Below are 57,671 nucleotides of genomic sequence, written 5' to 3'. Positions count from 1 at the left end.
TCTGCCATCGCATCGTACAGTATTTTGCTGCTGACCATGCCAGAGCACAGTATGCATCACATGGATATGAGTAACCACTTCATTGGTATGTGGGCAAATTTCTTACTGTCTGTGCTGGTGGTGACTTTTGTGGTCGGTGCGATGGCGCGTATTATTACCCACAGAGAAAGAGCTATCGCGCTGCAGCGAGAAGAGCAGCTAAAAAGCGAACAACTATTAGCACTTGGGGTGGCTTCGGCACAAGTGACCCACCAAGTGGCAACGCCACTGGCAAATATTCAATTATTATATGAAGAACTTGCGGAAGACTATCCCGATCATGAAGCAATAAAGGCCATGGCACAGCCCTTAGCGGCATGTCGTGAGCAGCTCGGATATTTTCGCTCGTTAGCGACCTCGATTCGAGAAAACAAAAAAAGTCAGCTTTCGGTCAGTGAATTAATTGAACAATTACAAGATCAAATTCACTTTCATTTTCCTGAGCAAAAGCTTGAGATCATGCAGCCACAGCCGATCAAGGCCAAGTTAGCCGCAGATGCTATGTTATTACCCGCCTTACTAAATTTAGTGCAAAACGCCATTCGTGCCAATCAAGAAAATCAGCAAAGCCATTTAAGTTTGACCGTACAACAGCAACCGAATGCTGTGTTATTACAGTTGCGCGACTATGGCGCAGGAATTAACGCCAATAGCCAGCCAAGACCAGGTGCAGTATTAGGTGAAAACTTAGTGCAAAGTGAATCAGGTTTAGGCATGGCGGTACTTTTGTCTAACGCGACATTTCAACGCTTAGGCGGTAAATTAACCTTAGCTAATCATAGCGAGCAAGGTTGTATTGCTTCGGTGACACTGCCGTTATTGGCAGATAATAAGGTAATAACAGCATGAAAAAACTCCTGATCATTGAAGACGACGTTGCCTTTGCCACTACCTTAGCAAGGCGCATGACTAAGCATGGTTTTCATTGCCAGCAAGTACACCAAGCCGATCAGGCTTTACATGCCTGCTTACAGCAAAAGCCGGATTGTATTTTACTGGATATGAAACTTGCTAAGGATAATGGTTTATTACTGATTAAGCCGATCAGGGCTAGTTTGCCTAAGGTAAAAATTGTTTTACTGACCGGCTTTGCCAGTGTGGCTACGGCGGTGCAAGCAATGCGCTTAGGCGCTGATGACTATTTAGCAAAGCCGGTGAATACCCAAATGCTGCTTACGGCCTTAGGTAGCGCCCCAGTAGCGCAAAAAGTGCCAAGTCTTGATAGCGAAATTATGTCTGCTGAGCGGGTTGAGTGGGAGCATATTAATCAGGTACTAAACAGCAATGCTGGTAATGTATCTGAGACTGCGCGTCAACTGGGCATGCACCGACGAACACTGCAAAGAAAATTACAAAAAAAACCAGTATCAAAATGATACTGGTTTTATAGTCATACCACTTAAACGCTAATGCGATTGTAAGTTATATGATTATCTAACAACAAAATAGTTAAGCTGGCCGAGTGATACCAGCGAACATCGTTGTTAAAACTGGTAATCTATGGCCAAATAAATATTTCTGCCCATGGCTGTGATTTTTTCGCCAATGGCAAGTTCACTGCCTTTGACCCGATTAACGCCACCTAAGTGATCACTATAGTGTCTATCTAATAAATTGTTGGCGCCCAATCGTAACACTAAGCCACTGCTAACAAAGTAATCAACTTGCCAATCTATCACCGCATAACCTGCGGTTGCTTGTTCATTATTAAGGGTCGAGACATGACGCTGTGCGGCATAAGCATGAATGGCTAAGTTGCTTTGCCAGTTTTGCTGGTGATAATGTAAATTGATCCGGCTATTGAGTGGTGAAATACGGTATAAATCATCATTAGTGTCGTCGCGCTTACCTTTAACATAGCTAACAATGCCGGAAAGGCTAAAACCATTATCTAGGCGATAATGCCAATTCATATCCATGCCGTATAACGTGGCGTCGATATTGGTAAAGGTCAGTGGGCTGTTATCTGCCATCATGCTAGCAACCATTTTGACGCGCATATCAGTCGCCGGCGTGCCTTGAATATAATCATGAATTTGCTGATAAAAAACTTGTGGTGCCACGGTAAAGCCAGCTTGCTCGTAGGCAAGCCCAACATTGACTTGATAGGCGCTTTCATGGCGCAAATGAATATTCCCGACATAGGTTTTGCCATCAGCTAAGCCGCCAGTTGCTTGCATAGGCAACCATAAATAACGCTCTTGATAGCTGGGCGCACGTTGTTTAATCGCCAGTGCATAGTTTAACGCTAAGTTGTTATGCCATTGATATTCGCTGTTTAATGCCAAATCAAAGGTGGTGTCTGAGACATTTCGTTTCGCGCCATTAAACTCATCTCGCAACGCCTTAATATTGGGGTTCATCATCGCCATGCTATGTGCAACTTGCGCGGCATCGGCGCGATTATCTTTGATGCGTAGCCCTAAGGTATGTGAAAACTGACCATGACTTGGTGTCCATTCAACAAATACCGAGTTGCGCTGGTTTTTTACCTGATTAAAGTTATTAATTGTAAACATCATATTTTCAGGGTTAGTGATGACAGCATTATGGGTGGCGTTATAGCTTTCAAGGCCAAATAACCAGTCAGCTTGGCTGAGCAAAAATTTATAGTCACGACTTTTTGCATCTGTGGTGTTATAACGATATTGGCCACTATGGTTATTGTTGCGTTGGCTAAAATTGTCCATGCCATGAACCGCGTCTTGATAGCCAAGCTGCCAACGTAATTGCCAACCACTGAGCTGAAATGCACCGTCGAGTCGGTAACGATCTGAATCGATAAAATCGATATCCATCGGCAATGCTGGTGTGCCAGCGTCTTCTGTTTTGGCATGATGCCAGCTAAAGCCTATTTGCCAGTTGCTTTGCTGATGGCGTAAGTCGCCACCGTATTGTTGTTTATTATATTGCGTGGCGGCAATGGTTCGCCCTGCGCCATCTTGGTAGTTGTTACCATTTTGCTCGGTTAAATAGAGTAACGCAGCGTTGTGTTTGTTATTGATATTAATATCACCGGCAAAGGTGCTTGCATCGTTTAGCTCGTTAAAGCTTAACGCCAAGTCGCCCGCTAGGCGTGCACCAGTGTCAACTTCAGCATTTTTTAAATTGACTTTTATTGCCCCACCTAAGGTGTCAATACCCGCGCTAACTGGGGCAATGCCACGATACACCTCCACTGACTGCACCATAATCGGGTTAATGTAGGTCAGTGGTGCATCCATGGCGTTCGGGCCGGCACTGACAATGTGCTGACCGGCAATATTTTTTGCCACGCGATCGGCAAACATACCACGGTATTGTGCGATGCCGGTAATCGGGCCATTTTTATTGATATTGGCGCCCGGTACGGTTTTTAACCAATCGGCCACATCGGGCATGATCAAGTTGCCTTCGGCGAAGGCACTATCTGATTGGGCAATATTCGGCGCGGCAATGGTGATCACTTCTATGCTGTTGGTCGCAAGATCATCAGCGAAAGCTTGTGTCGTGGTAACGGAAAAAATAATGGCAAGGGTACGGGAAATTTTAGAGCACTGCATGTTGCATCCTGTTGAGTAAGCGTAATGGGCTAACAGGGCAATTTTTACTGATATATTTTGTAAAAACAAAATGCTATCAACAGAGTGCGACATTATGTCGCAGTGGCATTTGACCTAGATCAACAGGCGCTAAAATGCACTAGCTCAGCTAACCAATAGCTGAGCTTTTTAGGCAGGAAAAATTAATTCAAATAGGTGTAACTTAGCAGGCAATTATCGTAAAAGTCGATCAGATTAACCCCTTCGCGCGGTTTTAAGTTACCCGCGGCGATTTGCTTATCAATTTCCTTTTTCACCATTTGCGCCATAATGGCTGGCGTGTATTGCATAGTGGATAAGACATTTTCTATTGATGAGCCTTTAACCACTTCTTCAATATAAAAATCTTTCGGGTCATCGTCGTCACTAAAAATATGTACTTCGTTAACACGACCAAAAAGGTTATGCATATCCCCCATTACATCTTGATAGGCGCCGGTTAAAAAGATACTGATAAAGTAATCTTGGTTCTCGTTTAAGCTGTGTAAGGGCAAGTGCGCAGCCACCTCGTCATCGCCAATAAACTTATCAATTTTGCCGTCGCTATCACAGGTAATATCCACTAAGCTGCATAACTTTGTCGGCTTTTCGTTTAAGCGCGAGATCGGCATAACAGGTAAAACTTGATCGATAGCCCAAGAATCAGCAGCAGATTGAAACACGGAAAAGTTCGCTAAATACTGTGACGATAAAAGCGCGGAAATCGCATTCAGCTCTTCTGGTATATAGTCACTTTGCTGTAATTGCGTTTCAATATGGTTAAGGATGCGCCAATACAGGGTTTCTACTTTTGCCAGTTCATCTAACGATAAAATGCCTAAATTAAAGGCTTGCATAGCTTGTGATTTTAACTGTTCAACATCATTAAATATCTCTTGCAGATTAGTGCCCTTATTCGGCGCGGCAAGTTCGTCTGCTAAGGCACGAATGTTAGTAACTATAATATGCTCGCCTTGGGCAGGCTCAGTGGCATAATCAGTATTACCTGGGCGAATTTCGCCAATCACCTTAGTGATAACACAAGAATGATGGGCAGTGATCGCTCGGCCACTTTCACTGACTAAGTGAGGCTGTGGCACGCCTGCCAGCTGACAGTTTTGTCCAAAACCATAAACAATATCAGCCACATATTCGGCCAAGTTATAATTACAGGACGAGTCATTAGTAGATTGTGAGCCATCATAGTCAACCGCCAAGCCGCCGCCAACATCAACATACTCAAGCGGCACCGCTTGTTTGATCAATTGGCAGTAGATCAATGATGCTTCTTGAACCGCTTCCTTGATGGCACGAATATCAGTTAATTGGCTACCAATATGAAAATGCAGCAGTTTCACGCAATCAATCAAGTCTTCTGCTTTTAACAAGCTAATGGCATTGAGAATTTCTGTCATGCTTAGGCCAAATTTAGCCCGCTCACCACTGGAGTGTTCCCATTTGCCTCGACCTTTTACCATCATTTTCACGCGGATGCCGATAACAGGCTTAATGCCGAGCTCTTTTGATAAGGCGATTAAGGTGGTCAGTTCACTGAACTTTTCAATAACAATGATGATGTTACGTTCAATTTTTAAACCAAGCAGCGCCAGACGTAAGTACTCTTCGTCTTTGTAACCATTTAAAATGGTCAGGGAATCTTTATTGGTGTTATAGGCTAAGGCGGCGATCAATTCAGGCTTTGAACCTGCCTCTAAGCCATAGTTAAAGCTGCTACCGGCGTCAACGATCTCTTCAATCACTTCACGCATTTGATTCACTTTAACTGGAAATACGCCGAAATACTGGCCTTGATAATTTGCTTCGGCAATGGTTTGTCGAAACGTGGTATTCAGTAATTCTACTTGCGAACGTAAAATATCATGAAAGCGCACCACGGCCGGAAACTGTATACCGGCGCTTGCGATGTCTTCCACCACTTCGGCTAAGTTAATTTTTAAATTTGGTTGATCATGACGTGGTATCACATGAATATCACCACTGTCGCCAATATCAAAATAGCCGTTGCCCCACCGACTAATACCATATATGTTTTTGGCCTCGTTAATTGACCAAGTGTCAGCTGTTTTTTTCACGTTCAAATCCTACTTCATCGACAATATTAATTCACGCACAACTTTGGCGGCAAAAACGTCACTGTTACCTGTGCTATCAATATTTGGCGCAAGCTCCACCACATCACAACCGACAAAATTCTTGGTTTGTAATATTTTGCATAAGCTGACAAAAGAGTGAAAATCTTCACCACCTGGCTCAGGCGTACCAGTACCGGGAAAAAAGCTTGGGTCAAAATAGTCAAGATCTAAGGTTAGATAGATTGCTCGTTGATCGTCGATAGCCGCCACAGCTTGCAAAAATTCAGCCCGAGAGCTTTTTAAGGTCTTGTGTGCTTGCATCCATTGATATTCTGCTTTGGTGCCCGAGCGAATACCGTATTGGATCAGTTGCTGGTCTGGACCAAAATGCTCATGCACACGACGGATAATGGCGGCATGAGAATGATGAAAACCTAAATAACCATCGCGCAAATCGGCGTGTGCGTCTAAATGAATAACCACCAAGTCGTGATATTGCGCTAAATAGCTGGTAATGGGAGCGTAAGAAATAGAATGCTCACCCCCTAAGGTGATCACTTTAATTTGCTCAGTTACTAAATCTAAGCCATCAAATAGTTGCTTAAAATCATCACTGGCATTTTGCCACTGTTGGTTAATGTCTTGCTGCTCATTACCAGTTGCGACTATAGCGGTAGATAAATTACCGAGATCATAAAAGTCAATATCTTCAAGATCAGCGTTTAAATAAGGCGAGTATGACTCTATGCCATCAGAAACTTTGCGTAAGGCATTGGGGCCATCTTTTGTGCCCTTGCGAAAGCACGCGGTACCATCAAACTCAAAGCCGATTAAATGAACACTGTGACTATAAATTGCGCTACTGGCCTGTGAGCATTCAAAGGCTGGCTCGGCATGGTTTAAGCGAATATGAATATCTGAAATTTTACGTTGCATTAGCAAAGCACCCAGCGCTAGATTCACTTTACATTGTCTTAGTGAACGGCACCCGACAGGAAAAAAAGCGCAATTATGCGGAAAATTTGCTGAAAGTATAGTGTTTTTTTACTAAAACTTTAGATTATTTTTTCAGCAACAAAACAGTTAATTTTTTTATTGTAATTAAATTTTTTTTTTGTAGAATACGCGCACTTTTTTGCCCATTAATTAGGCAACGTAATTACACTAGCAGTTTTTGCTGCTATGTCGTTGAGGATATGTTTTTGTTTTTTGAAGGCTCAGAAAAAAAAGCGGAAGTTATTATCAAAGCGCCATTACTTTCACTACTTGATGATATTGATGATGATTTTTGGAAGGCATTGGTACAATGCTGCAATGCGCAAATTTTATCGTCAATTCGTAATCATGACTGTAAAGCATTTTTACTGTCAGAATCGAGTTTATTTGTTTGGCATGACCGTTTTTTAATTTTAACCTGTGGTAACACCCGTTTAGTGCACTCGGTGGAATATTTTATTCAGCAAATAGGCATGGATAAAATACAGCAGGTAATTTATCAACGTAAAAATGAATATTTTGCTCATGCTCAGCCGAGTAGTTTTGGTGATGATATTAAATTGCTTGCACAATATGTCTCAGGTAAAGCCTATCGCTTTGGTGAGCTAGACAGTCACCACAATTATATTTTTCATCAAGACAATAGCAGTTTTAAAGCTGAAAGTGACGATAAAACTTATGAATTTCTGGCTTATCAAATTAGCCAGCAAGCGTCTGAAAAGCTAACCACGGTTGGCTTGAAGGCCGAAGAAATTCGCCAATTTTTACAACTCGATCAGTTGATTGGCGACTTTATGCTCGATGATTTTGTTTTTGACCCATTTGGTTACTCTGTTAATGCCATAAAAGGCAAACAGTACTTAACTATTCATGTTACCCCGCAAGCGGACAGTAGCTATGTTAGCGTTGAGTCTAATATCAACTTAAGGGCACTTGCGGCTAAGTTTTTAACTATATTAACGCCAAAATCATTTGATTTATTGAGCTTTAATGACTTTGACTTTATTAACTTAACCGAGGAATTTATTCCGGCTAGTTATGTCAGCAAGTCACGAGTTACTGAGCAATTATCCAATAATTATACGGTTGGCTTTGCTAACTATATTTTACCGCAACAAGCCTTTGCACCCGCTGCCGTGCTTGATATCGCAGGAGAAAACCATGCACTCTGATTTATGGCTAGAAGAAAAATTTGAAGACTTTTTAGGGTTAAAATTTAAAGTAGAAAAAGTGCTTTTTTCTGGTAAAAGTGACTTTCAAACGGTAGATGTTGTTGAAACAAAGGGCCATGGCAAAATGTTGCTTAATGATGGCTTAGTTATGGTCACCGAGCGTGATGAATTTGCCTACCATGACATGATCACGCATGTGCCACTATTTGTTCATCCGGCGCCGAAAAATGTGTTAATTATTGGTGGTGGCGACGGTGGTACCGCCCGTGAAGTGCTGCGCCATCAGAGTGTGGAAAAATGCACTATGGTGGAAATTGATGCCATGGTGGTTGAGGCCTGTCGTCAACATATTCCGCAAACCGCCAAAGACTTAGATCATGAAAAACTGCAACTCATTATTGGTGATGGTGTTGAGTTTGTTAAACAAACAACAGAAAAGTTTGATGTCATCATTGTTGATAGCACTGATCCAATTGGTCCTGCGCAACCTTTGTTTGGCGAAGCCTTCTACCAAGATGTGTTTAATTGCTTATCTGCTGACGGCATTGTGGTCTCACAAGGCGAATCATCATGGTATGCCATGGAAATTCAGCAATCACTATTAAAAGTTTTGAATGCGGTATTCCCGCAAAGTTATTTATACTCGTTTAGTAATTTAACGTACCCAGGCGGCTTGTGGAGCTTTACGTTTGCGAGCAAGCAATATCACCCAGTGGCTGACTTTGACGCAACACGCGTTGCTGCCAGCGGCCTTGATTTTCAGTATTATAATCAGGCGTTACACAGTGCCGCCTTTGCGTTACCAAACTTTGTCAAAAAGGGCTTAGCAGGTTTAATTGATAATAGTTAACGCCTTGCTGCCAACTAGTTGATAAAAAGCCATAATTGTTATCAACAATTATGGCTTTTTATATAGCAAGACAGCAGATCTAGGTAGTGATTTAGTTATACGCATATCGACAAGGTCAAATAGTGCATTTAGGCTGTTGGCTATTTTGATAAAGGCGGTAAATCACTTGCCCGGCTATTTTTTCTTTTAACAATTGCCAATGGCTCGGCATGGCTTGTTGATTGTGATCTGCTTCCATTTCTACATAGATCAAGGCATCGTCAGTTAAACCTTTTGCTGCTAATAGCTCTGCGCTTTGTTGTGCTAATCCTTGTCGAAATGGCGGGTCGAGAAACACCAACGAGAACCGTTCTTGGTTTTGTTGCAAAAACGCTAAAGCATTTTGCTGAATAACTTGCATTTGCTGTGCTTGCAATAAACTTTTATTGCTTTTTAATTGCTGCGCCGCTGCTTTATTTAGTTCTACTAAGGTAACTGCACTGGCGCCGCGTGATAGGGCTTCAAAGCCTAAACTGCCCGAGCCAGCGAAACAATCTAAACAGTTACTGTCTTGAATATATGGCATTAGCCAATTAAAAACGGTTTCTTTAACACGATCTGTGGTTGGTCGTAAGCCATCTGCCAAAAGTACCGGTAATTTACGGCCACGGTGTTGACCAGAAATGATACGAATTTGGCCTTTGCGGGCGTTTTTGTCTTGTTGTTTTTTGACTTTGCTCATATCTTAAACAGCTTTTGTTTTTTGTCGGCAGGTTAGGTGTTACTATAGCGACAATTTTATCCTTGTTTACTGCTGAATACCAATTGTTCTAATGTCTGCTGGTCATGATAACCAAGCTTAGACAAATGATTTTAAAAGTAAACTTACCCATTAAATTAATATTGTAAATACACTTATGTCGAAGAAAAAAGGTATGTTTTCCTGGTTAGGTCTAGGTAAAAAACAACAAGATGCTGGCGAGCCGGCAGATGTTAACGAAAATGCCCATACTGAGGCAGAGCAAACAACAGCAGATGCCAAGCAAGTCAACACTGAGGCGGCGGAAACTGCGCGCACTTTAGTTGCAGAAGATGTTGCCAAAGAGGTGCTAAGCGATGAACCATTGCCTGCAGAGCCAGAGCCAGAGCCAGAGCCAGAGCCAGAGCCAGAGCCAGAGCCAGAGCCAGAGCCAGAGCCAGAGCCAGCAAGCAAGGTGGGCTTTTTTGCGCGCTTAAAGCAAGGTTTAACAAAAACGCGGCAAAACCTAGGCGGTGGTTTATTCAGTTTATTTAGCGGCAAAAAAATTGATGATGAGTTGTTCGAAGAGCTTGAAACCCATCTCTTGCTTGCCGACGTTGGCGTTGAAACCACCAGTAAAATTATTGACTCGTTAACTGAGTCGGCATCGCGCGGGCAACTCAAAGATGCCGAAGCCTTGTATGAATTATTAAAGCTAGAGCTGCAAAAAATCATCGCGCCGGTTAGTCAACCGCTTGAACTGGCCTCAGATGACGGTCCGTTTGTTATTTTAATGGTAGGTGTCAACGGTGTTGGTAAAACCACGACTATTGGTAAGCTTGCGAAGCAGTTTCAAGCCCAAGGTAAGTCGGTAATGTTGGCAGCCGGTGACACCTTTCGTGCTGCAGCCGTTGAACAACTGCAAGTGTGGGGCGAACGTAATGATATTCCTGTGGTGGCACAACATACCGGTGCCGATAGCGCTTCCGTTATTTTTGATGCCATCAGCGCCGCTAAAGCTCGTGGGGTTGATGTTATTATTGCCGATACTGCCGGACGACTACAAAATAAAGCCCATTTGATGGAAGAATTGAAAAAAGTAGTGCGAGTGATGAAAAAACTTGATGTCAATGCGCCCCATGAAGTGATGCTGACGCTAGATGCAGGTACCGGCCAAAATGCCTTAAGCCAAACCAAACTTTTCCATGAGGCGGTTGGTTTAACAGGCCTAACACTCACCAAACTTGATGGTACGGCCAAAGGTGGTGTTGTATTTGCCGTCGCAGATAAGTACGCTATTCCTATTCGTTATTTAGGTGTTGGCGAAGGTATTGATGATTTGCGCCCCTTTAATGGCAGCGATTTTATTGACGCCTTGTTTAGCCAAGATAGCCAAACAAAATAAGAGATTTTATGATCCAGTTTAACAACGTCAGTAAAACTTACCCAGGTGGCTTTCTAGCGCTTAAAAACGTGAGCTTTAGCATTGCACCAGGTGAAATGGCGTTTTTAACGGGTCACTCAGGTGCTGGTAAAAGTACCTTGTTAAAGTTAATGTCGATGATGGAAAAGCCCAGTGCCGGTAGTATTGAAATTAATGGTACTGAACTAGCCACCATTCAATACCAGCAAATACCTTATGTGCGCCGTGGTATTGGCATGATTTTTCAAAATCATAACTTATTACTGGATAGAACCGTATTTGATAATGTCGCCTTACCGCTCATTATTGAAGGTTATAGCCATAAAGAAACCCGTAAACGGGTAGAAGCGGCGCTTGACAAGGTACATTTAAGCAGTAAGTTAAAGTGTTTTCCCTATATGCTTTCAGGTGGCGAGCAACAAAGAGTAGGCATTGCCCGCGCGATTGTTAATAAGCCGCCGATTTTATTAGCGGATGAGCCAACCGGTAATTTAGATCCGAAATTGTCACTCGACATTATACGTTTATTTGAAGAGTTTAATGATATGGGGGTTAGTGTTTTAATTGCCACCCATGATCTGGGTCTTATTGCCCGCATGAAGTATCGTACCCTAACACTAAAGCAAGGTCATATGATCACCGATGGTGTTGTTGATGGTTTAAAAGCAGGGGCAACAGATGCAAACTAACTATAGTCGGCAAAGTCATCATCAACTCGGTTGGACAGGTCGTATTACCGCTAGGGTAATTCGTCATCTACAACAAGCTATCGGCAGTTTAGGCGACTTATGGCGTACGCCCTTTACCTCAGTGATGACCGTATTGGTGTTGGGCATCAGTTTAACTTTACCCGCTACCCTACATTTATTTGTTAAAAATACCGAGGCAGTAACCCAGCAATGGCAGTCAGCCTCTGAAATTACCTTATTTTTAAAATTATCAACCTCTGAGCAAGCGGCGCAAAATTTAGTGCAGCGTATCGCGCTATATCCAGAGGTAGAGAATGTGGTCTATATTTCAGCGCAGCAGGCCTTAGCGGAATTTAAGGTGAACTCTGGCTTTGGTCAGGCGCTTGAATATTTAACACAAAATCCGTTACCGGCAACTATTTTAGTTACACCAAATCAAAGGTTTAGCCAAACACAAGCAGCGCATGAGTTGCTGCTTAAACTAGAACAAGAGCGTAATGTTGAACAAGGCAAGCTTGATCTTGAATGGTTAACACGACTCGAGGCCATGGCAGCGCTGATAGAAGATGTGGTGATCGCTATTGCCGTCCTGTTATGCTTGTCGGTGGTATTGATTATTGGCAACACTATTCGCTTGGCGATATTAAACCAAAAAGATGCCATCGCGGTAATGAAACTGGTTGGCGCGACCGATAGCTTTATTCAACGGCCATTTTTATATGCAGGTGTTTGGTATGGCGTGCTTGGCGGTTTTGTTGCAAGTTTATGCGTGGCTATTTTAGCGAACTACTTGTCTGGGGCGTTACGGCAATTAACTGACCTATATCAAAGCCAATTTACCTTGGCAGGCTTATCGTTGGCAGAGATGCTGCTGCTGCAATTAACGGCAATAGCATTAGGTTTATTAGGCAGCTATATTTCTGTACGTCAACATATCCGAGCTATAGAGCCTACGGCTGATTAAAATTTAGCGAAAAATAACGCCAATTTTGGGCTGTTTACAGTTTTATAACAAAGTTTAACAAACTTTTCCGAAAAAATTCGAAAGATACTATTGTCTCACCCTGTCTTCTAAGCTACTGTTGGCGTATACAGTCGAGATAGCTAGTGAGATGTGTTATGATCACGAGCTCGATGAGATAAAGGAGGTTTTAAATGAGTGAATCAATGCAATCAATGGCGTTAACTGTCCCGAAAAGTGGCAGCATTGAAGCATACGTGCAATCAGCTTACAGCATTCCCATGTTAAGTGCTGAAAAAGAGCATGAGTTAGCAACTCGTTTATATACTGAAAATGATTTAAAAGCGGCGCAAGAACTGATTATGTCGCATCTCCGTTTTGTTATTCATGTTGCTAAAGGCTATGCCGGCTATGGCTTACCACAAGCTGACTTGATTCAAGAAGGCAATGTTGGTCTGATGAAAGCCGTGAAGCGTTTTAACCCTGAAGTGGGTGTGCGTTTGGTGTCGTTTGCCGTGCATTGGATTAAAGCTGAAATCCATGAATTTGTGTTGAAAAATTGGCGCATTGTTAAAGTAGCGACCACGAAAGCACAACGTAAATTATTTTTTAACCTGCGCAAAAATAAAAAGCGCTTAGGTTGGTTTAGTCATGATGAAGTTGAAAACGTAGCACAATCGTTAGGTGTCAGTACTAAAGACGTTATGGAAATGGAATCTCGCATGAGCAACCAAGACCAAGCGTTTGAGCTGTCAACCGATGATGATGATAACTCAGGTGCTAGTGCTTACTCTCCTGCACAATATTTAGAAGACAAGCAGTCAGATCTTGCTACAGAAGTTGAAGATTCAAACTGGGAACAGCATGCCAATGCTAGATTGAGCAATGCTTTAGTCAGCTTGGATGAGCGTAGCCAAGATATTATTCGCACCCGTTGGTTACTTGACGATAAATCAACTCTGCAAGAGTTAGCGGATAAGTACGATATTTCTGCAGAGCGAGTTAGACAATTAGAGAAAAATGCGCTGACCAAACTTAAAGGTGCTATGGCATAAGCTTTCGCCAAACTAAAATAATGAAGAAAAAAACCGGCTTTTGCCGGTTTTTTTATCGGTAAAATTTAGCTCGGTTGTGGCTATAGCTTGCTGATATAAAACCCTAGATAATAAACAGCTATGTATATATAGGTGATGATAAGTTAACCGATAATGGTGATCTTTGCCGCTAATCTTGTGCAATTGCACAGCTTTTATCGGTTAACGTGCGCTATCATTCACATCATTAAATGTAAGTTAAGTGTAACAAAATAACTTTAAATAACATCATCCGTGAAAAAATAACAACTCTCCAACATTAAATAACAATCCTCAGTGAACTTTTGTCGCAAGATGTTTTTAGGCGCCAATCGCCAACAAAAAATAAAACGATTCATTGAATTTTGGAGAAGTAAATGTTTTCAGAGCAAGTTTTAGGCAATGCCATTCGTAGTGCATTGCTCATCGGTGCAGGTAGCTCGTTATTTATTGCTAATGCCGCCAATGCTGCCGCAGGTGAAAATGCCAGCGTTGAGCGAATTGAAGTTACCGGTTCACGTATTAATCGCACTGATATCGAAACAGCGAGTCCAGTAACGGTTATATCTTCAGCGTTTATCGCCCAAAGTGGTTATAACTCAGTTGAAGAAATTTTATCAGCACAGCCTACCGCTGCCGGCATGAATTTAGGTGCAACCACCAATAATGGCTCGGGTGGTTCAGCTACCGTTAACTTACGCGGAATGGGTGTACAGCGCACGTTAGTGTTATTAAACGGCCGTCGTATGGTGTCATCAGGTACAGGTGCAGATTCTGCGGTTGACTTAAATACCATTCCCGTAGCTATGATTCAAAACATCGAAATTCTTAAAGATGGTGCGTCTGCGGTTTATGGATCAGATGCCATTGCCGGCGTGGTTAATATTATTACCAAAAAAGACTTTGTCGGTACCGAGTTAACGCTTGATGCTAGTCAAACCGATAAAGGTGATGGCACCAGCAAAGGCATCAGCATTTTGCATGGTTTAGAATTAGCCCAAGGTAACTTAGTTGTTGGTTTACAATATTCAGATCGTGGTGAGATTATTCAATCTGATCGTGACTTTGTTGAGCCGGGTGCGTCATCATTTATTCCTACCGGTTCATTAGGCGGTTTAGTTGCTGATGGTGCTGGTGGTTTAAAGCCAAGAGACACGTCTTATGACTATACCGACGATAGTTACGCGCAAACACCTAATGAATTATTCAGTGTCTTTAGTGCTTACAATACCGAATTAGACTCAGATACTGAGTTAAGCTTTGATTTTATGTATACCCGCCGTGAGTCAAATCAGCAAATGGCACCACAGCCAGCTAATTTAGACCTAGCCAGCAATAAGTTGGATGCGTTACACCTAACTAACATTCAAGCTGCCTATGATAAATTAAATGCCGATATTGCTGATCCAACTAAGCATCATGTTATTGAAGATACGGTAAATTATCGCCGTCGTATGACAGATGCAGGACCTCGTATTTTCTCACAAGAAACCGATACTTACCGCGCATCTATTGGCTTAAAAGGCTACTTAGACAATGACGCTATGTGGGATATTTCAGCCACTTACGGCCGTAATGACTCGAAAGACAGTGTGCAAAACTCTATTCATGCCGGTAATATGATCAGCAGCATCTATCAAGATCAAAATGCCTGGTTTAGTGGTGATGCTATGGCCAATAGTGACTTAGCAGCGCAAGGCATTTTATACACGGAAGAAAATGAAGGCGGTAACAAGCAATTCACATTAGCAGCTGGCTTTAGCGGTGTTACGGCAAGTGATATCGGCTATGCGATTGGTTTTGAAACCCGTCATGAAAGTGGTTACTACACGCCTGATGAAATTACCCAACGCGGTGAAAGTACAGCAGCACAACAATTTGCGACTGACGGCGACTATTCAGTGCAGTCGATTTATGGTGAAATCTCAGTACCTGTGACTGAGCAATTAACCTTTGAAGCGGCGTCACGTTACGATGAGTATTCTACTTTTGGTGGCGAAATTACTTGGAAGTTAGGCGCTACGTACCGATTAAATGATGCCTTTATGATCCGCTCAGTGGCGGCAACAGGCTTTAGAGCACCAAGTGTTAGTGAGCTATACGGCGGCGATAGTGGTTCATACGACTACCTAAGCGACCCTTGGGGTAATGAACTTGATGCACAAATCAAAGTTAATTACACCAGTGATGAAAACCTACAACCTGAAGAAAGTGAGTCGTTTACTTTTGGTATGGTTTGGGAAGTTATGGACGGTTTGTCGACCACAGTGGACTACTGGGCATTTGATATCACCAACGCAATTAGTCGTGTTGATGTTCAACAAGAATTAAATGCTTGTTTTAACGGTATTAGCGCCGCATGTAGTGGTTTAAATATCACAGCTGATGGTGATTTATCTGCGTTAACGTCACAATTAACTAACATAGGTTCACAAGAAACTTCTGGGGTTGATTGGAATATCAGCTATAGTCATGACTTATTTAAAGTGGCGCTAGACACGACATTTTTAATTGAGTTCGAACAAGATGGTACCGATTACACAGGCACTATTGATGGCAATATTGGTGGTTATGCTGATATTAAGTCAAACTTATCGGTATATGGCTATGTTTCAGACGACTTAACCGTACTTTATAACGCGCAATTTATTAGCGGTATGGACGGAGAGTACTATGGTCAGCCATTTGCAACCGATGATGTGGTTTACCACAACATTTCGGCGGCCTACCATATTAATGATCAATGGGTGGTTAACGCGGGTGTGAAAAACCTATTTGATAAAGAGCCTGAAGCCGTGTTAGGCGGTAACGATATGGGTACGGTACCGAGTATCTATGACGTGATTGGTCGTAACTTATTTATCAGTACTTCATATCAATTCTAAGAGTTGCTAATCAGCAGGCAAAGTTGACTTGCTAAGATAAACCCGTATAAGCGATGGCAGTGCCATCGCTTTTTTGTCTGGCTTTTGTGCAGTTATTGGTGATTATATAAACACTGTTTTTGATTAAATGGTGTGAAACGCTAGCGAAAAAATTTTATTTTGTTAGACTAGCCGGATAAAAATAATACTAATAATAAACGGAATTCCCATCATGGAATCGAGGGCGAAGGATACGGTTCACGCAATACGCCAATTTCCTAAGTTAAAATCGCTACTTAAAAAGTATCGACAACTTAAAACTATGCAGTCAGGCTTATTACAACTGTCAGATTTAGCCGGTTCTGTTAATGACATGTCGGTCTTTTACCATGCACTCAAATCCGTCATTCAATCCTTATTAGTCACTGACAGTTTTCATATTGCACTATGTGATGCCGACAATAACTTACAACTTAGTCACTGCCATAATCCAGTAGAGTCGCGTTTACATGAAAATGTTGATTTGGCCAACTGGCGTAAAAGCCTAACCGGATTAGTTTTTTTGCGTCAACAGCCCTTGCATTGCTCAGCAAAAGAGCGCTTAGCATTGGCAAAAAGTGGCGATATTGTTTTATACGGCTCGGAATTTGTTGATTGGTTGGGGGTGCCGCTAAAGCGTGGCGAGCAGGTAATTGGTGTTATCGCACTGCAAAGTTATGACAAGAAACAATACTTCTCCGCTCGAGATTGCGAAACTTTAGCCTTTATTGCCGAGCATTTAGTGACAGCTATAGATCGCGTCAAAAGCCGTGAACTGCTGGAATCTAGCATCTTACAACGCACTGAAAAATTAACTGAAACCAATAAACAACTACAGCGCGAAATTGCCGAAAGGCAGCTTGCCGCAAAAGCACAGCAAGTGCTGCTAAATATTTCAGAGTTAACGGCAAAATCTCAAGCGCTAGGCAATTTTTACCAAGCATTACATTTTGAAATCGGTAAATTACTCAGCGCAAAAAACTTCTATATCGCTCTGTTATCAGATGATAAAAGTGAATTAGCTTTTCCTTATTATTGTGACGAAAAACTGGTGCAATTAAACACCCGAAAATTTGGCCAGGGTTTATCAGAAATGGCCATAAACGCCGGTAAACCAATTTTGTTAAATGGCGAGCAATTTTATACCCTGTCGGCACAAGGTGAAGTCACTAAGCTCAAGTCGAAGCAATATCATGCCATACATGATTTACCGCGAGCCTGGCTTGCCGCTCCGTTATCAGATCAAGGTGAAGTGTTTGGTGTTATCGCAATTCAACACTATCAAGACGAAAATGCCTATCAACATAAAGACTTACAGCTGATGCGCTTTGTTAGTCACCATATATCCATCGAAGTTCTACGGCAAAAAATGCAACAGCAAGCCTTAAAAAGCCATGAAGCGCTAGAAAAAATTGTTAATGAGCGGACCCAAGAGCTACAAGCAACAAACCTAAACTTACGCATGCAAATAGACGAGCGTCGCAAAGCGGAAGCACGCTTGTATCATGAGGCTCATCATGATGCGTTAACTCAGTTACCCAATCGCGCCATGCTTGCTGATCGGCTAAGTTATTCAATTAGGCACTTAAAGCGTCACCCCCATTATCGTTTTTCACTTTTGTTTATTGATCTAGACAGGTTTAAAATGATCAATGACACATTAGGTCATCATGCGGGAGACCAGTTTTTAATTGAAATAGCGCGGCGACTGCGCTTGTGTGTGCGTGATAATGATACCTTGGCCAGATTGGGGGGGGATGAGTTTGTGGTGTTATTAGATGCGCTACAGTCAACTGAAGACGTTGAAGAAATCGCCGCTCGCATTATTAACTCCATTGCCCAACCTTATGAACTTGATGGTCACACCTTGTACTCCAACGCCAGTATAGGTATAGCGCAAAGCCGTGTAAGTTATAAAGATGCTAATGAAATTTTACGCGATGCTGATGCTGCTATGTATCAGGCAAAAAGCTTAGGCCGTGGTCGCTTTGTATTTTTTGATGATAGTATGCGCGAGCAATTGATTGCCAGTATGACCTTAGAGCAAGAGTTACGCCAAGCGATTAAAAACCAGCAATTTGAGTTACATTATCAAAAAATCTCCCATTTAACCTCCACTCAAGCCATAGGCTTTGAAGTTTTATTACGTTGGCAACACCCATCTAAAGGCTTACTGACCCCTAGCGAGTTTTTGTTTATGGCGGAAGAAACCGGCATGATTTTGGACATTGAAACTTGGGTGATAGAAGAAGTTTGTTTACAGCTAAAGTTATGGAAACAATCGCAAGAATATGAAAATGTTTATATTGCAGTTAACTTGTCAGGGCGACACTTAATTCAAGCGAATCAACTGGCTAAGTTAATTGAGTTGATCAATGTTAACACTATAGAGCCAGAACGCTTGATTTTAGAATTTAATGAATCAGCCTTCGCTCAGCATACCGAGTTAGCGCTGAAAGGCTTGCGCAAGCTAAAAAGCTTTGGCGTTAAATTGGCGCTTGATGATTATGGCGCTGGCTTGTCATCATTTAACTTTTTACATAACTACCCGTTTGAATTTATTAAGTTAGATCGCAGCTTTACTCGGACATTAAATCATAATGAGAAAAATTTAACGCTAGTAAAGGCCTTACATGAGCTTGGCACTCAGTTTGGCTATCGATTGGTGGCTGAGGGCATAGAGTCAGCCGCTATGTTGAAAAAACTGCAAAATGCCGGCTGTGAATTTGGACAAGGCTATCATATCAGTCGCCCAGCAAAAATGACTAAAGACCCAAGTTCAGCTAAAGTGGTGAACATCAATAGCGCTTAGTTAAAAGCTACTTGAGCTAACCTTTATGAAATAAGCCTTCAAGGCGCAAGGCAATGCCTGGTGTGGTGGTGTAGTTTTCTTGTTCCGGAAACTCTAAAAATGGCTCAATCTCAAAAAATAGCCAGTCGCGTATAGCATTAAAGCGGTAACGATAAGCCAAGGTATATTTATCAATAACAAAGCCGCGTGCACCATTTCGTTCCCCTTCAACTTGAAAACTAATCACCGATGCTGTGGTGCTATTGATTTGCTTTAGTTTATAAAAGCCATGTTTCCAACGAATACCGCTAAATGCTTCGGCTCCTCTAATACTATAGTTAACACGAAACAGGGATTGTGAGCTGATTTGGTAATCATATTCTAATAACAGTTTAGCTTCGAGGCCATCATCGAGAAAGTAGTAGATTGAAGGTTCGATTAAAAAGCCCTGTTTATCATTAACCGTTAAGCGACGCTTGTGTTTAGCTCTGACAAAAAGATCGCCACTTGAAATGCCGAGTCGATAATTGAGTAAGCGATCAGCTCTTTTATCTTGGGTATAATTTAACGCTAAGGAAAATTTATCGTTGGCTAAAGCGGCTTTGCTATCATTAACCTCTAACGGTAAGTTGCTCAGTTCATCGTCGCTTTCATCAGACAGGATGATACTGGCTCTATTTTGAAAGTGCGGCAGTTTGACACGTACCCGAAAGCGTGGCTTGACTTCACTCCAGTCACGACTTTTTGGCAACCAAGCCAAGCGTATTTTGGCACTAGTGGTTGGCTTTTGTTGTTCACTTCCATTTGCAATAAAAAAACTATCAAACCATTGCGCCGATTGATAAACAGAATTAGTTACCGTTTCATGCAATCCTTGCATCCAGTGATCATTTTCTTGTTCAGTTGACTTGCTGACATCGGTTGTTGAGTCTGCTAAGGCTGAATTGGCAAATGCAAAGTAAAAGAATAGTCGGCATAAAAGCCATTTAATTGTATTTTTACGATACATTCTCATCAAAATTTGTTTTACCTCACTTTTTAGCATATCAGTTGGTGATTTTTTTTCTATAAACTTTATAATGAAATTAATTAAATTATAGGGGTTTTTTATGGGTGGTATAAGTATTTGGCAGTTATTAATTATTGCCGTGATTGTGGTGTTATTGTTTGGTACAAAAAAGCTTCGTAACTTGGGCTCTGATTTAGGCTCGGCGGTGAAAGGCTTTAAAAATGCAGTAACTGACGAAACCGCGAAAAAAGACGATGACGCTGCTAAGGCTGATAGCTTAGCGGATAACTCAACGGAACAAAGTAAAGTCGCTGATAAAGAAAAAGATCAAGTCTGATGTTTGATATAGGCTTTTGGGAGCTATTGTTAATCGCTATTATTGGCCTAGTGGTGTTAGGGCCTGAGCGATTACCTGTTGCCATTCGTACGGTGCGAAATTGGATAGCGAGTATTCGTAGCTTTAGCGAAGGGGTGAAGAATGAGCTCAGTGAAGAGCTTCGTATCCAAGAATTACATGCGAATCTAAAAAAGGCCGAACAATCTGATATGAAAGATTTATCGCCAGAGGTTGCCGCGTCGGTAAAGTCGTTGAAAGAGGCGGCAGCAATGGTCAACAATCCATATCAAACAGCTGATAAAACAACTCAGGCGTCAAAAGATGTTGCGCAGCTTAACGATAATAAAAGTGAAAAGCAGGATAAATGAGCTCAACAGGCACCCAAAGTCATACATTATTTGATCACTTATTAGAGTTAAGAACAAGATTACTACACGCTGTAGTGGGTGTTTTAGTGGTGTTTTGTAGCTTGATTTATTTTGCGCAAGATATTTACCAATATGTTGCGCAACCCCTATTAAAAGTAATGCCTGCGGGTACACAAATGATCGCAACCGATGTTGCATCACCGTTTTTTACCCCATTTAAGCTAACCATAGTCATCTCGATTTTTGTTGCTATGCCCTATATTTTGTATCAGCTTTGGTCGTTTATTGCCCCAGGTTTATACAAAAATGAAAAACGTTTAATTGCGCCGCTGATGTTGGGCAGTACCTTGTTGTTTTATTGCGGTATTGCCTTTGCCTATTATGTGGTGTTTCCTGTGGTCTTTGCTTTCTTTTCTTCCGTTGCGCCTGATGGGGTGACGATAGCAACCGATATTAGTAGTTATTTAGACTTTGTCTTAAAGCTATTTTTCGCCTTTGGTGTTGCATTTGAAATTCCAATCGCCATCATCCTCATGTGTTGGACTGGGGTGACAAGCCCAGATAATTTACGCGCTAAGCGTCCTTATATTGTCGTCGGCGCGTTTGTGATTGGTATGTTATTAACGCCACCTGATATTATTTCTCAAACCATGTTAGCTGTGCCTATGCTATTGTTATTTGAGGTCGGCATTATTATCGCGTCACTCTATTACCGCGGTGATGATGAATCAACAGAGTCAGCGACAAAGGAAGAGTGATCATGAGAGTTACCGTACTTGGTGTGGTTGTGATAGCGGGTTTATTCGCCATGGCGGCTCAAGCAAGTACTATAACAGAGCAGCTCGGCAACTGCCGTAAGATCACCGCCAATGTTGCGCGTTTAGCTTGTTTTGATCAACTGGCAAATCAGGTTGCTGCGGTTGCTACAGCTGCCGCTGATAGTGACTCTTTAACAACAGCCAAGCCCAGAGATGTCGAGATGTTTGGCGCAAAACAGCTAAAAAAATCACCGCCAGAAACTGAAAGCAGACCACAAGTTATTTTTACCGTAAAAACATTCAAGTACGATCCTTATGGTAAATTACGTTTTACTTTTGAAAATGGTCAGCAATGGCAGCAAACAGATAGTCATCCATTTAAGGTAAAAGTCGGTGAAAGCCTGCTATTGCAAAAAGGCGTTTTGGATGCCGTATACTTGAAAAAAAATCAAGCGGGCGCGAAGCGAAAAATTCGCGTTAAGCGCCTCAAATAAGGTTATCTTTTGATCGATATTGGCGTTAACTTAACTCATACGCGTTTTGATAAAGACCGCTTAGCCGTGATCGAGCGCGCTAAGCAGGCCAAGCTCAGTGCCCTTTTGATCACCGGAACTGACATTGAGCAGAGTGAGCAGGCAATTGCACTTTGCCAGCAAGCGCCGAATTTTCTTTTTTGTACCGCAGGCATTCATCCGCACGATGCCGACCAAGCGCAAAATAATTATCTCGAGCAACTAGAACAATTAGCGCAACATAGCAGTGTAAAAGCCATAGGTGAATGTGGCTTAGACTTTAACCGTAACTTTTCCACGCCCGAAAATCAGCAACGTATTTTTCAAGGACAAGTAGAGCTAGCCGCACAATTGCAGCTGCCGCTATTTTTACATCAACGCGATGCGTTTGAACCTTGGTTTAAGACTTTAGCGCCATATATAACTCGAGTGCCAGCCATGGTCGCACATTGCTTTACTGGCAGTAAGTACGAATTAGAGCAATGTTTAGCCGCAGGCATGTATATTGGCATTACCGGTTGGGTATGTGATGAGCGTCGAGGACAAACATTGCGGGAAATTGTGCCCTTGATCCCACTGCAGCGTTTGATGATAGAAACCGATGCACCCTATTTAACACCTAGAACGATTCGCCCTAAGCCGAAAAGTAGCCGCAATGAGCCTAGTTATCTGCCTTATATCGTCACTATGTTAGCTAAGCTACTCAATTGTAGTGAACAGGCGCTTATTCAACAAACCACAGCCAATAGCGAACAGGTATTTAATTTGCGAGCAGCTGATGCTTAAATTACTTATCTTTTTGCCGCTATTGTTACCTACTTGGGTTCACGCACAAGTGTTAGCTGATATTGCTACACCTATGCAATGGCAACTGTCGCCAATCTTTCTTGGTAGTGGCTTAATGCTGGTTTTGCTTTGCTTTGCCAGTGCGCATGCGCTGCGCAGCAAAAGCATGGCAATTTTGGCGTTATTTTTCTTCTTTAAATGTTTGGCCGTTTTGGTGATTGGCGGCGAGTCTTTATTTGCAATATTTACCCCAAGTGTTGCATTGTTAAAAAGTGAGGCAGTGCTACTCAATCATATTAGCATTATCATCTTCTTTGTCTTTACCATGAGCTGTTTCGCCTTGCCAAAAAATAGTAAAGGCGCTGTACAATTGCTGCTATTTTTAGCGCTGTGTTTGTTGTTGCTAATACCCAGCAGCTACTTCTTTGATTTCACTGCTCAATGGCTTGTTATTCAATTACCCACCAGTATTAGTCTACTGGTGCTACTTTATATCAGTAAGCAAATGCCAGCTAAGTATGCGCGAATGGCAACCATATTTACTTTAACCTTAGTGTTTCAATTGCTATTTAATATCTTGGCCTACATACATTATTTTGGTGAATTTAGTGTTGAAGCTAGGTTCAAAGTGGACGTTTTTGCATTTTGGCTGATGTCGGTAATGATCGCGTATTTAATAGCAAGAAAGTATCATTGTCAGCGGCTTGATGAACATCAGGCGCAGCAAAACATGCTGCAAAATTTGCAAGCATCAGAAGCCGCACAACAAGCGCTTTTAAAGCTTCAGCAAGCCAGTCATGAACAGTTAGAAATTCGTGTTCAAGAGCGAACTTTAGAATTAAATATCGCTTTGCAAGAGTTGGCTGAAGTCAATCAAGTTTTAGCAGAAAAAAATACCCTAGACGAGTTATCAGGGCTGTATAATCGACGTTATTATGAGCAAAAAATATTAGCAGAGTTTAGACGCAGTCGTCGAAACTTAACGCCTTTAAGTATGGTGTTAATTGACATTGATCATTTTAAAGCGGTTAACGACAACTTTGGTCATTTAGCCGGCGATGCCTGCATTGTTGCTGTAGCAGATAAAATTAAATCATTACTTCGTCGTAGCAGTGATGTTGGCTGTCGTTATGGCGGTGAAGAATTTTGTTTAATTTTAGCTGAAACCGATGCTAAAGGTGCGTTATCGTTGGCGCAAGAAGTTTGCCAAAACATACGGCAGCAACAGGTACATCACAATGATCAGGTTATTCACTTAACGGTCAGTTGCGGTGTTATTACATATCAACAAGAGCCGAATGTGAGCCCGCAAGTCATGTTTGAGTGTGTTGATAAAGCATTATACCAAGCTAAACAAGCCGGGCGCGATCAAGTGCAAGTGGGTTTGTTAAGCGCAGTTTAATTAATGATAGGAAACGAGTATGAATAGTGTTTTTGGTCAGTACCCAGCGCGTCGCATGCGTCGAATGCGCAGCGATGATTTTTCAAGACGATTGATGTCAGAGCACCAATTAACAGTTAATGATTTGATTTATCCTGTATTTGTTTTAGAAGGTAATAATCAGCGAGAAGCGATAGAGTCGATGCCAGGCATAGAACGAAAAAGTATTGACCTGCTATTATTAGAGTGCCAAGAGCTAGTTGACTTAGGGGTTCCTGCGGTTGCTATTTTTCCAGTTACTCCAGCCGATAAAAAGTCTCTATTAGCCGAAGAAGCCTATAATGCCGAGGGTTTAGCACAACGCGCCGTGCGCGCGATCAAGGAAAAATTTCCCAGCTTAGGTGTGATCACAGACGTCGCTTTAGATCCGTTTACCACGCATGGTCAAGACGGCATTATCGATGACGATGGCTATGTACTCAATGAAGTAACGAAAGATATTTTGGTGAAGCAAGCGTTATCACATGCCCAAGCAGGTGCTGATGTAGTGGCGCCGTCAGATATGATGGATGGCCGCATTGGTGCCATTCGACAAGAGTTAGAGCAACACGGTTTTGTGAATACCAAGATTCTCGCCTATTCTGCGAAATATGCTTCAAGCTATTATGGGCCATTTCGCGATGCGGTGGGCTCAGCCGGTAATATTAAAGGCGGCAATAAGTTTTCTTACCAAATGGATCCTGCTAACAGCAACGAAGCCTTACATGAAATTGCCCAAGATATTTATGAAGGTGCCGACATGGTGATGGTAAAACCGGGCATGCCTTACCTTGATATTGTTCGTCGCGTCAAAGATAACTTTCAAGTGCCAACTTACGCTTACCAAGTTAGTGGTGAGTACGCTATGCACATGGCGGCCATTAAAAATGGTTGGTTAGCAGAAAAACCTTGTGTCATGGAAGGCTTGTTGGCCTTTAAACGAGCGGGAGCTGATGGCATCTTAACGTATTTTGCGAAACAAGTTGCGCGTTGGTTAAAGGAAGCCCAATAAGCTGTGATGCGTTTGGCGTCTAGCTGTTGTTTTATAAAATAAAAAACCGTGCTTTGTCAGCACGGTTTTTTTCATCTCTAATGGTTAGATCGGGTTTGGCTTTGTTACTGTTCACAAGTAATATTTAATGCAAAACCTAAGCGCGCAATATGGCGATGCTCCTGCTTTAATTCATCATGAATAAGTGCATGTTGTTTTAACCATAATGCAGATAAGGATAACTGCAGCGTATCGCCTTTGGCTACCAGTTGGTAACGGGGTAATTTATCATCTTTTCGACGACGGCATAAAATTACAGCTAAGCGCATTATAATCAGAAACTTTAATGCCAAGTCTGCTGCCACTGCTGATTGTTTCGTCAGTGATGTTGGTTTGAGATCACCTTTATAGTGACTAACAAAAGCAATGAGCAGTTGTCTATCTGATAGGTTAAAGCCAGGTAAGTCCGCATGACCAAGAATATAAGCACTATGTTGTTGATGATACTTATACTCTAACAGTAATCCGATTTCATGGAGGTCACAACTTGCCAGCAAAATAGCCAAGGTATTATCGTTGGGTAGTTGCCAATGTGCTTGCAACTGATTAAAGATCAACAGCACTTGTTGCTTAATGCTGTCGGCATGGCTTTGATCAACGTGAAAACGCTCAGCTATAGCGCGAATGGTGCGTTGTCGAATATTTACCTTGCGGCTGTTAGGGAGCATTTCATACAGCAAGCCTTCGCGTAGTGCCCCACTTGAAAGCGAAAGCTTTTCAATGCCAAACTGCTGAAATAAGGCGATTAATATTGCCAAACCACTAGCAATTACAGGGCTTCGCTCACTTGCTAAACCGGGAATGTTAATGCTGTCAACATGAGAGAAGGTTAGTATTTGCGCTTGCAACTGGTAAAGTAAAGCTAAGCAAATAATCGGCGGTTTTTTCTGGTGGTTGAGAACTTCTGCGATGGCCTGCATAGTGCCAGAGCCACCTAAAACGCAATGCCAACCTATGGCAGAAAAATCTTCTTTAATGACAGAAATAGCCTGCTCTGCCGCTTTTATCGCCGCAGAAAAATTATCGGCATTTAACTCACCATCGCGAAAGTGTTGTTGCATAAAAGTAACACAGCCCATATTTAGGCTATGGGCTTTTTTTACCGTGAAATCATGGCCAACAATGACTTCGGTACTCGCGCCACCAATATCCAAAACCAGCCGTTTATCAAGACTACAATTGGTATGTGCGACACCCAGATAGATATATTTTGCTTCAGCAATACCGCTTAGTAAGTTAACTTTATGCGCTAATAGTTGTTCTGCTTTGGAGATAAAGTCGGCGCGATTTTTCGCTAACCGCAAGGTGGCGGTGGCGACGATACGAATATTTTCTTTTGGGATATCTTGCAAGCGCTCGGCAAAAAAGCTTAAACACTCTAAGCCTTTTGCCATGGCTTGTTCAGATAATATGTGGTCGGCGCTGAGGCCAGCGGCTAGTCGTACCTTACGCTTAATACGATCAACAACTTGCACACTGTCAGCAAGTTGTCGCGTAATTAACATATGAAAACTATTTGAGCCTAGGTCAATCACCGCATATAACGGTGATGAAGTCTCCATGGTGTTACGCGCCATTGACTAGTTATTCCGCTGTGGCCTACGACCTGAACTGCGACTGCGGTTTTGGCCACCATTGTGGGGCTTATGTCGGCGCGGTCGTGGTTTAGGTTTCGGTAGATCGGTTAACAAGGCATCATGATCATACTTACTGACTGGCAGCTCGTGCTCAATATAGCTTTCAATAGCAGGCAAATTAAAAACGTATTGCTCGCAAGCTAAACTTATCGCATGTCCGGTTGCCCCGGCTCGGCCCGTGCGACCAATGCGATGTACATAGTCTTCGCAGTCATCGGGTAAGTCATAATTAAAGACATGGGTAACGGCTGGGATATGTAAGCCCCGTGCGGCTACGTCAGTGGCAACCAGCACATCAAGATGGCCTGCGGTAAATTGCTCTAAAATTTTCAAGCGTTTTTTCTGAATAACATCACCCGTTAGCATTCCAACACGAATATTATCTGCTTCAAGGTGGGCGTGTATTTTTTCACAAACATGCTTAGTATTGGCAAAAATTATCGCTTTATCAGGCCAGTCTTCTTCGATTAACGACTGTAACAGTGCCATTTTATCCTCATTGGAGGTATAAAATAATTCTTCGCTAATACGAATATTGGTTTTCTGCTCTGGTTCCACTTCAACACTTTCAGGGTCATTCATGTGCTCAAAGGCCAACTCTTTGACTCGAAATGATAAGGTTGCGGAAAATAACATGCTTAAACGCTCTGTGGCGGCGGGCATCTTGCCAAACATGTAGCGGATATCTTTAATAAAGCCTAAGTCAAACATGCGATCAGCTTCGTCTAGCACCACAGCTTCAATTTTACTTAAGTTATAGGTACCTTGTTTTAAGTAATCGATTAAGCGACCACAGGTGCCAATTAAAATATCAACGCCCTGCTCTAGTACTTGACGTTGGCTTTCATAACCTTCACCGCCGTATACAATACCGAGTCGAAGCCCCGTACTTTCTGCCATTTTTAAGGCATCACGATGTATTTGAATGGCCAATTCACGCGTTGGAGCCATGATTAAGGCTCGCGGTTGGTTGTGATTAGCGGGCTGCTGCAACAAATGATGGAATGTTGCGGCTAAAAAGGCGATGGTTTTGCCTTCACCGGTTTGTGCTTGACCGGCAATATCTTTACCGTTTAGTAATATAGGAAGCGACTTAGCTTGAATTTGCGTGCAATATTCAAAGCCCATGGCGGCAAGACCACTGACGACGCTTGGCTCGAGTTTAAGTTCTGAGAACTTTATTTCAGTTAAATGTGTTTTTTTCATACCGCTAGCTTAACACCTTACGTAATTAATAAAAATTAGATTCATAGAAAAGCGATAAAAAATTGATGCTTATAGTTGATTTTGAAATTATATGACCATAACTGTTATATATCATTGTTGGTAATTAATTCTGATGAAGGTATAATCTTACTCAATTGGCGCTAGGCCACCGTAAATGGAGATATAAATGAGCGATAAAATTGTTCAGTTAACTGATGATAGTTTCGACACTGATGTGATTAAAGCATCAGGCCCAGTACTCGTTGATTTTTGGGCTGAGTGGTGTGGACCATGTAAAATGATTGCGCCGTTATTAAATGACGTTGCAGAAGAATACGCAGGCAAGGTCACTATTGGTAAATTAAACATAGACCAAAATGCAAATACCCCACCTAAATATGGCATTCGTGGTATTCCAACGTTGTTACTTTTTAAAGATGGCGTAGTTGCAGACACCAAAGTGGGTGCGTTATCAAAAACACAATTAAAAGAGTTTTTAGATAAGAACTTATAATTTGAAAAGGTCCGTTTATCGGGCCTTTTTATTTTTTCATCAAAGATTCAACATCTGCATCTTTACCTGTTTTGTTTTTAATGTTAAGTTTAACATTCGAACCAAATTAACATTTCAAATACCATACTCAAACATCCTAAATTGCCAAACGGCGCAGCATAACAACCCAAATAGTCTAAGAAACCCCCACTATGAATCTTAACGAACTTAAAGAAAAGTCTATTAGCGAGCTAGTGAAACTCGCGGAAAAAATGAAATTAGAGCATTTAGCTCGCAACCGTAAACAAGATATTATATTTGCCATTTTAAAAGCTCACGCAAAAAGTGGTGAAGATATTTTTGGTAGTGGTGTATTAGAGATTCTACAAGATGGTTTTGGTTTTTTACGATCGGCAGACTCTTCTTATCTTGCGGGACCCGATGATATTTATGTTTCGCCAAGTCAAATACGTCGCTTTAGCATGCGTACTGGTGACACCATTGCCGGTAAAATTCGACCACCGAAAGACGGCGAACGCTATTTTGCGCTGTTGAAAGTCAATGAAGTTAATTTTGATCGTCCTGAAAACTCCCGTAATAAAATCCTTTTTGAAAACCTAACCCCGATACACCCAACTGACCGCTTAACCATGGAGCGTGGTAACGGTTCAACAGAAGATATCACCGCACGGGTGTTAGACTTAGCTTCACCAATCGGCAAGGGGCAACGTGGCTTAATTGTGGCGCCACCAAAAGCCGGTAAAACCTTATTACTGCAAAACATTGCACAAAGCATTGCCTATAATCAGCCTGATGCAGAGCTTATGGTGTTGCTCATTGATGAGCGCCCAGAAGAAGTGACAGAAATGCAGCGGCTAGTTAAAGGTGAAGTTGTTGCCTCAACTTTTGATGAACCGGCTAACCGTCATGTGCAAGTGGCAGAAATGGTGATCGAAAAAGCCAAACGTTTGGTTGAACATAAAAAAGATGTGGTAATTTTACTCGACTCTATTACACGTTTAGCGCGTGCTTATAATACGGTTGTGCCGTCGTCAGGTAAAATATTGACCGGTGGTGTTGATGCTAACGCCTTGCATCGTCCGAAGCGCTTTTTTGGTGCCGCTCGTAACATTGAAGAAGGTGGCAGCTTAACCATTATTGCCACCGCACTAGTGGAAACAGGTTCTAAAATGGATGAAGTTATCTACGAAGAATTTAAAGGCACAGGTAATATGGAATTACACCTGTCACGCAAAATATCTGAGAAACGTGTTTTCCCTGCAATACATTTTAATCGCAGTGGTACGCGTCGTGAAGAGCTACTAACTAAACCAGATGAATTGCAAAAAATGTGGATACTACGAAAAATAGTACATGAAATGGGTGAAATTGACGCCATGGAGTTTATGATAGATAAATTGGCCATGACTAAAACCAATGACGAATTTTTTGACTCCATGAAACGACAGTAAGTTGTTTGATCTGTCTCATGAATTAACATCGCCAGCGTTTGCTGGCGTTTTTTTGACTGTAAGAAGCCTATAAGTTTGGCTATAATTACATAACATCTAATCAGGTGCTGGCCTGCTAGCAACGCTGAAATTAATAACACAGCATCATTGTCGGCAACATTAGCTGATGTCTGGTATTCATAGAGCTAAATTACCCAGAGCGTTTATTGGAGGCCTATATGCGTTATGTTTTTTTGCTAATGCTGTTGCTGCTCTTTAGCGTTAACAGCTATAGCGTCACTGAGCGAACGAAACAAGTAAACGGAAAAGTAACCGTAGTTACTGAAAATACCTTTCCTATTCAATATCTTAAAGATGGTGAAGTTGTTGGCTTTGCCACTGAGTTGGTTAAAGCAGTGCTAGCTGATGCTAAACTGCCTTATGAAATTCAAGTCTTACCATGGGCAAGAGCCTACCGAACAGCAATAAATGAACCCAATGTGCTAATTTACTCGCTCGCTAAAACCGAAAAAAGGCGCGATAAATTTAAGTGGGTTGGTGAAATTATGGCGCTTGAATATTATCTCTATGGCGCAATAGATAGCAATATAAACCAGCAAACCAAACTCGACGACTTAAAGCACTATCGCATCGGTGTGATTCGAGACAGTGCAGTTGATCAATACCTAAAAAGCCAAGACTTTCAAAACTTAACCACCGTAGTGCAAGGCATACAAAATTTTTTCTTGTTTCAAGAGCAGCGAATCGACTTGTTGCCGGCCAATAAAGCGACTTTTCAAGCGAGCTGTCGGCATAAGTTATTGGATTGTAGTGCTTTAAAACCACTTTATAAGTTAGCAATGCCAGCCACTAAGCTGTATATGGCATTTGGTGCCTCAAGCGAAGATAGCTTGGTAGAAAGAGTTCGCGCCAGTTATCAACAGGTGAAAAGTCAGCACGCTATTTCAACAGATTTCAAGAGACAATAAATGCTACAGCAAGCATAAATACTGTCATTTTTCCCACATAAAATATTCGTCATTGGCTCCATAAATTCACCCAGTCGCGTTACTAGTGATAATGCGTATGTTGCTGCTTTATTTAATGCCATTGGTATTACAACTCGCAGTCGTTATAATGCACGACAAATTTATGATGCAAATGCAAATATGAAATACAGTGATTTAAGAGACTTTATCGTTCAGCTTGAGCAGTTAGGTCAGCTCAAGCGCATTAGTCAGCCGGTTGCGACAGACTTAACCATGACTGAAATTAGTGATCGTACGTTACGCCAGCAAGGTCCTGCGTTGCTGTTTGAAAACCCGATAGATAAAGATGGCAACCCTTATGGCATGCCGGTGCTAACCAACCTTTTTGGTACGCCAGAGCGGGTAGCTTTGGCCATGGGGCAAGACAATGTCAGCGCCTTACGAGAGGTAGGTAAGTTGTTGGCTGCGTTAAAAGAGCCAGAGCCACCTAAGGGTTTTCGTGATGCCATGGATAAATTGCCCTTGTATAAGCAAGTGCTCAATATGCCAGTTAAGGTCATTAAAAAACCCTTATGCCAGCAGGTGGTACTCGAAGGTGATGCCGTAGATTTAAGAAAGCTACCTATTCAAACCTGTTGGCCTGGCGATGTGGCGCCTCTTATTACTTGGGGGCTTACTGTTACAAAAGGACCACATAAAGAGCGACAAAACTTAGGCATTTACCGTAATCAATTGTTAGGCCGTAATAAAGTGATCATGCGCTGGCTTTCGCATCGCGGCGGCGCGTTAGACTTTCAAGAGTTTAAAAAGGCCTTTCCGGGTGAGAAATATCCGGTTGCGGTTGCTTTAGGTGCAGATCCCGCCACTATTTTAGGCGCAGTAACGCCAGTACCCGATACCTTGTCAGAATATGCCTTTGCCGGTTTATTGCGTGGTAGTAAAACCGAAGTCGCAAAATGCCTAAGCAATGACTTAGAAGTGCCGGCAACTGCGGAGATCATACTTGAAGGCTATATTGACCCTGAAGAGGTGGCTCCAGAAGGTCCATACGGCGACCATACGGGTTACTATAACGAAGTGGACGATTTTCCAGTATTTACCGTAACTCATGTGAGTCATAGAAAAGAGCCGATATATCACAGCACCTATACTGGTCGTCCACCTGATGAGCCGGCTATTTTAGGAGTGGCGTTAAATGAAGTGTTTGTGCCAATTTTACAAAAGCAATTTCCAGAAATTCAAGACTTTTATTTACCACCAGAAGGCTGTTCATACCGTTTGGCTGTGGTAACGATTAAAAAGCAATATGCTGGGCATGCCAAGCGCGTCATGATGGGGGTGTGGTCATTCTTACGGCAGTTTATGTACACTAAGTTTGTTATTGTTTGTGATGATGATGTCAACGCTCGCGATTGGCAAGATGTGATCTGGGCCATGACCACACGCATGGATCCGAGCCGTGATACGGTATTAATAGAAAACACGCCGATAGATTATTTAGATTTTGCTTCACCTGTCTCAGGTTTAGGCTCAAAAATGGGTTTAGACGCCACCAATAAATGGCCAGGAGAAACAGATCGAGAATGGGGTGAGCCCATTGAAATGACCCAAGCCATCAAAGATCATGTTGATGATATTTGGCATGAATTGAATATATTTCCATAGCATCAAGTGCCGATTTGCTCATCAAGAAAGCAGAGAAAGCAAAGCGGCAAGTGTGCAGTAAAAGGTAAAGAATAAATGAAAGAAATTAAATGTCAGGTAGCATCGTTAACATCGCTAACTGAGAACGTTTATAAGGCGTTGTTAAAGCCCAGTCAAAATGTCGATTTTGCAGCAGGACAATACTTAAATTTTGTCATGAGCGATGAAGATAAGCGGCCGTTTTCAATTGCCAGTGCGCCGGGCGCTGAGTTCATTGAGCTACAAATCGGTGCCTTTGGTGCCGACAGCTATCCTATGCAAGTGATAGAACATATAAAAGCACACAGTGAAGTGTCTATCGAAATGCCGTTTGGTAATGCTCACTTACGAGAAGATAGCGAACGACCACTGCTATTGGTTGCCGGCGGGACGGGCTTTTCTTACATTAAGTCGATGTTTGAGCACCTCGCAAAGCAGCAATCTCAGCGTCAAGTATTGGTGTATTGGGGCTTGCGTGAGCCAAGCGCCTGTTATGAATTAGCGCAAACAGCGGCCATGATTAAACAATTAGCCAATGGCAAGTTTACACCTGTGATACAACATGCAGATGCTAAGTGGCAGGGCAGAACAGGTTTAGTGCATGAAGCTGTGATGACAGATATCGCGCACTTAGCTGACTATGATATTTACTTAGCCGGACGTTTTGAAATGGTCGCGGCAGTACGAGAAGACTTTGTCAAGCATGGTGCGACCTTAGAGCGCATGTATGCTGATGCTTTTGCTTTTATTTAAAAGCAAGCACGAGCCTGGCAGATAAAAGTGCAGCGTTATAGCGTGTTATCTGCTCGCTATATTCCAAGCTTAAGTTAATCAGCGCAACGCCATGGCTATGGCCGCACTATCTCGGCGATTTAATCGCCGCAGACCTTGCCTTGGTTAAATAACCATTGGCTAAGTGAACAAAATCATCGATGGAGCCATTTAAGCTGTTCGCGGAAATAAAAAGCTGTGCGCCAAGCGCTTGTTCTAATGCCGCACTATGATGCAGAAACGCAGCCATTGGCCCTTTAAGCACACTACCATCACGCATACTGTATGGCGAAAAGTTTAATACTCCTTGGTTAAGGGGGATTAATTGATGCTTAATACAGTAGTGCAGTAACGGTTTTTGCTCGTGAATCAAGCGGTTTGCTAGGCGTAAAGAAATGCTTGTTGCTATAGTTTCTATTGAGTTGAGCTTTATGCCAACATAGTTCAACTCCTCGCGTGTGATACCAAAGGTATTGGTCACTGCATGAATATTGCCGATCTGCTGCCATGGTAACTGCCAGCGGCCATAGCGATGATAAAAGGTGAGTGTTTCCGGGCTAAGCTGCAAACTATAGGTTGGCTCAGCAAGCTTGAGTAAACCAATAAAAATAGTTACCAAAGCAGCAAGCACAGAAAATAATAACGGTAATCGGGCTTGCTGCCAATAAAAGCTAGACAGCCAAATAATCACTAATAATGCCAAGCTGCCGGTTAACGTGATAAACAAACCATGATGGCGAGCAATTGCTTTAATTTTTATGATGTCGTTGTTATTGGCCATTGCTGTGTTCGATCAACGTTCGCCACCTGACTCGTTTTAAGAGATGCCCCATAACTAACGGCGCTCTGGGTTGACGCGATGAAGGCATTGGTAAATCGAGCGTTTTGCAGCGCTTTAACTGTGTATTTTTTTCAAAACTTGATTGGCTTTATCTATTTGCCCCTGCTGCTCCAGTACCTGTGCAAACGCTAATAAATCAACTTTGTCGTATTGCGGCTCAGCAAGGCTTACTAAACTGTTAAACGCTTTTTCTGCTAACGGCCATTGTTTAGAAATCATGGCAAAGTGCGCCACTAAAGATAACCATAGTGCATTGTGTGGCTGACTATGTAAGTGCTTTTGCGCAGCCGCCATTAGTGGTTCGACATGGTTTAAGGGTAAAGTTCGGGTCGCTTTAATAAGGTTTACCGCCACGCCTTTTTTGAAGACTGGCACTAATAGTTTTACTAACGGCTGGTGAATATTATTTTCAGCAAGCACTTGGCAATAGGTAAGGAGAACCGTATCTGTTTGTTTGATTTTTTTCGGTAACTGCTGCCAATATGCCTGCAACTCAGCACTATCTTGCTGTTTGACGATATCTGTAAAGGCACCATAAAATGCCTGTTGTTGCCAGCGCGTTAGGGTGTCGGTATTGATAGACTTTTGTTTTTGCGCGCTATTAAGTTGTTTAATCACATACGGGTAGCGATGCTCGAGTAAGCTTAATTCTATTTCCAAGGACAGCAAACGCGCATCGTGGCCAATATGTTTATGGTGGTTATCAATCAGGGTGCGGGCCTGAGGGTAGTTTTTTTGCTCGATCAATAATTTTATTTTAATAATTACCGCTTCGATACCCGTTGATTTTAAGGTCGTTGGGCACTGCTCTAGTAAGGTTAAATAGTGCTCGGTGTTAGGCTTTAACGCCTGTTTATGTGCTGCGTCGGCCGCGACTAGGTAGGCGACATGCTCGAGTGATGATGCGTCAGCAGACTTGGCCAATAAATGCTCCGCTTGCTTATAATCCCCCAACACATAGGCGGCAATACCTTTATTGAAATTGCCTAGTGCCCGTCGCTGGCTGGCAAACATAACTTTATTCCAGGTGGCAAAGCTCAATTGCATACCACCGCGTAATAGCTTAATGATGGTGAATAATACCAATAAGCACAGGGCTAACATTATGGTGGCCGCAACCACAGTTGACTCAATGGCAAAGTCACCGATGGCCACTAAAATATAGCCTTTTTCACCAATAATAATCGGCGTAAGAACCACGACCGCGAGAAACAAAACCAATAATAACAATAATCGCTTCATTAGTTGCCCTCTCCTTGTTCAGCGCTTGGTGTCTCATCTGGAGTCAGTGGCGCTTCGATTGCTGGCGCAACTTTTTCCTTGCTCGAAAGTATGGCTCTGATCAGGGTCAGTGACGGTAAACCATTGGGGTAGTCAACACTAATGGTCGCGGTTTTTAGTTGCTCGATTGCGTCGATAAAGTTAAGGGTTAATGGCTTAGTGTTATCAAAGTAATCTTGCAGCCAGCGCTGGACATCATTGAGTGCCTGCAGATAGATTTCATGGTTTGCTTTGCTGGCGGCCCAAATGGCGGTTTGTAGCTTCAGGCTTAAGTTTTCACGCAGATTTTGTTGAAATTCGGCCGACATTAATGGCTCAATATTGCCACTTCTGCGGGTGATAGTGAAATATTCATCGAGAAATTTACGCCAAGTTTTGGCTAGATTTTGTCGCCAATCATCGACGTTATCGGTTAGCTCAAGTGGCTTATTCGCGCTATTTTGCTCTGGCACTTCAAATAATAGTAAAGGTAATTGACTGATTTGTTGTTCCAGTGCCATCAATTTTAACATGGCATTATCTGTGTTTAATGTTGGCAGCAACTCGAGCTGCGCAATGTCTTGTTGAATACTTTGTCGTAAGGGCAAATATTGGGGGTCATTTAACTCAGCAATGCGCAAATCTGCATCGGTTAATAAGCTGATTGCGGTATTGGTATTTTTTTCAAGCCATAACACTCTTGCCGCTAGCCTAATCAGGTATTCCGCTTCTAGCAGTAACCAGTCGCTCGCTTGCGTTTGTCCCAGCTTGCTTACTTGCTGTTGTAACTGTGCAATAGCCTTTAGGCTCTCACTGGCTAGCTGCTGCTCTTGCTGAGCCGCACTTGCTAGTTGCGATATGGCTTGGCTATTGTTCTGTTGTGTTGTTGCAAGCTGTGCCATAGCTTGCCGCTGACTGGCTTGGAGCTGCGCGGCCATTTGTTGTTGAACTTTTTCGACCTGTTGTGCTAGTTGCGATGTTAGCTGTTGTTGCCTTTGCTGCTTTTGTTGTTCTAACCAAAAAAAGTGGCCTATGCTGGCTAATAGCGCGATTAAGGCAATGATCAAGGCGACAATAGCGACTTTAGAAACAGCGTTGGTTTGCTTTTGGGCTGGGGCTTTTTGATGAACTAGCGCCGGCTCATTTGCCTTGGCTTTCGCACTTGTTTTTACTTTGTTATCACTGTTTTTAGTCGTTGCAGCACTAGTGTTAGTGCTTGGGTTTGAATGCGCTTTTGCCGCGACAGTGTTGTTGTCCTTGCTTGAGTTGGACGTAGCCGTCGATGAGGTTGTTTTTTTGTCAGCACTATCGTTAGGTATTGATGCATCAATATCGGTTTTGCTTGGTTCGGGTTTCTTTTTATCGCTCATCAAGGGATCCTAAATTTCATCTTGGCAAAATGTACACTGAATTGCTAGCTTGTTGACGCAGTTGCAATCCACTAAGTTTACTATCAATGTTAGTCAAGCGGAACTAAGCTTTGATACGACATCAGGGTAATGGGTCATGTATGATCATAGCTCAACGGCGCTATAAAGTAAGATACAATGTATCGGTTGTTGATGCTATAGCTTGATGAGCGCAAGTTATGTGTTTGCTTAATTAGCATTAGCATTAGCATTAGCATGGCCGAGGCTTTACTTTGTGCGGTTGTCAATGGCGCCCTGAAGGCTCAGGGCGCATTCCGTTTATGCTTGTCGGTAAACCTGCTGAAGAATTTTATCAGCCCCTTTTGCTAACAAATTATCTGCTAACTGTTGACCAAGTTGCACTGCATCTGTCGTGTTGCCACGAATTTCACTGGTTAAAATTTCACTGCCATCAATCGCACCAACTAAACCTCGTAAATAGACTTCTGCTCCGTCGAGCACAGCGTAGCTACCAATGGGGACTTGGCAACCACCTTCTAACGCACGGTTCATTGCACGCTCAGCCAGCACACGAATGCGGGTTGCTTCACAACCAAGCGGCGCTAATAAGGTTTTGATTCTGGCGTCGTCGCTACGACATTCGATACCAACTGCCCCTTGGCCATTGGCGGGTAAAATAACTTCTGGCGCAATGTATTGACGAATACGCTCTGGCATTTCCAAGCGGATTAACCCGGCGGCCGCGAGAATAATCGCGTCATACTCGCCATTATCGAGTTTTTTCAGTCGTGTATTGACGTTGCCGCGCAAGTCGCGAATATCTAAATCAGGGCGCATGGCTTTAATTTGGCATTGTCGACGTAAGCTTGAGGTACCGACGATCGCCCCCTGCGGCAACTCAGCTAAACTGGCGATGGTATTGGAGACGAAAGCATCTCGTGGATCTTCGCGCGGACAAATCACTTCCAACCCTAAACCCTCTGGAAACTCAACCGGTACGTCTTTCATTGAGTGTACGGCAATATCGGCTCGGTCTTCTAACATGGCGACCTCTAACTCTTTAACAAATAAGCCTTTACCGCCAACCTTGGCCAGTGGCGTATCTAGAATAATATCGCCCTTAGTGCTCATGGGCAGTAGCTCAACCTTGATGTCACTGTGGTAGTGCTCAAGTTGTGCTTTTACATATTCGGCTTGCCATAACGCCAATGCGCTTTTTCTTGTCGCAATACGTACAGTTTGTTGTGTCATTTCGATTACCTTGTTTAAAATTTATTGCGCAGATAGGACGATGCTTTCTTCTGCTTGTTTACTGACTGCGTCAGATAAAAATTGCCATAATTCATCACCACTGCGTTTGTCACGCCATTGTTCATTCTCAAACTGAAAGTGGTGACCATTAAACTTGGTTGCTACCCAAATTTCATGCAAGGGGGCTTGCTTGTTGATAATGATTTTACTCGCATTTTTAAATGTTAAGGTTAATAACCCGCCAACACTTTCATAATCGATATCGCACGAGCAATTTTCGATGGCTTCTTCTACCGCAAGTAAGATATCATCAGCGGCTATATTGTATTGACTATCATTCATGAATTGTTCCTTATACCTAAGCTCGACGGTTAGTTTGATCTTTGCTTGGTAATTGTTGGTCAAGGGATTATAAAACGTCTATCATGGGAAAAAAATCGAATAAATCAATTATGCGTAAACAAATTGCAATTATTTTTATCGCTTTGTTAAGTTTAGTCACCATAACAGGTTGTGGCATTAAAGGCCCTTTATACCAAACTCCAGAGCAACAGCAAGCAGACTTACCAAAAACAGCTGCAGAATCCGATAAAAGTAGTCAAGAACACTGAGGAAAACGGTATTGGACTTTTTTAATCGTAAACAACAAGCATTATATGCGGAGCAATGTCCGGTTACTGAGTTAGCGAAACAATATGGTACACCACTTTATATCTATTCTCGCGCCACAATAGAACGTCATTGGCATGCCTTTGATCAAGCTGCCGGTACGCGCCCACATTTGGTGTGTTACGCGGTAAAAGCCAATAGTAATATTGCCGTTTTAAATGTTATGGCACGACTAGGCTCAGGTTTTGATATCGTCTCGCAAGGTGAGTTAATGCGTGTTTTGGAAGCCGGCGGCGATCCAAAAAAAGTGGTATTTTCTGGGGTAGGAAAAACCGCTGAAGAAATTGCTTTTGCGCTTAAACTTGGTATTTATTGCTTTAATGTTGAGTCGGCAGCCGAGTTGGATCGAATTCAAACTGTTGCGCAAACGCTTGATATCATAGCGCCGATTTCACTACGGGTGAATCCCGATGTTGATGCCGGTACGCATCCGTATATTTCAACGGGTTTAAAAGAAAACAAGTTTGGTATTAGCATCGAGCAAGCCCCAGAGTTATATCAATATGCAAGCAGCTTGTCGCACCTTAATATTAAAGGTGTTGACTGTCATATTGGCTCGCAGTTAACGGAAGTGCTACCGTTTTTAGATGCCTTGGATCGGGTCCTTAAGCTCGTCGATTTATTAGCAGAGCAAGGCATTACGTTATCCCATATTGATGTCGGCGGTGGTTTAGGGGTTTGTTATGATGATGAAACACCTCCGCACCCGAAAGAATACGCCCAAGCCATTGCCGAAAAACTCGTCGGGCGAGACCTCACACTGATTTACGAACCCGGGCGCGCCATCATGGCCAATGCGGGTATTTTGGTAACGCAAGTTGAGTATTTGAAAGTCAATGAAGATCGCAATTTTGCCATTGTTGACGCGGCCATGAATGACTTGCTCAGGCCTGCGTTATATCAAGCTTGGCAAGCGATAGTTGAAGTAGAATTAACGGATGATATTGCCAAGGCAGCTTATGATGTGGTGGGGCCAATATGTGAAACCGGCGACTTTCTAGGAAAAGATCGCAATTTAGCAATCCAGGCTGGTGATTTATTGGCAGTGCGCAGCGCCGGTGCTTATGGTTTTACCATGAGCTCAAATTATAATAGTCGACCACGAGCGGCGGAAGTTATGGTTGACCAAGATAAGCACTATTTAGTGCGCGAACGTGAAGCACTAAGCCAATTGTGGCAAGGTGAAAGCTTATTACCTTAAGAGTGTGAGATTAGATGTAGATGTTAGTAAATTTTTCTAAAATGCACGGTTTAGGTAATGACTTTCTCGTGCTCGATAATGTCACGCAAAATGTTTATTTGTCGAATGAACAAATTAAGCAACTGTCGGATCGAAATTTTGGCGTTGGTTTTGATCAGGTGTTAGTGGTTGAGCCCCCCTATGATCCCGATTTAGACTTTCACTATCGTATATTTAATGCCGATGGCAGTGAAGTAGGGCAATGTGGCAATGGTGCCCGCTGCTTTGCAAAGTTTGTGCGCTTAAAAGGCTTAACCAATAAACATAAAATTAAGGTCTCGACTCAATCAGGAAAAATGACACTTTACATTGAGCGTGACGGCAATGTCTCAGTCAATATGCCGGTGCCCCAGTTTGAGCCTAATAAAATTCCCTTTACTGCACAAAAAACCGAAGGTACTTACATTTTGCGTAGTGCCGACGAAACCGTGCTGTGTGGTGTGGTCTCTTTAGGTAACCCCCATTGCGTGCTGACCGTGGATGATGTGCAAAAAGCACCTGTCGCAAAATTGGGTAAGGCATTGTCGTTACATGAGCGATTTCCACAACAAGCCAACATTAGCTTTATGGAAGTGGTGTCACCTCAGTACATTAAATTGCGGGTCTATGAACGTGGCGCGGCAGAAACCTTAGCCTGTGGCAGTGGCGCATGTGCAGCCGTGGTTGTTGGCCAAATGCAAAAAAAGCTGAATCGACAAGTTTTAGTTGACCTGCCGGGCGGGCAATTGAAGATATTTTGGAAAGGCCCAGGAAACTCAGTCAAAATGACCGGTCCAGCGGTTCATGTTTTTGACGGGCAAATCAACCTATGACGCAAGATAATAACCTTATGCAATCAAATGATGAAAACCCAATGTTAACGAATGACATTCAACTTACTGATGAAATAATCGTTAACTATTTACAGCAGCAGCCAGAATTTTTTAATCGTCAAATTGAGCTTGTCACCCATTTACGACTGCCTGACCATCAACGTGGCACGGTTTCTTTGGTTGAGCGACAATTATTACAACAACGAGAAAAAATTCAGAGTCTAGAAGAAGAAATTACCCAACTCATGGCGATTGCTAATCAAAATGAGCAACTTTTTACCCTTTATAGCGACTTGTATTTACGCCTTCTTGATTGTACGACGGCCGAAGAGTTGCTTGATTGCTTGCATCAGGCGACCACACAATTACTATCGCTAGATGCCTTAAAATTATGGCTAGTGAAGCCAGCGGATGTTAGTCACTCCAGTTTAGTTAAGCATGATTGTCGTGAGATCATGAGTAATCGATTAGACAAAGACGCTTATTATTTTGGGCGTTTGCAACAAAGTGAACAAGAGTTAATTTTTTCACAACCCACGCACGGCTCTGTAGTGCTAGTGCGATTGCGTCACCTGCAACACGATGTTGGTTTTTTAGCGATCAGTAGCCAAGACGCTGAACATTTTGACCCTCGCATGGATACATTATTATTAAGCCAATTTAAAAAGTTAGTGGCAAAACTACTGTATCAGCAGCTTTACTAGGAACCGCGATTGTGAGATTTTATCGGCGTTTGCGCCCTATTCAAGCACTGAGCTTTGACTTAGACGATACCTTGTATAGCAATCAACCGATTATGCTGGCCACAGATAAAAAAATGGCCGCTTACTTTCTGCGTATTTTTACAGAACTTGGTGTGGCAAATGATTCAGCTTGTTTTGATTTTCAGTTCTGGTGGCCATTTCGGCAACAAGCATTGCTTGAAAACCCTGCCCTGAAACATGATGTAGGCTTATTGCGGCAACGATGTTACTACTTAGGGACATTGTCGTTGGGTGTTGCTGAACCAGTTGCGGCCACCATTGCCGAGCAAGGGCTGCGTTACTTTATTGAGCAACGCAGTAATTTTACCGTTCCACAACAAGTGCATGACTTGTTAGCTTTGCTACAAAGCAAAGTACCTTTAGTGGCCATTACCAATGGCAATGTTGATACCCAGCGTATCGGTATCGCAGCATACTTTAGTGGCCATTTTCACGCCTCGATGAGCAATAAATTAAAACCTGATGCCGATATGTTTGATAAAACTTGTCAATTGTTGAACATTCGCCCTGAGCAGCTATTACATGTTGGCGATTGCGGTAGAAATGATGTTTTTGGCGCCATTAATGCGGGCTGTCAAACGGCCTGGCTGAATCGCTACACGGTAGGTAAACCCTTGCAGCTTGTGCCGAGTGTGATGCTAGATAATATTGAGCAGCTGGCGCAATTGTTTGATTAAGGTATGGTAATTTACCTTAATACCACGTTTTTTTGCATAAAGTGCCGCCATATATATTTGTTGTTAGCGTTATCAAACTCATACTGAATTTGCTATCATGGCCACATATTTTTGCTATTAAATTTTACTTACCTTCCTATGGATGTTTCTGAGTTACTTGATTCGTTGAACGATAAACAACGAGATGTGGTGGCCGCACCGCTGCAAAATATGCTGGTGTTGGCAGGCGCAGGCAGCGGTAAAACCCGCGTTTTAGTACAACGTATCGCTTGGCTAATGAAAGTTGAGCAAGTATCGGCGCACAGTATTTTGGCGGTAACGTTTACTAACAAAGCGGCGGCAGAAATGCGGGCGCGGGTTGAGCAAACGGTGGCTGGCAATGTTCATGGTATGTGGGTCGGCACTTTCCACGGTTTGGCACATCGCCTTTTACGCATGCACTTTCAAGAAGCGAAGTTACCGCAAAGTTTTCAGGTTTTAGACTCAGATGATCAATTACGGATGATCAAGCGCATTGTGCGCTCATTGGAGTTAGATGAGAAGCGTTGGCCTGCCAAGCAATTTCTTTGGTATATCAATGGTAAGAAAGACGAAGGTTTACGCCCACAACATATTGATAGCCAATATGATGTTACCGAAGAAACCTTTGTCAAAGTATACCGCGTGTATCAAGATACCTGTGATCGAGCCGGCTTAGTTGACTTTGCCGAGTTACTGCTGCGCGCGCATGAGCTGTGGTTAAATAACCCCGCGTTATTGGCGCATTATCAACAGCGTTTTGCCCATGTACTTGTTGATGAGTTTCAAGATACCAATGCCATTCAATACGCCTGGCTTAACTTACTTGCCCAGAAAAATGGCAATGTGATGATTGTTGGTGACGATGATCAGTCCATTTACGGCTGGCGTGGCGCTAAAATTGAAAACATTCAGCGTTTTTTAGCGGACTTTGACGGTGCAAAAACCATTAAACTTGAACAAAATTATCGGTCAACCGCCAATATACTTAATGCCGCTAACCAGCTAATAGGTAATAACAATAATCGCTTGGGTAAAGACCTATGGACCCAAGGCGATGCCGGTGAAAAAATCTCTATTTATACCGCCTTTAATGAAATCGACGAAGCCCGTTTTATTGCCGGTCGAATTGCCCAATGGCAGCAAGATAAACGTGCACTGGATCAAGTCGCGATCTTATATCGCAGCAATGCCCAATCACGCCTGATGGAAGAAGCCTTAATACAAGCGCAACTGCCGTATCGTATTTATGGCGGTGTACGATTTTTTGAACGACAAGAGATCAAAGATGCCCTTGCCTATCTACGCTTGATTAATAACCGTGATGATGATGCGGCTTTTGAACGTATTATTAATACCCCTGCCCGCGGTATCGGCAATCAAACCTTAAGTTTAGTGCGAGATGCTGCGCGTAGTTTGCAATGCACCTTATGGCAAGCGTGTCAGCATATGATGCAAAACCAACAATTAAAAGGCCGTAGCGCGAAAGTTATTCAGCAATTTGTGCACGTTATTGAGCGCCTAGAAGACGATTCAAGCCATTTAGACCTTGATCAACAAGCCAATTATGTTATTCAACATTCAGGCTTAAAAGCCATGTATCAAGCGGAAAAAGGCGAACGTGCCGAAGCCCGTATTGAAAACTTAAATGAGCTAGTAACAGCCTGTCAAACCTTTGAAGTTGACCCTGAGCTTGCCGAAGAGCAAAGCCCATTAACGGCATTTTTAACTCATGCCGCACTTGAGTCGGGCGAGTCGCAAGCCGATGATTACGAACCGGCAGTGCAGCTGATGACCATGCATTCAGCAAAAGGTTTGGAATTTCCATTGGTGTTTATTGCCGGTTTAGAAGAAGGCATGTTTCCGTCGCAACAGTCAGTTGAAGATATTAGCCGCTTAGAAGAAGAGCGGCGCTTATGTTACGTTGGTATGACCCGTGCCATGGAAAAGCTATATTTATGTCACGCAGAAAGTCGGCGCTTATACGGCCAAGAAAAGTTTCACAAAGCCAGTCGATTTTTGCGCGAATTACCTGCGGAATGCGTTGAAGAAGTGCGCTTACAAAATCAGGTCAGTCGGCCAAAAACCAAAGGTAAGTTTTCGTCCACTATTACTTTAGAAACCTTTGGCGATTCAGGTTTTAAATTAGGGCAAAATGTCCGTCATAAAAAGTTTGGTGATGGTGTGGTACTTAATTATGAAGGCAGTGGTCCACAAAGCCGTATTCAAGTGAATTTTGCGGATGTTGGTTGCAAATGGCTGGTGGTAAGCTTTGCTAATTTAGAGTCGATTTAAGCGCGTGATTGAACCCAGCTAGCAGCGACTACCCAGTGCCTTTGGCAGGCACGGGTTGCTGATACACGCTAATTGCGAGCTTAATGCTGCGGTAAGTGCTTGCTATGCCGTGGCGATAGTATTGGAACGTTTTCTAGCTTTTAGGGAGTCAACACTAAAAATTGCTAAAGCGGTCCAGATACAGGCAAAAGTGATTAATTTTGCAAAGTACAGTGGCTCTTGGTAATAAAAGGTCGCCAATATAAACATAATGCTTGGCCCAATATACTGGAAGAAGCCTAATGCCGATAAAGTCATGCGTTTAGTGGCCGCGGTAAAGCATAATAATGGTGCTGTGGTAACGATACCGGCACAAACGAGCAAGATATTTAACGCTCCAGTATTATTGAACATATTTGCGGTTGGGCTTTCAAGCACTACCAGCCAATAAGTCAGCGCAATGGGCAGCATCATCAATGACTCTATCAATAAGCCGACAAACGAGTCCAAGGGCAATTTTTTTCGTAATAAGCCATAGATACCAAAGCTAGCCGCTAATGCTAACGAAATAATGGGTAAGGAGCCGACCATAATCAGCTGAATTAGCACGCCAATAAAAGCTAATGCCACGGCAAATATTTGCCAAGGCCTGAGGCGTTCCCCCAAGAACAACACCCCTAAGGCGACACTAAATAAAGGATTGATATAATACCCTAAGCTCGCATCAAGCAGGTGGTCATTATTAACGGCCCAAATAAACATAAACCAATTTCCGGCGAGAAAGGCAGCAGAAATCGTTAAGCGTAACAGTACTTTGGGCTGTTTTACGGTCTGCAGAAAGTTTTGCCACCTATGGGTTATTAGCACAATAAGCAGTAATAAAACCGTCGACCATACGACGCGATGCACTAAGATTTCATCGGCATGAATATGGTCAATTAACTTAAAATATAAGGGTGCCACGCCCCACATAGTGTAGGCGCAAATAGCGCTAATAATACCGCCGCGTAAGGCAGATTTTTCAGTTGTCAGCATGGAGTTTAGGTGTAGGCTCAAATTTTTAGAAGCCAGATAATAACATTAATTATTTAGCTAACCTAATACCGGTTTGCTAGCGCGACAGGTTTTTGGTTGATAGACTCTGCATCACGATAATATTTGTGCTTTTAGCTAAAATAACGCTGCGTAGTGTCGCGTTACTGCGGTAAAATACACCATAACGTAAACCAGTGAAGATTTTCTGTTGCAAACCCTTACTACCACCAGCTTAACCCAAGCCCTAAAGCATCACTTTGGCTATCAAGCGTTTCGTTCTGGCCAAGAAGAAATTATTCAGCAAGCACTTGCCGGTCGAGACAGCTTAGTGTTAATGCCAACTGGGGGCGGCAAGTCAATGTGTTATCAATTACCGGCGACACTGTTACCTGGTGTAACTATTGTGATCTCGCCACTGATAGCGTTAATGAAAGATCAAGTTGATGACTTAGTTAGGCAAGGTATATCCGCAGCGTACGTTAATTCTTCGCTTGATAGTGACACGATTAATGATATTTTTCGTCGCTTAGGGCAAGGGCAAATTAAACTTTTGTATTTAGCCCCTGAGCGTTTAAAAAACTATTATTTTATGCAAGGTTTATTGCAACTTAATATCAGTCTTTTTGCCATTGACGAGGCGCATTGTATTTCTCAGTGGGGGCATGACTTTCGTCCAGCCTATACGCAATTACACTTGTTAAAGCAGCAGTTTCCTCGTGTGCCCGTGATGGCACTGACTGCCACCGCCGATGTCACCACCCGCCGAGATATTTTGCAGCAATTAGCCTTACATGAGCCTTATATTCATTTAGATAGCTTTGATCGGCCCAATATTCGCTTTACGTTGGCGGAAAAATATCAGGGCGAGCAACAAATTATGGGTTATATTGGCAAGCGTAAAGAAGAGTCCGGCATTGTTTACTGCAACAGCCGCTGGCAAGTTGAAAAGCTAGCTAAACGTTTAGCGCAAGCGGGCATTAATTGTGCTGCTTATCATGCTGGCTTGGAGCCAGAAATACGCAATATTGTTCAAGATAAGTTTGCCAAAGATGATGTTCAGGTTGTGGTGGCTACGGTTGCATTTGGCTTAGGTATTAACAAATCCAATGTACGCTTTGTTGTTCACTACGAGCCGCCTAGAACCTTAGAGTCATATTATCAAGAAATTGGCCGTGCCGGCCGTGATGGTTTGCCAGCGGAAGCGTTATTTCTTTATGATGAAAATGATGTCGAGCGTATTAATAAGCGTATTGCTGAAGGAGAAAACGAAGCCAGAGTTAACGTGGAGCTACAGCGTTTTCAAGCGATGCGGGGCTTTGTGGATGCGCAAACCTGTCGGCGTCGGGTTGTTTTAAATTATTTTGCAGAGTTTACCGAGCAAAGCTGTGGTAACTGTGATATTTGTTTAGATCCGCCGAGCCAATTTGATGCCACCCAAGCCGCACAAAAGGTCTTGTCATGTGTTTATCGCATTCAAGAGTGTGGCGATATCGAGCATGTGGTGGCAGTTTTACGAGCAGATAGTACGGAAAAAATTAAGCAACTGGCGCATGATAAAGTATCCACCTTTGGCATTGGCAAAGATAAAAGCCCAAGCTACTGGTTTTCTATCGTACGTCAGTTAATTCATTTAGGCTATTTACAACAAGATATTTCGGCGCAATCTAGTTTATGCCTGACCCAAGCCGCGGCTGTGGTGTTAAAAGGTCAGCAACCGTTAATGCTGGCAACGCCTCGTTTACAACAGGCCAGTTACTGGCGTGGTAATAAACGAGATAAAGTGTATGACAGAGCGCTGTTTGCAAAACTTAGGGCATTACGCAAAGAAATAGCGCAACTGGAAGATATTGCGCCTTTTATCGTCTTTAATGATGCGACCTTGGCTGAATTAGCGCGAGTACAACCATTGACGTCTAGGCAAATGCTAAATATCAGCGGTATCGGTGATACTAAGCTTGCCCGTTACGGTGAGCCATTTTTATCTTTAATTCAGCAACATCAAAACTAAACACTGGCAGAGTATGTGTTGTTATTTAATGATCAATAACGCGAGTTACTTGATGAAAAATCTATGATATTCAACATCTTGTGCTATTAATACAACAAAAAAGCGCTGGTTAACAGCGCTTTTTAAGCATTTGAACTAAAAGCTCAATTAGTCTGAGGTAAAATTACTTAAGGCTTTCGTAATATGCAGCAATGTTAGCAACGTCTTCGTCAGTCAGTGCCATTGCCATAGGTGCCATCACAGGATCTTTACGGTTGCCTGCTTTAAAGTCTTTTAATTGCTTGGCGGTGTAGGCGGCTTTTTGACCCGCTAAATTTGGGTACATTGGTACAGCAGAAATGCCAGCAGCGCCGTGACAGGCTGCACACATAGCAGACTTAGCTTTACCGGCAGCAATGTCGCCGGCAAAAACTGGTGAAGCCATCATAACCGTAGCAGCAACAGCTAATGTAAGTTTTTTCATAGATATCATCTCTCTTTGGTAAATAACTCTAAAGGATCCTTAAATGATTATATGTAAAAAGTCCCCTGTTGTCCTTGCTTTTTTTTTCAGCATGGCTGAATGTAGTTTTATCTATGACTTTGTTGCGCTAGCGCAAATTTTTTAATAATGACCATATATTTTTTATACAGAACCCGACCATGACATCAGCAAATACCTTACCCTTTGTAAGGGTTAAGCAAATAAATTCCCAGGTTTTACAGCTAGATTTTAACGTTAATTGGGGTATGGATGATTTATCACCCTTAATCGCCGCCGTGTTAGCAAAGTTGTCTGCTAAAACGCTGGAAGTACGACAAGGGGCGGATCGCTATTGTTTGCGAATTCAATGCCATGAATTTCAATTATTGTTAAACTTTGAAGAATATAGCCACTCATGTTGGCTTGAGTGTGTAACAGAGCAAGACAGTGCCGCGATGGCGAAAATCAAACAGCTATTGTCAAGCTAGTAGCGGTCATTGGCTAATGCGTTAGCCAAATACCCCTTAGTCGCTGCTTGTTAGATAGTAATATTTGTTCAAGGTGACTTATTTTTCTGGGTCGGTGTAGGTTTATATGAGGCGCTATTTAAGCAACCCAATATGCGAGGTTAGGTGCGGCGCCTGTTTTTACGCTCAAAGCTTAACCGTGTTTGTAACGCTAAAGTTAAAGGCATCAACTTAGCTCTTATGTGCGCTTTGCTAACTCAGAGTAAAGTAAGATTTAACCATTAATCCTGCTGCTTTATCGTAAACAGTAAATATCTTGTCGCTAGGGCAATATTCGCTTTATAAAATAACGTGTTTTGTTATGGTGGGTGATTAATTCCTCGATATTATTTTTATGTGAGATATTTTCATGAAAGCATTCTTATGGCCGATGTTTATTGTTTTGTTTTTAACGGCTTGCCAATCACCTAATTTGCAGGTGCAAGCAGGTAACAATGAACTGGACAACATTATTACTGATTATCAAAATTTTAAAGATAATCAAAGCCCATTAAACCAAGACATTGCCGGTGCAAGCAATCGACAATTACCCGATTTATCACCACTAAAGCTTGCGCAGCAGCACCAAGAGCTCAAGCTTATTTTCCAACGCTTAAGCAAGGTTAACACAGCAACGCTTGATCAAGCACAGGCCATTAACCATGCAGTGCTGTCGTATACGATTCGTAATCAACTCGATAATTACATTAATAAAGAACATTATATGCCCTTGACCGCTGAATCTGGCTTTCATGTTTGGATCAGCCGAATAAATAGTCAAGTCAACTTTAAAACAGAGCAAGATTATCGCGATTATCTAGCACGTTTACAGGCACTACCTCAGTATTTTAGTCAGCAAATGTATTGGATGGATCAAGGCATTAAAGCCGGCATTACTCAGCCACAAGTTGTATTACATGGCTTTGAAGAGTCGATAAAAGCATTTATTAAAACTGACGCGACAAAAAGTAGTTATTACTCGCCATTTATCAGTTTACCAGAGCATTTTTCTGCGTCATTACAAGCCGAGTTGCGTGGCCAAGCCAGCGATGCGATCACACAAGCGGTATTTCCAAGCTACCAAAAATACTATGACTACATGGTGCAGCGTTATCAGCCCAATGCCAGAGCTGATATTGCCGCCAGTGCTTTGCCCAATGGCCAGCAATACTATTTAAATCGTTTGCAACATTATACAACGCTTGATACTACAGTCGATGCAGTGCACGAAACTGGGCTTTTAGAAGTTCAGCGTATTCGAAATGAAATGGAAAACATCATAGCGCAATTAGGCTTTGACGGCAGTTTCGCTGATTTTGTACACTTTTTGCGCACCGATAAACAGTTTTATGTTACGAGTCCTGAAGCGCTACTCAAAGAAGCCTCGTATATTGCGAAAAAAATGGATGAGCAATTACCGCGTTTTTTTAAAACCTTACCTCGCACCCCATATGGTGTTGTTGAAGTACCCGCTAATATTGCCCCAAAATATACCACAGGGCGATACTCTGGGCCGTCGCGTGATGATCAAGCGGGTCAATACTGGGTTAATACTTATCGCTTAGACCGTCGACCCCTGTATGTATTAGAAGCGTTGACTTTACATGAGGCCGTGCCAGGACATCACTTACAGGGCTCTATTGCACGAGAAATGCAAAATGTACCTAAATTTAGAAATAGTACTTATATCTCGGCCTTTGGTGAGGGTTGGGGTTTATATTCTGAGTATTTAGGGATTGAAGCCGGCTTTTATCAAGATCCCTACAGTGATTTTGGTCGTTTAACCTATGAAATGTGGCGTGCGTGTCGCTTAGTGGTGGATACTGGCATGCATGCAAAGGGCTGGTCGCGTGAGCAAGCGATGAATTACCTTGCAGATAATACGGCATTATCGCTGCATAATGTTAAAACCGAAATCGACCGTTATATTTCATGGCCCGGTCAAGCCTTGTCTTATAAAATGGGCGAGCTAACCATTAAAAAACTGCGCAACAAGGCAGAAAAAGCGTTAGGTGAAAACTTTGATTTAAGAGAGTTTCATGATCAAGTATTAAAAAACGGCTCAATGCCACTTTCGATGTTAGAAACGATTATTGTGGATTATATCGAAAAGAAACAAGCACAAACCAAAGCATGATTTTTTAAGCGCATTTAATAAAGAAAGGAAGGCACGCAAAGTATACCGGGGGATTATGACAGTGAAATGCTTAATTTAAATAAGCCCCCACTATATTTAAACTTGGCAGTTCCGCTATCATAGGTTGCCCCTTAGATCGGTAACTTTGCGTCTCCAATTTTCACTGGATTTGCCCTTATAGAGCCACTATAGCTCTGAGTCGATTATAGACACTGTTTGACATTTGTAAACCGTTTTTAATTTGCATGCCTTTTAACTGTGATATGGCAAAGGCAGGATAAGACTGTTAGTCAAGATATTGACATGGTGTTAATCAATTGATAATTAATAAAAGGTCGTTAATTTATCGACCGGCAATAATAACAAGGACGTTTGTATTTAATGATGAGACAGCTGTTGAAACTTTTATTGTGTTGTTGTTTGCAGGTCAGTGCTGCGGCGCACTCGAGTACGCATGATCAAAATAATCGTCAACGCCTCGACAGTTATTATTTATACGATAAAGACGCATTACCATTTCAAGAGGTACTCAATGTTGCACAGCAGGTGGTGAGCGATCGCCATTTGTATAGTGAAAATACCATTGCCAAAGCTTTCGCTTTATTATCAGAAATCGCATTCGCCCGTGGCAATGCTGCCGCGGCGCTGCAGTTTGCTCAGTATGGCAATGAAGTGGGCAGCAACAACGTTGAGCTTCAATTAAATTTGTTGCTGCAAGTGGCGCGCGCTTATTACGCTCAAGGCAATTATATTGCGTTAAAAGACACAGCCCATCAAGCGGCTTGGTTGTCAGAGCAAGCACAAAATATTAATTATCACTTACAAGCCTTGGCTTACTCGGTTGTAGCTTATGCGTTAAGTGCGGATTATGCTTTAGCTATCGCTGAGTTGAGTAAAGTTGAACGACTACTAAATCAAAACCAAAACAGCGTTGATCAAATAACCCTTTTAGAAATCATTGCTGAAGCACATTTTAATTTAGCCGAGTATGAAAATAGCATTGAGCTACTAAAGCGTGTTGTTAAGCTGCGCTCAGAGTTGGCTAAAACCTCAGCTATGGCTCGTACTTTTCAATTAATGGCATTGGCATATTACCAATTACAACAATATGATGATGCTTATAATGCGTTTTGGCAGTCGCTACAGTTTTCTAAACAATATCAATTAGATATTCGTGCCGCCTTTGCTGAGTTAGGCTTAGGGCAGGTGCTTTATCAGCAACAAAAGTATACTCAGGCAAAAGCACACTTACTGAGCGCTGATGCTACTTTTAAGCAAAATAACTTAACCAGTCATAAGCTGTCAGTGAAAATAAGCTTAGCCAAGGTGTTTTATGCCTTATCGCAAGAGAGTGAGGCAGAGCAGCATTTGCTTTCTGCTCAATTGCTAGCAGAAAACGTAACGCTAACGGCAGATCAAATCGAACTATATGCGATGTTAACCGACTATCATTTGTTGTATGGTCAACTTCCCCAAGCCATTGATACCCAAAGTCAGTATTTAAAGCATTATCAAAGCTTTTACCCTAAAGCGAGTGTCAAACAATCTTTGGCAACGGCAGCAAAAAAAACACGCGATAAAACCAAGCAGTTAGCATTGAACCTTGCGGAGCAAAGCCAGCTACGCATCGAATATAGTGAAAAATATTATCAACAACAAACCCTAATTACCGTGCTATCGGTCGCCTTAACGAGTTTATTTGTCGGCATTATTTTTTGGCGATTACGTCAGCATCAACAGCAACGAAGTCATAACTATCAGCAGTTGGAAATCTCAAAAACCTACCTAGCGCAACCAGCGGCCACTAAGCGTTGGTATCAACAGCAATATAAAATCGCCCGCAAGTACCAATACGATATCGTGGTTGCCTACCTCGTAGTGACGAACTGGCAAGAATTAAGCTTTCATTTTAACGCTAAGACCTTAGCCGATGTAAGCGCGGCGTTAGCGACTATTGTTAATGAACACCTCGATGATGAAGATTACGCGGGTATTATCAGCGATGGTGAATATCTTTTTCTTTGCCCGCACCAAACAACAACACAAGTGTCAACAAAGTTTGAGGCAATAAAAAAAGCAATAAAAACAAGATTCTTTGCTAACTTAGGTGATTATTCAGTTAATATTAGTCTGTCGATTGATTCACCTAGTGTACAAGATATAGATCCCTATGTGTTCTTATCTCGTATCAGTGAAAGCATTGACCCTGTATAACTTGTAGAATATCACTAAAGAGCCAAAACCATGATTTTTGTTTTAATTGTTATCGCAATTTTTGTTGCGGTTAGTATTTATTTTTTTGTACAGGCAGAAAGGCTGCAACGCAAATTGATTTTGCAGCAGAGAGAGCTCAAGGGAGTCAAAAAAGAAAATAGTTATTATATAGAGTTTATGGCCGTTATTGCGCAGCGCTATGAAGACGCGGCGAAAAAAAGGTTTGTCGCCATGCGCGAGCATTCAACAACGCCCGCCCAAGAGTTAGAGATAATGGCGCCCTTGTTTAATAATTATGCAACGATTATAAATGCCAGTATTCGCGACAAAGGGAAAGTTCAGCCCTCAGTGGCGCAGGTCTATGAAGGTTTTCAGGCAGGCTCATATAAAACCTTAACAAATTATATTGCCCGCTCAAATGACGCGATAATCAAAGCTTGGGGAAGTAATGACATCAATGGCTTTATTAACCTAATTGAGCTCCTTATTGACACCAACCAGCCTGACTAACGGGCAGTAAAAAGCCGCTAGTGTATTAGCGGCTTTTTGGTAATAATGGCTATCTTAAGGTCTGATTTTAATGTCAGGAGAGGTGTTTATTTCACCGTCATCGGAAATGGTAGCCGCTTGGTTATCACACAGTAAAACAGCAATATTGCCGCCTTTGCTACCGCGGATAAAAGCTAAATCATAACCAAATTGCGTTAAGCTGCTAGTGGCAAATTTTTGTGCTAAAGATAACTTATCCCAAAGACTAGTACGCTCTGGCGTATAATGACGTCGCTCTAGTAACGTTTCTCTTTCAAGTACTGCGTGCACAATAACCTCTTACATAAATAGTAATATACGTAGCATTAATCCCTACAGTACGCGTTGATAAGGCAACATAGCCTATCTTTTGCTCAAGATCAATAGCTAATAGCTATTTTGATCTTATCAAAAATTAGTCAACAAATCTTTGTTCTTAAAATAAAAAAGTTATGTTTGTCGGTTGTTATTTCACGCTTACTTATAGTCATTGTTAGCCAAGTAAACCGCATAAGAAAGACAACAGCGACCTGTGACTAACGCTACTGCCTTTCACGCTCAAGCTTGTAGTTGCAATGTAGTGTTAGAAAGTTCAGCTTTTTTTCATGATTATTAAGGTCATAGCAGGTTATAATAAAGTCATGATGTGATCATTTTTGAAGAGTGAAATTGGCATGAGTCAGGTATTAAACGAACTTACCGCACTATTAACCTTAGAAGCTATCGAGCAGGGGATTTATCGTGGTAACAGTCAAGATTTGGGGTATAAAACCCTATTTGGTGGCCAAGTCATGGGGCAAGCGCTTTCTGCAGCCCAAGAAACGGTCGCAAAAAGCCACAACGTACATTCATTACATTCGTACTTTTTGCGTCCAGGTGATGCCAGTAAACCTGTGGTTTATCAAGTTGAAAATATCCGAGATGGCCGCAGCTTTCAAACCCGGCGCGTCAACGCCATTCAAAATGGTCAAGCCATTTTTTATATGACGGCTTCGTTTCAACAACACGAGCAAGGTTTTGAGCATCAAGACACTATGCCGCAAGTGCCTGGTCCTGAAGGCTTAACTTCTTATACCGATTTTATTTTTCAACACCAAGACGCGATACCAGAGGCGATCCGGGGTAAATTTTTAGCGGAAAAGCCAATTGAAGTGAGACCGGTAGAGCACTATAACTGGTTGCAGCCGGAAAAAACCGACGCTAAGTGTCAAATGTGGCTGAAAGCCAATGGCAGTTTGCCCGACGATTTGCGTATTCATACCTATTTGTTGGCCTATAGTTCGGACTTCTCTTTTTTGCCAACGGCGTTGTACCCACATGGTGTCAGCTTTTGGCATCCTAACTTTCAATTAGCCACTATCGACCATTCCATGTGGTTCCACCGACCCTTCCGACTTGATGAGTGGTTGTTATATTGTGTTGACAGCCCTTCGGCCAGCAGCGGTAGAGGCTTAGTTAGAGGGCAAATATTTAACCAAGCGGGGGTTTTAGTTGCCTCTACTATGCAAGAAGGGGTTATGCGTCAGCGTTAACCTTGGCCTGTTGCCAGTCGTAACCGCTCGGGTGCTGAAACACCCGCAAACCAAACAGGGGGCCGCGGCGTACAGGTGGTCAAATATATCCGCTTGAATGGCTTCGTAGTTGACCCTTAGAGTATGCAAAATATTGTCTACTGTGTATGCAGTGTACCAATAGGCATGAAAGATGAAACATCCAAAATATTCAATCAATATCAGATAATATATGGCCTATTTACAGTTTCAACCTAACACACAATGTCAGTTTTACCAAACAACTTATTTGCGCATCAGTGTGCCTAGGTAAATTGGGCTAGTATATTTCTTGCCTAGCGCTGCTAATAAAGATATTTATCCAGTTTATTTTGTAAACTGCGAGCCGCTGCACGGTTGCCTTGCAACAGTTGACAAAAACACTTCATTAAATATTGGTTTAGCAAGCGCTAAAGCATTCCATTTGATAGCTTTCCGCCATTTAAAAAATTTAAAATTCTTTCACAGATCACACGCATTCTGAATCTTCATGCATATATAACCCCCGTTACTTCGTAACAAGCTTCTATTTCTTTCCTTGTGCTTTTTTATTTTATTGTTACTTGGTAACTAGAAGTAATTAACAGAGATTCAAATAAGAGCAGTAAACGCAGTCACAAAGTTAATGAGCTGCACTCTTTATTTTTCACATAAACAATATGTTGCATGAATATTTATAACATGATACAAAAATGTCATCATGGATAATTTAATTAAAAGGAGCTTATTCTTGAAGTACAGACATATCTTTTATTTACTGGCAATTAATTTGTCAATCTCAGTTTCCGCCAAAGCCAAAGAAAGCTTACCATTCGATTTTTCTGCTGGTTACGGCTCTCTAACAAGTGGATTCGGTGTGAATTTATCTTTAGAAAGTGAACGTAGCTTTGGCTTTGTTTCTTTAGGGTGCCAATATCTTAATAGTAGTGACATTGTGGATATCTGTGGTGGTGGTTTAGGCTATCAGATTGCACCTTTTAAATCCGCTTTAGAGCATTCAATCGGTATTAGTTATGGAAATATAGGTAAAGGGAGAAATGGTGATACTGAATACGGCATATCAACTAATTATACATACTATTTTAATGAAATTAATAACAGTGGATTTTGGGTTGGGGCAGGATACCAAATTGGCCCTAGCAATGATGATCTAGATGAGTTCTTTTTTAATATTGGTTACAACTTTTAATACGGAGAGTTAAATGTTTAATCAAATTTTTGCAGCAACTGTTTTTGTGAGTGTAATTGGATTTGAAGCTAATGCTTCTGTTCCTCCTTCTTGTGTTACAGGGAAATCCGCAACTGGATTGACAGCAGAAGCCCCGACTCATGTTGGCGTAGGTATCTCGACACAATTTAAAGGAGACTATGATTTTTCTATCATGTAAAGGGGAATATAAAATAACAGCTACTATAAGTGATGGAAACTTTTCAAAATCACAAATTATAACTCCCAGTGTATTTTACACGGCAGGCAATTTTTGCGGGATACCAAATTAATATATTTGAACTCGTAATTGGGAGCGTAGGGTATGATTATTTGTACCCTACTGCTAATTATAGGATCTATAAAATTTAATTATTATAATGTATAAATTAGCTTGTTTGTTTATTTGCGTATTTTGCTTATGTGGCTGTGTTGTAGTGCCAGAAAACAGTCAAATAGACAAAAATAGTTGTAGTATGTCAACTAATCAGAAATACCTTAAAATAGTAAATTTAAATGATAACTCTACTACTTTTTATGAGTGGCAAGATGAGTTCTTTGCTATCGTTACGGTTCCTACATCCGCAATCATATCTGGCACATACGTAGCGATCAATAATGTTATTAACATTGGTGAAAAATTGATAAAGTGCAATTAGTTCGACCAAGATAACAATTTGATGATCGGGTGTTTTATTCTCTACGCTATAAGAGGAACCAACCTTTGAGTTATTCTTTTAGAAACAAGCTTCTTGGTTACTTGTTCTACGTTAGACATCTCAGCAAGACGTATATCTTTCTTGGCGCGAGTGATAGCGGTATATAGCCAATTTTTAGTACACAGGGGAGAGTCTTCTATAACGGCTATAACCCGATCAAATCCAGCGCCCTGAGCTTTATGCCCTGTCACTGCATAGCCTAGCTTTAAACCTGACTCAATCATTTCATCATAGTTGAGCTGAATGGTCGTATAACTACTATTGATCTGATTAAATGGAACCGCACACTTTTGTGAAGGATAATAAACCCAGCAACAAAGGTGTGAAAATGACCCAAAGAAGAAAACCTAGAAAATATACTGATGAGTTCAGAGAAGAAGCAGTAAAGC

General features: G+C 42.2%; 52 protein-coding genes and 1 riboswitch (1 of these 53 running past the window's edge). Of the genes, 36 read left to right on the top strand and 16 right to left on the bottom strand.

Annotated elements, in window-relative coordinates; translation table 11 throughout:
* A protein-coding gene (locus B6K83_RS11925; protein ID WP_085285153.1) for a sensor histidine kinase crosses the window boundary here: on the top strand, nucleotides 1-888 show its 3' portion. The gene continues 372 nt to the left of window position 1, outside the view; only the last 888 of its 1,260 coding nucleotides appear in the window; the start codon falls outside the window, past its left edge; the stop codon is at nucleotides 886-888.
* Entirely contained in the window at nucleotides 885-1,415 is a 531-nt protein-coding gene (locus tag B6K83_RS11920) for a response regulator transcription factor (protein ID WP_085285152.1), read from the top strand. The genes B6K83_RS11925 and B6K83_RS11920 overlap by 4 nt, the downstream gene beginning before the upstream one ends.
* Nucleotides 1,416-1,523: 108 nt before the next feature.
* On the opposite strand, the gene B6K83_RS11915 is transcribed toward B6K83_RS11920, so the two are convergent.
* The 3 genes from B6K83_RS11915 to speB form a co-directional block, all read right to left on the bottom strand.
* Nucleotides 1,524-3,581, bottom strand: a complete 2,058-nt coding sequence (locus tag B6K83_RS11915) for a TonB-dependent receptor (RefSeq protein ID WP_158088351.1) — start codon at nucleotides 3,579-3,581, stop codon at nucleotides 1,524-1,526.
* A gap of 182 nt (nucleotides 3,582-3,763) precedes the next feature.
* Nucleotides 3,764-5,692: a biosynthetic arginine decarboxylase gene (gene speA / locus B6K83_RS11910; RefSeq protein WP_085285150.1), complete on the bottom strand. Its 1,929-nt coding sequence runs from the start codon at nucleotides 5,690-5,692 to the stop codon at nucleotides 3,764-3,766.
* Nucleotides 5,693-5,701: 9 nt separating this feature from the next.
* Complete coding sequence (speB, locus tag B6K83_RS11905) at nucleotides 5,702-6,628, bottom strand: agmatinase (RefSeq protein ID WP_085285241.1); 927 nt, start codon at nucleotides 6,626-6,628, stop codon at nucleotides 5,702-5,704.
* Between the two features lie 266 nt (nucleotides 6,629-6,894).
* Between speB and B6K83_RS11900 the strand changes: the two genes are divergently transcribed.
* Nucleotides 6,895-7,860 carry a hypothetical protein gene (locus B6K83_RS11900; protein WP_085285240.1) on the top strand — a complete coding sequence of 322 codons (966 nt, stop codon included), beginning with the start codon at nucleotides 6,895-6,897 and terminating at the stop codon, nucleotides 7,858-7,860.
* Nucleotides 7,850-8,710, top strand: coding sequence for a polyamine aminopropyltransferase (gene speE / locus B6K83_RS11895; protein WP_085285149.1), 861 nt, complete (start codon nucleotides 7,850-7,852; stop codon nucleotides 8,708-8,710). The genes B6K83_RS11900 and speE overlap by 11 nt, the downstream gene beginning before the upstream one ends.
* 115 nt (nucleotides 8,711-8,825) lie before the next feature.
* On the opposite strand, the gene rsmD is transcribed toward speE, so the two are convergent.
* Nucleotides 8,826-9,431 (bottom strand): 16S rRNA (guanine(966)-N(2))-methyltransferase RsmD, encoded by a 606-nt coding sequence (gene rsmD, locus B6K83_RS11890; protein WP_085285148.1) that lies wholly within the window; start codon nucleotides 9,429-9,431, stop codon nucleotides 8,826-8,828.
* A 175-nt stretch (nucleotides 9,432-9,606) separates the two neighbouring features.
* On the opposite strand from rsmD, the gene ftsY reads away from it, so the two are divergent.
* The 6 genes from ftsY (at nucleotide 9,607) to B6K83_RS11860 (ending at nucleotide 19,289) form a co-directional block, all read left to right on the top strand.
* The gene (ftsY, locus tag B6K83_RS11885; protein WP_085285147.1) at nucleotides 9,607-10,833 is read left to right on the top strand and encodes a signal recognition particle-docking protein FtsY; all 1,227 of its coding nucleotides are present in this window, start codon (nucleotides 9,607-9,609) and stop codon (nucleotides 10,831-10,833) included.
* A gap of 8 nt (nucleotides 10,834-10,841) precedes the next feature.
* The gene (ftsE, locus tag B6K83_RS11880; RefSeq protein WP_085285146.1) at nucleotides 10,842-11,540 is read left to right on the top strand and encodes a cell division ATP-binding protein FtsE; all 699 of its coding nucleotides are present in this window, start codon (nucleotides 10,842-10,844) and stop codon (nucleotides 11,538-11,540) included.
* The gene (gene ftsX, locus B6K83_RS11875; RefSeq protein WP_085285145.1) at nucleotides 11,530-12,504 is read left to right on the top strand and encodes a permease-like cell division protein FtsX; all 975 of its coding nucleotides are present in this window, start codon (nucleotides 11,530-11,532) and stop codon (nucleotides 12,502-12,504) included. Before ftsE ends, ftsX begins: the two co-directional genes overlap by 11 nt.
* A 191-nt stretch (nucleotides 12,505-12,695) precedes the next feature.
* Nucleotides 12,696-13,556 carry an RNA polymerase sigma factor RpoH gene (rpoH, locus tag B6K83_RS11870; RefSeq protein ID WP_085285144.1) on the top strand — a complete coding sequence of 287 codons (861 nt, stop codon included), beginning with the start codon at nucleotides 12,696-12,698 and terminating at the stop codon, nucleotides 13,554-13,556.
* Nucleotides 13,557-13,951: 395 nt separating this feature from the next.
* On the top strand, nucleotides 13,952-16,459 hold the full coding sequence (locus B6K83_RS11865; RefSeq protein WP_085285143.1) for a TonB-dependent receptor: 2,508 nt from the start codon (nucleotides 13,952-13,954) through the stop codon (nucleotides 16,457-16,459).
* 211 nt (nucleotides 16,460-16,670) lie between these two features.
* Nucleotides 16,671-19,289, top strand: coding sequence for a sensor domain-containing diguanylate cyclase (locus B6K83_RS11860; RefSeq protein ID WP_085285142.1), 2,619 nt, complete (start codon nucleotides 16,671-16,673; stop codon nucleotides 19,287-19,289).
* 16 nt (nucleotides 19,290-19,305) lie between these two features.
* On the opposite strand, the gene B6K83_RS11855 is transcribed toward B6K83_RS11860, so the two are convergent.
* Nucleotides 19,306-20,283, bottom strand: a complete 978-nt coding sequence (locus B6K83_RS11855) for a hypothetical protein (RefSeq protein ID WP_139175559.1) — start codon at nucleotides 20,281-20,283, stop codon at nucleotides 19,306-19,308.
* Nucleotides 20,284-20,377: 94 nt separating this feature from the next.
* Here B6K83_RS11855 and tatA point away from each other — a divergent pair, with 94 nt between their 5' ends.
* Genes tatA through hemB form a run of 7 tightly spaced genes read left to right on the top strand, consistent with a single transcriptional unit; the run spans nucleotide 20,378 to nucleotide 25,470 of the window.
* A complete protein-coding gene (gene tatA / locus B6K83_RS11850; protein ID WP_085285140.1) occupies nucleotides 20,378-20,614 on the top strand; it encodes a Sec-independent protein translocase subunit TatA in 237 nt (78 codons plus the stop codon).
* Entirely contained in the window at nucleotides 20,614-20,982 is a 369-nt protein-coding gene (tatB, locus tag B6K83_RS11845) for a Sec-independent protein translocase protein TatB (RefSeq protein WP_085285139.1), read from the top strand. The genes tatA and tatB overlap by 1 nt, the downstream gene beginning before the upstream one ends.
* Nucleotides 20,979-21,740 (top strand): twin-arginine translocase subunit TatC, encoded by a 762-nt coding sequence (tatC, locus tag B6K83_RS11840; protein ID WP_085285138.1) that lies wholly within the window; start codon nucleotides 20,979-20,981, stop codon nucleotides 21,738-21,740. Before tatB ends, tatC begins: the two co-directional genes overlap by 4 nt.
* A gap of 2 nt (nucleotides 21,741-21,742) precedes the next feature.
* A complete protein-coding gene (locus B6K83_RS11835; RefSeq protein WP_085285137.1) occupies nucleotides 21,743-22,234 on the top strand; it encodes a hypothetical protein in 492 nt (163 codons plus the stop codon).
* 9 nt (nucleotides 22,235-22,243) lie between these two features.
* Nucleotides 22,244-23,038: a TatD family hydrolase gene (locus B6K83_RS11830; RefSeq protein WP_085285136.1), complete on the top strand. Its 795-nt coding sequence runs from the start codon at nucleotides 22,244-22,246 to the stop codon at nucleotides 23,036-23,038.
* Nucleotides 23,031-24,440, top strand: coding sequence for a GGDEF domain-containing protein (locus tag B6K83_RS18590; RefSeq protein ID WP_233143982.1), 1,410 nt, complete (start codon nucleotides 23,031-23,033; stop codon nucleotides 24,438-24,440). Before B6K83_RS11830 ends, B6K83_RS18590 begins: the two co-directional genes overlap by 8 nt.
* Before the next feature lie 19 nt (nucleotides 24,441-24,459).
* Nucleotides 24,460-25,470 carry a porphobilinogen synthase gene (gene hemB / locus B6K83_RS11820; protein ID WP_085285135.1) on the top strand — a complete coding sequence of 337 codons (1,011 nt, stop codon included), beginning with the start codon at nucleotides 24,460-24,462 and terminating at the stop codon, nucleotides 25,468-25,470.
* 104 nt (nucleotides 25,471-25,574) lie between these two features.
* Here the strand turns inward: hemB and B6K83_RS11815 are convergent, their stop codons facing one another.
* Both B6K83_RS11815 and rhlB read right to left on the bottom strand, forming a co-directional pair.
* Nucleotides 25,575-27,071 carry a Ppx/GppA phosphatase family protein gene (locus B6K83_RS11815; protein WP_158088350.1) on the bottom strand — a complete coding sequence of 499 codons (1,497 nt, stop codon included), beginning with the start codon at nucleotides 27,069-27,071 and terminating at the stop codon, nucleotides 25,575-25,577.
* Between the two features lie 18 nt (nucleotides 27,072-27,089).
* Nucleotides 27,090-28,352, bottom strand: a complete 1,263-nt coding sequence (rhlB, locus tag B6K83_RS11810; protein ID WP_085285133.1) for an ATP-dependent RNA helicase RhlB — start codon at nucleotides 28,350-28,352, stop codon at nucleotides 27,090-27,092.
* 187 nt (nucleotides 28,353-28,539) lie between these two features.
* Here rhlB and trxA point away from each other — a divergent pair, with 187 nt between their 5' ends.
* From trxA to fre, 5 genes are all read left to right on the top strand, one after another.
* Nucleotides 28,540-28,866, top strand: coding sequence for a thioredoxin TrxA (gene trxA, locus B6K83_RS11805; protein WP_085285132.1), 327 nt, complete (start codon nucleotides 28,540-28,542; stop codon nucleotides 28,864-28,866).
* A 191-nt stretch (nucleotides 28,867-29,057) separates the two neighbouring features.
* Nucleotides 29,058-30,317, top strand: a complete 1,260-nt coding sequence (gene rho / locus B6K83_RS11800) for a transcription termination factor Rho (protein WP_085285131.1) — start codon at nucleotides 29,058-29,060, stop codon at nucleotides 30,315-30,317.
* A gap of 218 nt (nucleotides 30,318-30,535) precedes the next feature.
* Complete coding sequence (locus tag B6K83_RS11795; RefSeq protein ID WP_085285130.1) at nucleotides 30,536-31,285, top strand: substrate-binding periplasmic protein; 750 nt, start codon at nucleotides 30,536-30,538, stop codon at nucleotides 31,283-31,285.
* A gap of 180 nt (nucleotides 31,286-31,465) precedes the next feature.
* On the top strand, nucleotides 31,466-32,950 hold the full coding sequence (gene ubiD / locus B6K83_RS11790; RefSeq protein WP_085285129.1) for a 4-hydroxy-3-polyprenylbenzoate decarboxylase: 1,485 nt from the start codon (nucleotides 31,466-31,468) through the stop codon (nucleotides 32,948-32,950).
* A gap of 75 nt (nucleotides 32,951-33,025) precedes the next feature.
* Entirely contained in the window at nucleotides 33,026-33,721 is a 696-nt protein-coding gene (fre, locus tag B6K83_RS11785) for an NAD(P)H-flavin reductase (protein ID WP_085285128.1), read from the top strand.
* 106 nt (nucleotides 33,722-33,827) lie between these two features.
* On the opposite strand, the gene B6K83_RS11780 is transcribed toward fre, so the two are convergent.
* The 5 genes from B6K83_RS11780 to cyaY all read right to left on the bottom strand — a co-directional run bounded on the left by B6K83_RS11780 (nucleotide 33,828) and on the right by cyaY (nucleotide 38,803).
* Nucleotides 33,828-34,520 (bottom strand): DUF2982 domain-containing protein, encoded by a 693-nt coding sequence (locus B6K83_RS11780; protein WP_085285127.1) that lies wholly within the window; start codon nucleotides 34,518-34,520, stop codon nucleotides 33,828-33,830.
* 114 nt (nucleotides 34,521-34,634) lie between these two features.
* Entirely contained in the window at nucleotides 34,635-35,822 is a 1,188-nt protein-coding gene (locus B6K83_RS11775; protein WP_085285126.1) for a heme biosynthesis HemY N-terminal domain-containing protein, read from the bottom strand.
* A complete protein-coding gene (locus B6K83_RS11770) occupies nucleotides 35,822-37,210 on the bottom strand; it encodes a uroporphyrinogen-III C-methyltransferase (protein ID WP_085285125.1) in 1,389 nt (462 codons plus the stop codon). The genes B6K83_RS11775 and B6K83_RS11770 overlap by 1 nt, the downstream gene beginning before the upstream one ends.
* Before the next feature lie 318 nt (nucleotides 37,211-37,528).
* Nucleotides 37,529-38,461, bottom strand: coding sequence for a hydroxymethylbilane synthase (hemC, locus tag B6K83_RS11765; protein WP_085285124.1), 933 nt, complete (start codon nucleotides 38,459-38,461; stop codon nucleotides 37,529-37,531).
* A 21-nt stretch (nucleotides 38,462-38,482) separates the two neighbouring features.
* A complete protein-coding gene (gene cyaY / locus B6K83_RS11760) occupies nucleotides 38,483-38,803 on the bottom strand; it encodes an iron donor protein CyaY (protein WP_085285123.1) in 321 nt (106 codons plus the stop codon).
* A gap of 110 nt (nucleotides 38,804-38,913) precedes the next feature.
* On the opposite strand from cyaY, the gene lptM reads away from it, so the two are divergent.
* The 6 genes from lptM to uvrD all read left to right on the top strand — a co-directional run bounded on the left by lptM (nucleotide 38,914) and on the right by uvrD (nucleotide 44,936).
* Nucleotides 38,914-39,072: an LPS translocon maturation chaperone LptM gene (gene lptM / locus B6K83_RS11755; RefSeq protein ID WP_158088349.1), complete on the top strand. Its 159-nt coding sequence runs from the start codon at nucleotides 38,914-38,916 to the stop codon at nucleotides 39,070-39,072.
* Nucleotides 39,073-39,083: 11 nt separating this feature from the next.
* Entirely contained in the window at nucleotides 39,084-40,331 is a 1,248-nt protein-coding gene (gene lysA, locus B6K83_RS11750) for a diaminopimelate decarboxylase (protein WP_085285121.1), read from the top strand.
* A gap of 20 nt (nucleotides 40,332-40,351) precedes the next feature.
* Nucleotides 40,352-41,182 carry a diaminopimelate epimerase gene (gene dapF / locus B6K83_RS11745; RefSeq protein WP_085285120.1) on the top strand — a complete coding sequence of 277 codons (831 nt, stop codon included), beginning with the start codon at nucleotides 40,352-40,354 and terminating at the stop codon, nucleotides 41,180-41,182.
* Nucleotides 41,179-41,886: a DUF484 family protein gene (locus B6K83_RS11740; protein WP_233143981.1), complete on the top strand. Its 708-nt coding sequence runs from the start codon at nucleotides 41,179-41,181 to the stop codon at nucleotides 41,884-41,886. Before dapF ends, B6K83_RS11740 begins: the two co-directional genes overlap by 4 nt.
* 11 nt (nucleotides 41,887-41,897) lie before the next feature.
* Nucleotides 41,898-42,623: an HAD-IA family hydrolase gene (locus tag B6K83_RS11735; protein ID WP_085285119.1), complete on the top strand. Its 726-nt coding sequence runs from the start codon at nucleotides 41,898-41,900 to the stop codon at nucleotides 42,621-42,623.
* Nucleotides 42,624-42,761: 138 nt separating this feature from the next.
* Nucleotides 42,762-44,936: a DNA helicase II gene (gene uvrD, locus B6K83_RS11730; protein WP_085285118.1), complete on the top strand. Its 2,175-nt coding sequence runs from the start codon at nucleotides 42,762-42,764 to the stop codon at nucleotides 44,934-44,936.
* A gap of 102 nt (nucleotides 44,937-45,038) precedes the next feature.
* Here the strand turns inward: uvrD and rarD are convergent, their stop codons facing one another.
* Nucleotides 45,039-45,950 carry an EamA family transporter RarD gene (gene rarD / locus B6K83_RS11725; RefSeq protein WP_085285117.1) on the bottom strand — a complete coding sequence of 304 codons (912 nt, stop codon included), beginning with the start codon at nucleotides 45,948-45,950 and terminating at the stop codon, nucleotides 45,039-45,041.
* A gap of 208 nt (nucleotides 45,951-46,158) precedes the next feature.
* On the opposite strand from rarD, the gene recQ reads away from it, so the two are divergent.
* A complete protein-coding gene (gene recQ / locus B6K83_RS11720) occupies nucleotides 46,159-47,958 on the top strand; it encodes a DNA helicase RecQ (RefSeq protein ID WP_085285116.1) in 1,800 nt (599 codons plus the stop codon).
* Nucleotides 47,959-48,121: 163 nt separating this feature from the next.
* Here the strand turns inward: recQ and B6K83_RS11715 are convergent, their stop codons facing one another.
* Nucleotides 48,122-48,421, bottom strand: coding sequence for a c-type cytochrome (locus B6K83_RS11715; protein ID WP_085285237.1), 300 nt, complete (start codon nucleotides 48,419-48,421; stop codon nucleotides 48,122-48,124).
* Between the two features lie 179 nt (nucleotides 48,422-48,600).
* Between B6K83_RS11715 and B6K83_RS11710 the strand changes: the two genes are divergently transcribed.
* From B6K83_RS11710 to B6K83_RS11695, 4 genes are all read left to right on the top strand, one after another.
* Nucleotides 48,601-48,909 (top strand): DUF3630 family protein, encoded by a 309-nt coding sequence (locus tag B6K83_RS11710; protein WP_085285115.1) that lies wholly within the window; start codon nucleotides 48,601-48,603, stop codon nucleotides 48,907-48,909.
* A 388-nt stretch (nucleotides 48,910-49,297) separates the two neighbouring features.
* On the top strand, nucleotides 49,298-51,064 hold the full coding sequence (locus tag B6K83_RS11705; protein ID WP_085285114.1) for a DUF885 domain-containing protein: 1,767 nt from the start codon (nucleotides 49,298-49,300) through the stop codon (nucleotides 51,062-51,064).
* Nucleotides 51,065-51,165: 101 nt separating this feature from the next.
* Nucleotides 51,166-51,248: riboswitch (cyclic di-GMP riboswitch) on the bottom strand.
* Between the two features lie 197 nt (nucleotides 51,249-51,445).
* Complete coding sequence (locus tag B6K83_RS11700) at nucleotides 51,446-53,278, top strand: tetratricopeptide repeat protein (RefSeq protein WP_085285113.1); 1,833 nt, start codon at nucleotides 51,446-51,448, stop codon at nucleotides 53,276-53,278.
* Nucleotides 53,279-53,308: 30 nt separating this feature from the next.
* The gene (locus B6K83_RS11695) at nucleotides 53,309-53,788 is read left to right on the top strand and encodes a hypothetical protein (RefSeq protein ID WP_085285112.1); all 480 of its coding nucleotides are present in this window, start codon (nucleotides 53,309-53,311) and stop codon (nucleotides 53,786-53,788) included.
* Nucleotides 53,789-53,842: 54 nt separating this feature from the next.
* Here B6K83_RS11695 and B6K83_RS11690 read toward each other — a convergent pair whose 3' ends face one another.
* The gene (locus tag B6K83_RS11690) at nucleotides 53,843-54,097 is read right to left on the bottom strand and encodes a hypothetical protein (RefSeq protein ID WP_085285111.1); all 255 of its coding nucleotides are present in this window, start codon (nucleotides 54,095-54,097) and stop codon (nucleotides 53,843-53,845) included.
* 383 nt (nucleotides 54,098-54,480) lie between these two features.
* On the opposite strand from B6K83_RS11690, the gene tesB reads away from it, so the two are divergent.
* The 3 genes from tesB (at nucleotide 54,481) to B6K83_RS11675 (ending at nucleotide 56,744) form a co-directional block, all read left to right on the top strand.
* Nucleotides 54,481-55,338, top strand: a complete 858-nt coding sequence (gene tesB / locus B6K83_RS11685) for an acyl-CoA thioesterase II (protein ID WP_085285236.1) — start codon at nucleotides 54,481-54,483, stop codon at nucleotides 55,336-55,338.
* Nucleotides 55,339-56,086: 748 nt separating this feature from the next.
* Entirely contained in the window at nucleotides 56,087-56,545 is a 459-nt protein-coding gene (locus tag B6K83_RS11680) for a hypothetical protein (protein ID WP_085285110.1), read from the top strand.
* A gap of 13 nt (nucleotides 56,546-56,558) precedes the next feature.
* A complete protein-coding gene (locus B6K83_RS11675; protein ID WP_085285109.1) occupies nucleotides 56,559-56,744 on the top strand; it encodes a hypothetical protein in 186 nt (61 codons plus the stop codon).
* 519 nt (nucleotides 56,745-57,263) lie between these two features.
* Here B6K83_RS11675 and B6K83_RS18715 read toward each other — a convergent pair.
* A complete protein-coding gene (locus tag B6K83_RS18715; RefSeq protein WP_085285107.1) occupies nucleotides 57,264-57,506 on the bottom strand; it encodes an ATP-binding domain-containing protein in 243 nt (80 codons plus the stop codon).
* Between the last annotated feature and the right edge of the window lie 165 nt (nucleotides 57,507-57,671).

Source organism: Colwellia chukchiensis (genome assembly GCF_002104455.1).
Classification (GTDB): Bacteria; Pseudomonadota; Gammaproteobacteria; order Enterobacterales; family Alteromonadaceae; genus Cognaticolwellia; species Cognaticolwellia chukchiensis.
The sequence above is the reverse complement of the archived record's forward strand: the minus strand, read 5'-3'. Positions and strand labels throughout refer to the sequence as shown.

Bases quoted from the DNA above. Each gene is read 5' to 3' on its own strand.
- B6K83_RS11920 (WP_085285152.1), top strand. From the start codon at position 885: ATGAAAAAACTCCTGATCATTGAAGACGACGTTGCCTTTGCCACTACC.
- B6K83_RS11915 (WP_158088351.1), bottom strand. From the start codon at position 3,581: ATGCAGTGCTCTAAAATTTCCCGTACCCTTGCCATTATTTTTTCCGTT.
- speB (WP_085285241.1), bottom strand. From the start codon at position 6,628: ATGCAACGTAAAATTTCAGATATTCATATTCGCTTAAACCATGCCGAG.
- speE (WP_085285149.1), top strand. From the start codon at position 7,850: ATGCACTCTGATTTATGGCTAGAAGAAAAATTTGAAGACTTTTTAGGG.
- rsmD (WP_085285148.1), bottom strand. From the start codon at position 9,431: ATGAGCAAAGTCAAAAAACAACAAGACAAAAACGCCCGCAAAGGCCAA.
- ftsY (WP_085285147.1), top strand. From the start codon at position 9,607: ATGTCGAAGAAAAAAGGTATGTTTTCCTGGTTAGGTCTAGGTAAAAAA.
- ftsE (WP_085285146.1), top strand. From the start codon at position 10,842: ATGATCCAGTTTAACAACGTCAGTAAAACTTACCCAGGTGGCTTTCTA.
- ftsX (WP_085285145.1), top strand. From the start codon at position 11,530: ATGCAAACTAACTATAGTCGGCAAAGTCATCATCAACTCGGTTGGACA.
- rpoH (WP_085285144.1), top strand. From the start codon at position 12,696: ATGAGTGAATCAATGCAATCAATGGCGTTAACTGTCCCGAAAAGTGGC.
- B6K83_RS11865 (WP_085285143.1), top strand. From the start codon at position 13,952: ATGTTTTCAGAGCAAGTTTTAGGCAATGCCATTCGTAGTGCATTGCTC.
- B6K83_RS11860 (WP_085285142.1), top strand. From the start codon at position 16,671: ATGGAATCGAGGGCGAAGGATACGGTTCACGCAATACGCCAATTTCCT.
- B6K83_RS11855 (WP_139175559.1), bottom strand. From the start codon at position 20,283: ATGAGAATGTATCGTAAAAATACAATTAAATGGCTTTTATGCCGACTA.
- tatA (WP_085285140.1), top strand. From the start codon at position 20,378: ATGGGTGGTATAAGTATTTGGCAGTTATTAATTATTGCCGTGATTGTG.
- tatB (WP_085285139.1), top strand. From the start codon at position 20,614: ATGTTTGATATAGGCTTTTGGGAGCTATTGTTAATCGCTATTATTGGC.
- tatC (WP_085285138.1), top strand. From the start codon at position 20,979: ATGAGCTCAACAGGCACCCAAAGTCATACATTATTTGATCACTTATTA.
- B6K83_RS11835 (WP_085285137.1), top strand. From the start codon at position 21,743: ATGAGAGTTACCGTACTTGGTGTGGTTGTGATAGCGGGTTTATTCGCC.
- B6K83_RS18590 (WP_233143982.1), top strand. From the start codon at position 23,031: ATGCTTAAATTACTTATCTTTTTGCCGCTATTGTTACCTACTTGGGTT.
- hemB (WP_085285135.1), top strand. From the start codon at position 24,460: ATGAATAGTGTTTTTGGTCAGTACCCAGCGCGTCGCATGCGTCGAATG.
- B6K83_RS11815 (WP_158088350.1), bottom strand. From the start codon at position 27,071: ATGGAGACTTCATCACCGTTATATGCGGTGATTGACCTAGGCTCAAAT.
- rhlB (WP_085285133.1), bottom strand. From the start codon at position 28,352: ATGAAAAAAACACATTTAACTGAAATAAAGTTCTCAGAACTTAAACTC.
- trxA (WP_085285132.1), top strand. From the start codon at position 28,540: ATGAGCGATAAAATTGTTCAGTTAACTGATGATAGTTTCGACACTGAT.
- rho (WP_085285131.1), top strand. From the start codon at position 29,058: ATGAATCTTAACGAACTTAAAGAAAAGTCTATTAGCGAGCTAGTGAAA.
- B6K83_RS11795 (WP_085285130.1), top strand. From the start codon at position 30,536: ATGCGTTATGTTTTTTTGCTAATGCTGTTGCTGCTCTTTAGCGTTAAC.
- ubiD (WP_085285129.1), top strand. From the start codon at position 31,466: ATGAAATACAGTGATTTAAGAGACTTTATCGTTCAGCTTGAGCAGTTA.
- fre (WP_085285128.1), top strand. From the start codon at position 33,026: ATGAAAGAAATTAAATGTCAGGTAGCATCGTTAACATCGCTAACTGAG.
- B6K83_RS11780 (WP_085285127.1), bottom strand. From the start codon at position 34,520: ATGGCCAATAACAACGACATCATAAAAATTAAAGCAATTGCTCGCCAT.
- B6K83_RS11775 (WP_085285126.1), bottom strand. From the start codon at position 35,822: ATGAAGCGATTATTGTTATTATTGGTTTTGTTTCTCGCGGTCGTGGTT.
- B6K83_RS11770 (WP_085285125.1), bottom strand. From the start codon at position 37,210: ATGAGCGATAAAAAGAAACCCGAACCAAGCAAAACCGATATTGATGCA.
- hemC (WP_085285124.1), bottom strand. From the start codon at position 38,461: ATGACACAACAAACTGTACGTATTGCGACAAGAAAAAGCGCATTGGCG.
- cyaY (WP_085285123.1), bottom strand. From the start codon at position 38,803: ATGAATGATAGTCAATACAATATAGCCGCTGATGATATCTTACTTGCG.
- lptM (WP_158088349.1), top strand. From the start codon at position 38,914: ATGCGTAAACAAATTGCAATTATTTTTATCGCTTTGTTAAGTTTAGTC.
- dapF (WP_085285120.1), top strand. From the start codon at position 40,352: ATGTTAGTAAATTTTTCTAAAATGCACGGTTTAGGTAATGACTTTCTC.
- B6K83_RS11740 (WP_233143981.1), top strand. From the start codon at position 41,179: ATGACGCAAGATAATAACCTTATGCAATCAAATGATGAAAACCCAATG.
- uvrD (WP_085285118.1), top strand. From the start codon at position 42,762: ATGGATGTTTCTGAGTTACTTGATTCGTTGAACGATAAACAACGAGAT.
- rarD (WP_085285117.1), bottom strand. From the start codon at position 45,950: ATGCTGACAACTGAAAAATCTGCCTTACGCGGCGGTATTATTAGCGCT.
- B6K83_RS11715 (WP_085285237.1), bottom strand. From the start codon at position 48,421: ATGAAAAAACTTACATTAGCTGTTGCTGCTACGGTTATGATGGCTTCA.
- B6K83_RS11710 (WP_085285115.1), top strand. From the start codon at position 48,601: ATGACATCAGCAAATACCTTACCCTTTGTAAGGGTTAAGCAAATAAAT.
- B6K83_RS11705 (WP_085285114.1), top strand. From the start codon at position 49,298: ATGAAAGCATTCTTATGGCCGATGTTTATTGTTTTGTTTTTAACGGCT.
- B6K83_RS11700 (WP_085285113.1), top strand. From the start codon at position 51,446: ATGATGAGACAGCTGTTGAAACTTTTATTGTGTTGTTGTTTGCAGGTC.
- B6K83_RS11695 (WP_085285112.1), top strand. From the start codon at position 53,309: ATGATTTTTGTTTTAATTGTTATCGCAATTTTTGTTGCGGTTAGTATT.
- tesB (WP_085285236.1), top strand. From the start codon at position 54,481: ATGAGTCAGGTATTAAACGAACTTACCGCACTATTAACCTTAGAAGCT.
- B6K83_RS11675 (WP_085285109.1), top strand. From the start codon at position 56,559: ATGTTTAATCAAATTTTTGCAGCAACTGTTTTTGTGAGTGTAATTGGA.
- B6K83_RS18715 (WP_085285107.1), bottom strand. From the start codon at position 57,506: ATGATTGAGTCAGGTTTAAAGCTAGGCTATGCAGTGACAGGGCATAAA.